This is a genomic window from Botrimarina mediterranea, from assembly GCF_007753265.1.
In the GTDB taxonomy this organism is placed as follows: domain Bacteria; phylum Planctomycetota; class Planctomycetia; order Pirellulales; family Lacipirellulaceae; genus Botrimarina; species Botrimarina mediterranea.
In genome coordinates this window covers 3,153,787-3,211,457 of record NZ_CP036349.1, presented here as the reverse complement: position 1 = coordinate 3,211,457, position 57,671 = coordinate 3,153,787, and the positions used below count along the sequence as shown (strand labels likewise).

The following is a 57,671-nucleotide window of genomic DNA, read 5'->3' as shown; positions in this document are numbered from 1 at the left end:
TCGAAATGGCTCGGGCGGTCGTGCAGACTCCGGTAAAGCTCACCAACTGCCCGAGCCGTCGCCCCGCGATCCCGTACAAGCGATGGGGCGGCACATTGAAGAACGCGCTGACGCCCGAAGAGTCGATCAAGATGGACTACGCGATCAACGCCGGGCACGTCTTTGTCGAATGGCCCGACAACACGATCTACGAGGGGCCCGCGGATTACTCCGCAGCCGCCCGCGCCCAGTTCTATGAACGGGCGGATAACCTCCTCAACACAACCAATGCCGCCGATGGCACGGCGGCCTACTCCGGGGTCTCCTTCGGCCGAAGCGAGGTCGGCATCCGGCAGATCACCGACGGAACATCGCACACCTACCTGATTGGTGAGAAATACGTCCCCGCGAACAACTACGACGCGACCACCGACTGGGCCGGCGACAATGAGACTTGGTGCACCGGCTTCAACAACGACAACTTCCGCGCGACGGCCACTAACAACGGGGCCGACGCGCTGGTGCCGATCCCGGATTCCGATCTCACGTCCCCCCAATCCCCCAACCGGTTCGGCTCGGCCCATTCCAGCGTGTGGCTGGTCGCGATGTGCGATGGGAGCGTTCACGCAATGAGTTACGACCTCGATTGGCAGATTCATCGCGACCTCGGAAACCGCGCCGACGGCAACGTCGCCTCGGTCAACAACTGAGCGCGACGCCGCCCCCTACTCGAAAGACTCATCCCGCTTGCTGATGAGGCAGACGTCGCTCTTCCTCACAGCACTAGCGCTGACCCACAAGACGGAGCATCTCGATGTCGACGCCATCGTCCCCTCTCGGCTGGCGCCCGCGGCTCTTTATGGCGGCCGCCCTGTCGCTGTTTGTCGCCGAGGCGCAGGCCTTCGATGTTTTCTGGACCGCGGGCAATAGCTCTTGGATGGGGGACAACAACTGGGACACGCTCGCGGTTCCCGATGAGTTCTATGAAGACGTTGCGATCATCAACAACGGCGGCGTCGCGACGCTTAACACGACGGCGCCGGACGCGGCCGGCCTCGTCTTGGGACAGAGCGCGGGGGAATCGGGCTCGCTGGTGATCCAGCCGGGGGGCTCGCTCAACCTGATCGAGAAAGTCGCCGCGCCGGCGCTCGTCCCGCCGGTCGGCGTGGCGAACATCGGGCTCGACGGCAGGGGCACGCTCCGAGTCCAGAGCGGCGGCGCGTTCTCGACGACGTCCCTCGACGTCAATGCCGGCAGCACCGTGGAGATCGGCGGGGGCGCGGGGGTGGCCTCCGTCGTCTCTACCGACTCGATGTACCTCAACGGCTTCACGATCACGCACGGCCCGGGGCATGTCTTCTCGGCGGACGGGTTCATCGACTTCGAAGGCAGCAGTCAGTACATCGTCGATCTGCAAGCCGACACCCACACGACGCTCACAACGCCGGGGGGGATCAACAACTTGCAGGGCTTGCTCTCGATTCAAACGTCGGCCGGCTACACGCCCACGGCGGGGGATTCGTGGACGATTCTCGACGGCGGCGCGATCACCGGCGCGGGGTTCGTTGTCGATACGGCGCTCTCGCCCGTCCCGGCGGGGCACGCTTACCGCACCCGGGTCAGCGATGGCGGCAACGGCAAAGTTCTCGAACTCTCCTACGACCGTTACGCCTCGCTCGAGGTCAACACGAACACCGGCGCCGTCACGATGATGAATGCGAGCGGGACCCCGATCGACATCATCGGCTACTCGGTTCTGTCAGACAGCGGTGGGCTCAACCCGGCCGGTTGGACGAGTATGACCGAGCAATCGGTCGCCGGCTGGGAAGAGACGGCGCCGTCTCCGCAGTCGCTCAGTGAATTGAACTCGCAAGGCTCGCTAGCCCTCACCGGCACGGCGATCCAGCTGGGCAACGTCTATGTCTCGCCGCAGGAGTTTGGCGCCGCCCCGAATGAGGTGACGTTCGAATACGCGGTGGACGGCGCGACAACGGCTGTGCAGGGTCTGGTCGAATACACCGGCACGGCCGCCGCCAACAACCTCCTGCTCACAGTTGACCCCGTCACGGGCGACGCGCAGCTGCAGAACGGCTCGCGGTTCACCATCGACCTAGTCGGTTACTCGATACTCTCGGACTTCGGTTCGCTCGACGGCGACAATTGGACAAGCCTCGAATCGCAGGCCGTCGGCGATTGGGACGAGGCCGCGCCCGCAGCCAACGCCAGCTTCGCGTTGTCCGAACTCGTGCCAGACGGCGTGGCGACGCTCTTCCCGGGTCAGGCGTTCTCGCTTGGGCAGATGTTCTCGCTCGACGGGGTCCGTGATCTCGAGTTGGAGTTCCTCCTTATGGTCGATGGCGTCGAAGAGGTACGCACCGGGGTCGTCGAGTACGGGCCGATCCCCGAAATCGTCAGCGTCCCCGGCGACTACAACAACGACGGCGTCGTCAACGCCGCGGACTACACCGTCTGGCGGGACAACCTCGGCCCCGGCAGTCTGCCGAACGAAGGCGGCATCAGCCCCGGCGTGGTGGACCAAGCCGACTACGACTTTTGGGCGAGCCGCTATGGCGCAACCGCGGCCACATCGACGTCTAGCGCCGAGGCCGTCCCCGAGCCGACGGGCCTTGTGCTGCTGCTGGCCGGCGCCCTTGGACGGGCGACTGGCCAACGCCGACGCTAGGGGGACCAAGCTAGTTGAGGGCTTCACGACGGACGAGAGAAAGGCGCCGCGATATCCGACCCATGAGATTCCACACCACCGAGAGCGAACTAATGAAACGTTACCGACACGTCTTGGCAGGAGCGGCTGTCTTGATCGGACTGGGGATGGCGAGCGCCTCCGCCGTTGCTGCGAGCATCCCCGTGTTCAACCACAGCTTCGAAGACCCCGACGTTGGCGGCTCATTCGCCGCTGGCGTGCCGACCGGTTGGACCGACGCCTCCTCCGGCAACCCATTCATCGAGAACAGCGCGGCGGTGGGATTCACCGGCGGTGAGGGTCTGCAATACTTCGGCTTCGAGGGTGGCGAGGTGCATCAAGACCTCGGCGTGGCTTTCGCCCCCAACACGACCTATACCGTGGACGTCGCCTCTGCCCACCGCGAAACCTTCACCCACAGCACCCTGGAGTTCGGGCTGTACGACAGCAACGCGATCGGCGTCGACCTCGCCACGCCGGGCTTCGCCGATATCCAGGGCGTCTGGGACGGCAGCGGCAACCCGGACGGCGACAACCTTTGGAACACGCTGCGAGACGCTTCGCTCCTCGCTGCCATCGGGTCCGGCGCGCTCGGCGACGTGTACACCTTCACGACGGGTCCCGTCGTCCCCAGCGGCAATGTCGCGGTCTTCCTCCGTGTCCTCGGCGACAGCGGCAACCGTGTGAACATCGACAACGTTCGTGTCACGGCAATCGCGATCCCCGAGCCGAGCGGGGCGATGATCGCTTTCGCCGCTTCGCTTGTTACGACCTTACTCAACCGACGCTAACCAAGAGCACTCGCCGGCGAATCGCGGGAGCGACGCGCCGGTGGGCCTCGCTTGTCGCAAGTCCAACTAGGGAGAAACTTTCCATGACCCGTTCGACGAGTCATTCGCATCCATCCGCGAGCCACGGCGCCGCGGCCCTGGCGTGCCTGCTGCTGCTCGGGGCGTCGGCATCGGCGGTCTCGATACCGATTGTCAACCACAGCTTCGAGGGCCCCGACGCCGCCGGTGGGTACCTGCTGGAGACCCCGACCGGCTGGACCAGCCTCGACTCGAACAACGAGTTCGTCGAGTCGATCACCGGCGTCGGCATGTCGGGAGGGGACGGCCTGCAGTATCTCGGTGTGGAGAACGGCACGCTTTACCAAGACCTGGGAGTGTCGTTTCAGCCTGGGATGACTTACCGGGTTGATCTCGCCAGCGCACACCGTGAGGGCTTCACCCACGGTGAGGTAGAGTTCGGCGTCTTTTCCAGCGACGCCATCGGGACGGACCTCGGAACCGCGGGCTTCATGGACATCCAAGGTGTCTGGGACGGTTCGGGGAATCCGGACGGCGACAACCTGTGGAACGTCTTCCGCGACGCCAGCGCCTTGAATCAGATCGGCTCCGGCGCCTTGGGGCGTGTCTCGACCTTCACCGTTGGCGGCACGGCGCCGACCGGCAACATCGTCGTGTTCATCCGGAACTCCACGGGCGCGGCCCGAGTTAATGTTGATAACATCCGCTTGGAGGAGATCTCCGGCATCGTCCTCGGCGACGTCAACGGCGACGGCAACGTGCTCCTCGATGATTACGCCATTATCCGTGACAACTTCCGCATGAATGTCGCTACGCGTAATCTTGGCGACCTCAGCGGCGACGGCGAGGTTGATTTCACCGACTTCCTCGAGTGGAGAAACAACTCCGAGTTCGGCGGCCTCTCGATGGCCCAGCTCAATGCGATGCTGCAAAGCGTGCCCGAGCCGACGAGCGCCCTGCTGGTGTCGGCCGGCGTGCTCGGCGCCGCGACGCGGCGCCGCCGGTCGTAAACGGACCGCGCTAGTAACTGTCGATCGACAACCGTGAAGAGGGCGTTATGAGGTTCAGGAAGCACCGAGGGCTTCTAGCGGCGCGGACGCTGGGCGCCGAGCGGCTCGAAGATCGGCGGCTGTTGGCGAACGTACCGGCGGGGTTCACTGAAACCGTCTTGGCGGCGGAGCTGACCAGCCCCACCACGCTCGACATCGACGAGAGCGGGCGGGTTTGGGTCGCCTATCAAGACGGTCGGATCGAGGTCCTCGAACCCGGCGCAAGCGAGCCGGTCTTCGCCCATCAACTCGACGCCGACGGCTCGGCCGAACATGGCCTGCAGGGCCTCGAGCTCGATCCCGACTTCGAGAACAACCATTACGTCTACGTCTACTACACCGCCAACACGCCCGAGCCCCATAACCGGCTGAGTCGCCTAACGGTCGATCCCACGACCGAGAACACCATCCTGCCGGGGAGCGAAGTCCCGCTCCTCGAGCTGCCACCCCTCTCCGAGTATGGCAATCCGCCGTGGCACATCGGCGGCTCGGTGGTCTTCGACGCCGAGGGCCATCTCTACGTGCAGATCGGCGAGTCGCAGCAGTCCGCCCAGTCGCAAGACCTTGAGTCGCCGCTCGGCAAGGTCTTCCGTCTCCACTCGGACGGCTCGATACCGACCGACAACCCGTACTACAACGCGGCCGACGGCGTCACGTGGCGGGACTATATCTGGGCGTCGGGATTGCGAAATCCTTTCGCCGGCGACCTCGATCCGCTGACCGGTCGTTACCTGATCGCCGATGTCGGCGCGGGCAGCTGGGAAGAGATCAACGACGCCACCCAACCGGGGCTCAACTTCGGGTGGCCCACGACCGAGGGACCCTTCAACGACGGCCAGTTCCCCGACTTCACCGAGCCGCTCTATGGCTACCCCCACACGCTAGGCTGCGCGATCACCGGCGTCGCGTTCACTCAGCCCGGCGCCAACGCGTTCCCCGAGTCGTACCAGGGGAAGGTCTTCTTCGCGGAGTTCTGCAGCGGCCAGCTGTTGCTCATCGACCCCGCGAACCCACCCGCCGCCGGCGAGGCGACGGTCTTCGCGAAGGGCGCCGACTTCCCGATGAACATCGAGTTCGGTCCCGACGGCTCGCTGTACTACATCTCGCGCGGCGCCGGCGCGGGGGGCGCGCCGGGCATCGGCTCGGGGTCGGTCCGCAAGATCGCGTACGCCGCCGACGTCGGCCCGTCGATCGTCGTCGATCCCAGCGATCAACTGGCCTCGGTGGGGTACTCGACGCAGATGACCGTCAGCGCCGCCGGCACGTCGCCGCTGGCGTATCAATGGCAGGTCTCGAGCGGTGGCCCTTACGTCGATGTCCCCGGCGCGAACTCCGCCACGCTCAACCTCAATAGCGTCCAGCTTGCCGATTCGGGGAAGACTTACCGCGCCGTAGTGACGAACGCCCTCGGCAGCGCCATCAGCGCGGCGGCGACGCTGACGGTCACCAGCGACACGCCCCCCACGCCCCACATCGTGCTCCCCACCGAAGGCGCTGCCTACGCCGCGGGCGACATCATCACGTTCAGCGGCTTCGCCAGCGACGCGGAGGACGGGACGCTCGCCGACTCCCAGCTCACTTGGCGCGTCGATTTCCATCACAACGTCCACTCGCATCCCTTCATCCCGCCGACGACGGGCGTCTCCGGCGGCGAGTTCCAAGTCCCCACCGCGACCGAAACCGATGACAATGTCTGGTACCGCATCAATCTAACGGTCACCGACTCTGCGGGGCTAACGTCGTCGACGTTCGTCGATGTGCTGCCGCATAAGTCGGAGTTTGTCGTCCAGACCAACCTCCCCGGCGGCGCCGGGACCCTGACCATCGATGGCAAAGAGATCGACGGGCCCTTCACCGACAGGGGCGTTGAGAACGTCGAGCGGACCCTCAAGGCGCCGTTGACGCAGTCGCTCGGCGACGGGACCGCTTACTTCGTGCAGTGGCTCGACGGCGTTACGAACAACGAGCGGACCATCTTCACGCCAGAGGACGACACGGCCTACGTCGCCCTGTACCGCACCTACGATGAGGACTTCGTCTACCTGAGCGATCTGGCGCCGGCGGAGACGCCGGTGAATGGCTGGGGGCCTGTCGAGTTCGACTCAAGCAATGGAGAGGACGACGCTGGCGACGGACGGTCGATCCGCCTCAATGGCGTGGTCTACCCCAAGGGGCTCGGCGTCCATGCCAACTCGGAGATCACCTACGCGCTCGACGGCCAGTACGCACGCTTCGTCTCGGACATCGGCGTCGATGACGAGGTGGGCGGCGGCACGGTCGTCTTCCGTGTGCTGGTCGATGGGGTCGAGGTCTACAACAGCGGCACAATGACCGGCGCGTCGCCCACCCAGGCCGTCGATGTCAGCGTCGTGGGCGCGAGCGAGCTCAAGCTGATCGTCGACGACAACCGGGACGGCAACGGCGAGGACCACGCCGACTGGGCCGGCGCCCGGCTGACGCAGGTCTCGGCCGAGCCGTTAGTGAACATCAACTTCCAAGTTGCCGGGGTCGCGGCCCCCGGCGGCTACTTGGCCGACACGGGCCTGCCTTACGCCGATCACGGCGCCGGCTGGAGTTATGGCTGGTCCTCCGACCACACCGACGTCAGCCGCGACCGCGACGCGAACACGGACCCGCTGCTCGACACCCTGGTCCACTTCCACGCCGGCGGCGTCTGGGAGATCGAGGTTCCCAACGGCGAGTACTTGGTGACCGCCAGCGTCGGCGACGCCGGCTTCCCCAGCAATCACACATTGAACGTCGAGGGAACGGGCTACTGGGCGGGCCAGCCGCTCGACGCCAACGAGTTCGCCGAGACGACGCGCCTCGTCGTGGTGAATGACGGCCGGCTCACGCTCGACGCCGGCGCCGCCGCCGACAAGGAGACCCGGATCAACTTCCTGGAGATCGCTGCGGTGCTCGACTCGGGGCGTTTGCTCCCGTTCACCACGAGCGACGTCGATCTCAACGGCAGGCTCGATCTGAACGACGTCGCCGCGTTCGGCGCGGGGTGGGGCGCGGACGGGTCGTTGTTGTCGCTCAAAGAGCGCGTCAGCTACGGTGACGTCGACTTCGATGGCGACACCGACGTCGACGATTGGAACCTCTTCAACGCGCGCTGGCTGGCGGAGAACAACGCGCCGCTCAGCTTCGCAGCGGTGATCGATCCTCTCGCCGGCGACTACGACCGCAGCGGCGCGGTCACCCGGGCGGACCACGCCGTGTGGCGGGCTTCCTACGGCGCCGCGGGTCAGAACGCGGCCGACGGCAACGGCGACGGCGTCGTCAACGCGGCGGACTACACCGTATGGCGCGACCATCTCGGCGATGCGAACGGCCAACCGCCGGTGCTTGATGCGCTCGTGCTGATGATCGACCCCTCGACGGGCGACGCCCGGCTGTGGAACGGCGCCGGGGCGCCGCTGTCGCTGATTGGGTACAGCCTCCTCTCGGCCAACGCCTCGTTGCTTCCCGGCAACGGCGCCTGGAACAGTCTCGGCGACCAATCCATCGCCGGCTGGGAGGAGGCGGCGCCGACCGCGTCGGCCCTCTCCGAACTCAACGCCGCCGGCGCGACTGTGTTGCTGCCCGGCGAGTCGCTGGCCCTCGGCGCGCCCTTCGACCTCTCCGCGCCCCACAGCGGCCTGACGCTCGAGTACGTTGTCGAGGGAGCCGACCAGGTTCTTCTGGGGTTCGCTGTCTTCACCATGGATGACCCAGCAATTCCACTAGCACCTGCCCTAAAGCAGGCGATAGCGATTGACAGAGTTCTGTCCGTCGATGGCGGTTTTGAGGCCCTAGCAATCGAGCCCGCGATGGGTTCACTCCTACTCGCAGAGATGTCTGGTACGCAGCGGAAGCAGTTTCAGCCAATGCCGCTGCGCCCTCGCTTAAATGAGAACGGTGGCTCCCTTGCGATCGCCCTACAGTTGGCGTTCCTGATGAACCAACGTACGGACGTGAGTGATCATGAGGAAGCCTTCGCCCTGCTGGGTAACGACAGTAACGATGCCGAGGAGATGCCTGTGTCCAACCCCGACGGACTAGAGCCTCTTGCGTCAATGTCCCGTGCCAGCACGGGATCGCGTTGAGGACCTCCCGACGGTCCACCGGCGGCCGGCCCCGCCTCGACCTCACCGGCAGCAACTGCCAGATCACTCGCTGATGCCCGCTCGTCAAATCGCTGGATACTCCTCCCGCTTCAACAACTCGGCTCCGTCTTCCTTGACCTGAGAAACAAGAAGGCGGAGTCGTAGCGGCCCTTAAACCTCTTAGGCAATTTGAAGACACGTCCTAAGGCCCCGCGGCTAATAAGCGCTATAGCGTACTTTATTTTGCCGTAGCGTCTCGCGCGGAGACGCCGAGGGTAGGCAGCGAAGACTCACGCCAAGCCGCCAAGGCGCAAAGACAAAGTCGTTGAGAAATGGGCATAGCCGCAAACGATCGCAGAGCAACGCGTTCTTTGCGGCTTAGCGCCTTTGCGTGAGTCTTGGAAAGCATCCAACTCTGCGTCTCTGCGCGAGACTTCCGCACGTTGCTCCGTGGATCAGAGCGAGGCTAGAAACGCTACGGCCAAGTGAAGCACGCTCTAGCCACCAAGATCAGCCGGCACGCCTTAGCGTCCGGTTCTTCGACTTACGATGATGGAAAATGCAAAATGCTCTCGCGCCCACAACTCAGGCTCTCTCTGAGGTGCCGCTACGCGATGACGTAGCCCGTTCTTGGACGATCAATTGGCGACCGCGGAGCCCCCCCGCCGGGGGCCCTTCCAGGAGGCTCTAGGAGCCCGTCTATCGCATCGGACGGCGACCCCTGGGTAAACCCTAAGCGAGGCGCCAAGACGCGTCAGATGGCCCCCTGTGAGGATTCTGGACACATGATCACTCCACCACCGATGTATAGGCGTCAAAGCAGGGCGAAACAGGGACGTTGACGCCTCCATCGAGGTGGGTGACGCCCGATGGTTAGGACGGGGAATCGATCGCTAGTTTCGCCAGATAGATCGACGCCTTCCCTTCATGGCTCGAGTAGTAAGAGACCCGCAGCACGCCGTCGCGGAAGTCGAGCCCGGGGTAGCTGCAGTCTCCACCGGAAGGGAGCACGGCCAGCGTTTCGACGGCGCCCGCTTCGACGTCGAGACTGAGGACGGCTGTCTTTGGCTGGCCGTTTTCAAAGATGCGTCCCGCGGCGAGCCACTCTCCGGACGGCAGTTGCAAGAGGCTGGGGCCGCCAATGAATCGCTCGAGGCTTTTCCATTCCCAGCGCTGGTAGGGAGGCGTGGAGACGCCGAGGTAGGCGGCGTCTTGATCGCCATCGCTCCGTTGCAAGCAGTAGGCCGCGCCCTGTGCGTCGAATCGGATGCGGGCCTCATTGGGGTAGGAGGTCTTTGCAAAGAACTCCTCGACATGGGTTTCGAACTGACGACCGTCGGTTGTGCGGACCAACGACGTGGCTTTCGTCCCCTCCGGGGCCGCGTAACTGACCCCCCAGGCGACGCCGTTACGCCAGGCAAGGTCCCAAACCCAACGCCCGGGCTCAACGACCATCTCCGGCGAAGTCCACTCGACGCCGTCGCTCGAGACGGCGGTGATCGTGCCGGTCAACAAGCGACCGTCTGCCGACGTCTGCGCCCCACCGGTGATCATGAGGTCGCCACTCGGAGTGACCGAAAGCTTGGCGTCGCGTAGGTCGTAGGTGGGATCACGGACCACCGCGGCGGACTCCCAGTTGTCGGCGTCGTCCGATCGCAGCACACGAAGCACGCCTTGCGAGCCGACGTGGCTCTTTGCTTCACGGAATGCGCAGAACCAAACGCCTTTCCAGTAGAGCAAGTCCGTGAAGGCGTTATGGTCGGCGCGGTCCCAGATCTTCTTTGTTTCTAAGATTCTCGCTTCCAACGGCGCCTGAGCGAAGACGCTGGAGCCCTGTATCGTGAGCACGAACATCAGGGCAGCGCCCCATGTGAAAGCGGTCTTTAGGTGCATCGTTGCCGTCATCGACGAGAGTTAGGGAAGCCGTCGCGTCAGAGGCGCGACTGGTGGGGGCAAGCGCAGACTGCTCTGCCGCTACGTTGCCCCAAGAGCAGCGATACCCCGGCGCTTATCGCTGTTTTACTTGAAGAGCTAAGAGCATCGCGACACCCACGACAAGAGCCGAGGGCTCCGGCACGGCGTGGGCAGGATCGCTATCCGCCGACGCGCCAAAGTTCGTCGCCCAGATGGCGTAGTCGGCCTGATCGATCTCCCCGTTGCCGTCGCCATCGGCGCCGTCGTAGGGACGGCTGACAGGATCGCCGAACGAGTCACGCCAAACAGTGTAGTCGGCCGCGTCGACGAGCCCGTCGCCGTTGTAGTCGCTACGCAAGCCGGCGATCTCGAAAGCGTCGAGCACCAATCGATCGGCGCCGTATGGGCTATTGGCGCCGTAATGGACGAGGAAGCTCCCTTGTCCGTCCAGCGTCTCGAGGCGGTCGCCACTGGCGATGTTCTCGAACGCGCCGAGGAGATCGGCTCCGGCGTCGAGCAGGGTGTGTGACTCTCCCGCGCTGGGCAAATGATCGTCGAGTAGCCTGAGGCTCAGGTCTCCGCCGAGAACCGCCGTACTCAGAACCGTTACGTCTCCGCCCTCAACGACACCGATCCCGAACTCTAACGTCGAACCCGTGTCTTGTTGGTACGAGCCGACGGTGAGGTCGCCTCCGGTGACTTCAAGCCTGCCGTTTCCAACCCGCAAACGCCCGTCGACCTGAAGCGTTCCGTCACTCTGCGTCAGCACGCCCTGCCCTTGCTGGCCAACGACCAAGTCGCCGCCCACTCGGACGGCCCCTCCTTCGATCGCTAGCTCCCCCTGCGACCCGCCCTGCCCGGCGATCCAGACGACGCCCGGCACGTCCAATGTGCCGTCGCTAATCGTGTACTGGGCCGATCCGCGCTCGCCGATCACCAAACCGATACGGCTCGGCACGGCGCTAGCCGTTGACAGGGCGACCTCGCCAGCGGTCTGTGTAAAGGTCGACTCGCCCCCGGCTTGTCGGGCCAGCACCATCAGGCCACGAGCCGTAAGGACGCCGCCGCTCGAGAGCGCGTAATCGGACTGGCCTTCGCCGCCGAGGAGCAGCTCCTTGGCTTCGAGGGTTCCGCCCGAGTGCTCGATCGTTGCGTGTGAACCAAAGACCGCCGAAGTGAGATTGCCGGCCAGACGCGTCTCTCCCGCCGTCAGCGTGAACGTGGCAGGCCCGCGTTCCCCGACGATCATGTCGCCGGCTCCGTTCGCGTCGGCTTGTATTTCGAGCCGCCCCCCCGCGACGACCAGCTCCGCCTCGCTGGTGCTGGTGCGGCTCAGCACGACGCCGCCGCCGCCGATCGTGAGCGACCCTGACGGCGAGACTTGCACGGCGCCGCCGAGCGAGACGTCGCTGCCGATGACCATCTCACGCATGACCGTCGCGGCCGAGACGCGGATTGTGCCGCCGTTGTCAACGAGAGTCCGATGCTCGTCGGTTGGCAGACCATGGCTCCAGTTGGCGTCAAACGCCGCCGAACTGAGGGCCGCGTCCCAGCGTGTCTCGAAGTCGATGTCGAACGTCGCCTTCGCCAGATACACGTCGTAGGGGTCCCACAGCGACATCGTGAAGTAAACGGTCCGACCGCCGCCCTCCACGAGCAGCGGGTTCATGTAGGGAGAGTAAATCCCTCCTGGGGCGTCTGCAAAGTCGACCACGGTCTTAGGCGCCGACCACGGCCCCCAGGGGTTCTCGGCGTGACGGACCTCGATGTCGGGCGCCGGTCCGCCGGAGATGCTCATCATCGTCCATTCGCGGAGCGCTTCGTTGTACATGACCGACATCTCACCCACGCCGCTGTCGACGAGCTTGACGCCGCTGGTCTCCCCCGATCCCCATTGCGGCGTTCCCGCCGACTCGCCGGTGAAATACTCGTACGCGCTAAGGTCTTCGATCTGCTCGGGCAGAACTCGGGCGAGCTTGACGCCCCCCTCACGGCCGCCGGGGGTCCCCCACAGGTAGATGTGCGGGTCGCTGGTGTTCTCCAGCGGGTTGCGGTAACTGGCCGCGACCATGCCAAAGTTTCCGTAACCCTGAGAGCCGTGGCCGGCGCTGTAGGCGCCGCCGTTTGGATTCGAGAATTGATAGTCGGGGACGATCGTGAACTGGCTGTCGCCTTCACTCCAGCGTCCTAGCCCGGCGTGACTGAGGGTCCATTCATTCCAGTCCGAGACGTGCATGTACCACACGTAAAGGTTGTCGCCGACACTGACGCCACCGGTGGGGATGTACGTTACCGGAGCCGTCCCGGGGGTGATGACTTGGGTCGCCGTGCCGTTGGGGCGGGTAATCCAGCCGTCGAACGTGATGCCGTCGGACGGCTCGAAGTCCGTGCTGTAGGCCATCACGTTCTTACGCCAGTCCGGGCCGCCCGAGCCGGCGCCGGCGTCCGACGCGAAGGTGTCCCCGAAGAGGTAGTAAGCCTTGCCGTTGTGATTGACCGAAAAGCCCAAGTCGGTTCCGCCGATGCCGACGTCCCAAGTCGGGTTGATCGAGTCGGAGCCCGCGGGGCCGGTCAATCGGGCGACAATCTCCCAGTCGTGCGTCTCGGTGATCGAACTTGCCCAGAGTAATGGCGGCGAGACGGAGACGACTAAGAAGACCGCAAGATGAGTCTCAATGATGCAGCGCAATAGCTTCTTCACCTTAGCCTCAATGTTCAGTGTGCCGGCGGATAGGCCGCGGCGCTAAGCGAAAGGCGCCTCAGAGAAGTGACGTCCCACTCTCATGAGTTGCAGGCGCGGAAGCCCGACAAGACAGGCTGCTTCCCATGTTTCCATGCTGAGTGACAGGACGCGTTGAGGCAATGGCTGAATCACGGCGACCTCGTCTTCATTCGCGACAGGAAGAACGCAGATCCGACGGACCTGAGGAGAGCGAGAACGAGAGCTTCCTGCGAGTGATGAGGCGAACAAGTCACTCAATCAGTTTGGGTAACTCACAATCCTTAAGTGGGGGCTCGTCTTGCGGATGCCGACCGCCTCGCATTCGCAAGGCGTCCCCGCAGTTGCGACGACGATCCAATATTCTTTAGGGCCAGAAGGGCGTCGTACCGACTTGCAGTGGGATGATCGCCACGCATCGATCGCGGATCAGGGGTGTAGCTAACGCCCAGGTATAAGAGACAGCTCGTGACTTCAGCTGGCACAGAGAAGTACATCTACCCGCAACGCCGCTTTGAGTTGCATTGGAAGGAAAGCGTCAAAAACCTGCTGCGCCAGGCAGTTCAAGCACTTTAACAGCATGTTCTCGACGCCTTGCGGCAGGTGCTAAATATTCCAGCCGCGAGTTGTGATTCTCCATGGCCAGATGCACGACTCTTGATTGGAATGGAACTATCCGCCGAGCTCTTGGGCATGCGTCGTCATATCGACTTGTGACGCAACATTCGAAGTCGCTTGATCGACAAGTATGTGACCAGGTTCCCTGATCAGCTCGATTGACGGACTACGGAACACGAAACACGCGATGCCATCGTTGCTGGGGATGTTGTCGCTTCGAACAAGGAGTCCAGCAGCGCTCATTACGAACTAGGCAAGCGCCGCGGACGCCCGTAACGGGGCAATCCTGCGTGAGCCGCTAATCCGAACGCTTGTCCCTGATCGCCGAAGCCGCGTTAGTGGCCGAAGCGAATCGACCCTTCGCTCCGCCGTTTCTTCGGCGGCTTGGCCTGCCGACGCCGACGCGCCGGCAGGCCAGATGTCGTTGGGCATGAAATCGACGGGACTGCTGTTCGGGCTAGAGACTAGGCGGAACTCTCCTCACCCGCGCTCCATGCGCATCCCAGTCAGGAACGCACCATGACCCGCAAGCTTTCACACATTTGCCGCGCCGCGGCGTTGGGCTTGGCCCTCTCGTTAGTCGGAGCTCTCTCGCTAGTAGGAATCAGCGCTAACGCGCAGACCAACGCTGTCGGTTCTGGCGCCTGGGACTCCGCCTCGACTTGGGACGCCGGCGTTCCGGCGATCGGAAACTCGGCGTTCATCAACGGCGGGCACACCGTCACGCTGAGCACCATCGCGGACGCCGACCTCGTGGACCTCGGCGCCGTCGCCGGCGAGACGGGGACGATGGAGATTACCGCGGGCGCCAACCTCTATGTCGCCAACGCCGGTAATCCGGCTGACTTCCCCTCGACGATCCGTATTGGTCAGGCCGAGGGATCGACCGGCGTTCTGAATATGAGCGGCGGTGAGGTGTTTATCGATGGCGTCATCCCCAGCGGCTTTGGCATCGGCGACCTGCTGGTGGGAGATGTCGGAACCGGCACGCTGAACATGACCGGCGGTCAGATGCTAGCGAACCACGAGATCTTCATCGGTTTGGGCGCCCCCTCCAATGGCACGGTAAACATCAGCAGCGGCACGCTTGAAGCGATCGGCGAGAATATCCTCATCGGCTTCGAAGGCACGGGAACGCTGAACATCAGCGGCGACGCCAACGTTCGGGTCGGCAACTTTGCTTTCGCTTCGTTTCTCCCCAACGCCAACGCCACAATCAATCAGACCGGCGGCACGTTCACGGTTCCCGCTGCTTTCGTCATGGGGCGTCGCGGCAACGCCACGTACACCCATTCCGCTGGCAAGTTCACCGCGAATACGTTTGTGATCGCCGACAACATCGAGAACCCTGGCGACGTCCAGGGCGCAACAGTGACCTACAACATCAGCGACGACGCTGAGACCGAGGTCGCGTTGAATACGGTTATCGGCGCCTTTGCGGGCGGCGATGGCACGGTCAACCAGACCGGCGGCACGTATAGCTCCGGCAGCATCATGGTCGGTCGCGATGGCCAGGGGACCTGGAACATCAGCGGCGGCGTGCTCAACCAAACCGGCACGGACGCCGTTGCCGAAGTCAACAACTTCTTCGTTGGCCGCGTCGGCTTCGTCGATCTTCCGGGGTCGGGTCAGGGCGCCGTCAATCAGACCGGCGGCGAAGTGAACATCGCCACAAATGTCTTCCTCGGCGACTTTGACCAGTCTTACGGCGAGTACCGGATTGGTGGTGGATCGCTCGACGTTGTCGGCAACGTCCACATCGGCGCCGCACTGGCGAGCAACGCCCCGGCCGACGACGTGCGAGTCGAGCCGACCGGCCCAGACGACGCTCAAGGCCAGGCCCTCAATGCCAGCGGCGCGCTGATTGTCCGCGGCTCGGCGGCGACGATCGAGATCGGTGGCAACCTGCTCGCGAACCCCGCCGACAAGAGCGACTTCCGCAGCGACGCCTCCGGGGCGGGCCGCAGCAACTCGGCCACCCTCGGCTTCGAGATCCTCGACAGCAGCGGCGTCAGCTTGATCAGTGTTGATGGCGTCGCCGACCTGGACGGCGCCGAGATCGACCTCGATCTGATCGATGGTTACTTGCCGACGGTCGGCGACACGTTCGACCTGATCACGGCTTCGTCCTTCGGTGCGACGGGCACGGGGACGACTCAGAACGTCGGCACCGGCAAGGACTTCACACTGGCGTCGGAAGACGTCGGCGCGTTCGACCTCGAGGTCATCTCGGGCGGACTCGGCGAGATCCTCCGGGCGACGTTCCTGTCGGCGCCGATGCTCGCCGGTGACTACAACGACGACGGCGTTGTCAATGCGGCCGACTACACCGTCTGGCGTGACAACCTCGATTCCTCGGTGACCTTACCGAACGATGAAACCCCCGGCATGGTTACGTCCGAGGACTACGACGTGTGGGCGAACAACTACGGCGCTGGCGCCAGTTCATCGCCGGGCGTCACGATCCCCGAGCCGGCTACTTGCGTAACCGTGGTGCTGGGCGCCCTAGCGGCGCTTGGCCGTCGCAACCGCGGCTAGCCGAAGGGGAGCGACAAGCTGAGACGATTAACGACACGACACATCGCCTCGCCGGACTTCCGGCGAGGCGCCAGGGCGTGAGTCGAATAACTGAACTCGATGTTACGCCGCGAGCATTCGACCGCGGCGCCGAGGCCGGGGCAAACCTGCCGGGCCTCCATCAAGCAATGCGGAGAATAGCAGACATGGCCGTCCGACCAACCGATAAGCGTCTTACCGCTCGCCCCGGCGACGGCTTCACCTTGGTGGAGCTGCTGGTCGTGATCGCGATCATCGGGATCCTGGTGGCGCTGTTGCTGCCTGCGGTTCAATCGGCGCGCGAGGCGGCGCGACGGGCGCAGTGCACCAACAACATGAAGCAAATCGGCATCGCCCTGCACATGGCGCATGACTCGCACGGCGGGATGCCCCAAGCGGCTGGTTATTATCCAGGAGAGGACCCGACGGGCGGTTCCGCACTCCCTCCGCCTGAAATCGTCAACGCCACCACCGGTCCTGCAAAACTCGGTTCGATTCAGTATCACCTACTCCCCTACATGGAAGAAAGTGCTCTGCATGACTCAATGCACGGCTGGACGATGAACTTCTTCAATTCGGGAAACTCGGGACCACCTGCTCCCGTGGTCTACCGATGTCCCTCAGAGACATCAACAGCGGACGGCGTCGTCGGGCCGATGGACGACGGCAGAAGCTGGGGGGGAGGCAACTATGTCGCTAACGTCCAAGCCTTGAATCACTGGTGGAACAATCCGTCGCAATCGCGGATTGGCAGCGGAGTGGGAACGATCGACGAGCCACTCTTCCGCAGCACCCATTCCCAGCCGCGGCCGCTCACTCATCCCCAGTTCCGCCACATTACCGATGGCACCAGCAAAACGATCGCCTTCGCTGAGCGTTACGCCCTTTGCGGGGTAGAAATGTCGTATGACTCGGGGCGGACGCACTGGTTAGGAACGAGAGCGGTGCAGTTCGACAACGTCTTCGCCTGGAACGATCAGTACAAGCGGCGTGGCGTTCCGCAACTTGAAGGCAAAGACGACTTCCTCAACACCATGGACGTGCCGCAGATCGCCCCAAGCCCACAAAACTGCAACGACCTACTCACACAAACGCCCCACCAAGCCATGACCATCTTACTTCTCGACGGAAGCGTCACGAGCATCGCCGGGGATATTGATTTTCTCGAGTGGCGTCATTTTGTGCTGCCTACCGACGGTATGGACCTCCCCCCGGGCGGATGATCTTTCAAACTCTCGTAGCGCCAGAATCGACCAACACAACCTTAAGCAGTTCACGAATGTTCTCTGATTACCAAACGGCAGGTCTTTCTCTATTGATCTTATTGAGTCCAGCATGGCTCGGCTGCGGTGAAGGTCCTAAGTCGCCCTCGAACCGAGCCGCGGTGTCCGGGACCGTCGTTTTTAATAGTGCGCCGCTGCCAGCAGGCACGATCGGGTTCAAGACCGCAGACGGAATGACGAGTTCTTCGGCCAAGATAAAAGATGGGCAATTCTCCACCGATCGCGCGCCCCTCGGTGAAGTGCTGATCACCGTCAGCACCAAATCGGTCGCGGTTGGTAATCCCAGCGCGTACGTTGCGATTCCCGAACGCTATGAAGACCCGACGACTTCGGAACTAAAAGCCACGATCACGGCAGAAGGCGCCACGGACCTGAACTTTGCTTTGGAAGAGTAGCACCAACCGATAGCTCAGTGCGTGGTCCGTTTGCATGCAGGTGATGGCCCGCCCTCTCGCCGCCCCGCGGGGTGTGGCGGCGAGAGTGGCGGGCCTTCTTTGTTTAGCCCCGTACATCAGCACGGTGGGAGGCGTCTCCAGACGCCGATTACGCGCACCACACCGTTTGGGGATGGATACCGTAATCGGCGTCTGGAGACGCCTCCCACAGTTGGGCGGAAAAGAAAAACGCGGCGGGCCGCGAGTGGCCCGCCGCGCGTTGTTAGTTGACTTTCGAGAACTCTAACCGCTCACTCGAGGCCCGCTTCGATCTCCTCCAGCGAGACGCCGAGCACGGCTTGGGCGACGCGGTCGAGTTCGCTGCGGTCGCCTTGGAAGTGGTAGGTCTCGGAGACATGCTCGCCCGACTTGCCGGGCTCAAGCGCCAAGGCGGGGCTTGAGGTCTCGATCTCGTAGAACGGCCCCAGCGGCGGCGCGCCGGGCTCGGGCGATCCGTCGTTGTAGGCGTTGATAGTGTCGCCCGCGAATGGCTCGTCTTGGATCTCCCACATCGAGTTCACGTAATCGGTGACCTCGTCGCCGGGCTTGCTGTACTTGACGATGGTGAGGATGTCCCGCTCGGCGTCGAAGCTGCCGGCGACGTCCTTCGCCCGCCGCGGCGGCAGGCCGATCTTCGAGCGGTGCTTGCCGTCGGCAGAGAGGTAGAGGACGTCCTCCTGCACCTTGAGGCGGTCGGCGGGAACCTTGCCGAAGTACTCGTCGTTGACGATTACGCCGAGCTCTTCTTCCGGGCCCGGTTTGAACGGCACGACGATCGTAGTCTCCGGCCCTGGCTTGTACATGCCGAGCAGCCAGATCGAGAGCATGCCCGTCTCTTTCGTCCAGGCCGTGTCACCGGTGTTCGTGACCTTGTTGACCGTGCGGTATCCGACGAAGTTCAGCTTCCCCGGATCAACGCCGAGCGAACCGGAGGCGTCGTCGGCTGAGATGACCTCGACGTCGCGATCGATCCGCAGAGAGAGCTTCGTGCCGGAATAGTTGGTGAGCTCGGTTTCCTTCTTAAAGGAGACCTTTGTGTCGGACTGATCGGTGACATCGAAGGGCTCGGTGTCGATCGGCGCCGGGGTTTGCCAGTCGGCGAACTCGAACTTGGCGCCCGGCGCGAAGTAGATACTGAACTGCCCGCCCTCGGGGCCGAGCCAGAAACGCTCTTCGCCGCCGTAGACGTTGATGTGTTCGGCGACCTCGCCCGACTCGACGTGGGAGTAGTTGATCCAGCCGAAGCTGACGCCATCGCCGCCCGTCGCGGACGAGGTCATCACACGGCCTTGATAGGCGGGCGTTACGGCGACCCTGGCGTCGCCGCTCTTGCCCTTGAGCACGATCGTCTCGGCGTGCTTCTTGAGGAAGTCGACGTCTTCTTGAAAGGTCTTCTCAGCGCTCATGACACCGGGAGCATTTTTTGTCGTGGAAGCCGTGGGTTCACTCGAGACCGGATCGGCGCAGCCCGCCGCGGCAAGGGCGGCAGCCGAGGTGAACAGCCAACGCCGCGCATGGCGAGCTGGCTCCAGGGGGGAATCAGACATGGGAGGTTCTCGTACCGAGGAGGGGAAAAGACGCAGCGTTGTGATCAGAGCAGCAACGAAAGGCCGCGCGGTTCAATCGTCCGCTGCTATCGGGTCGTCCACAATCGCCAGCACATCGGGCCCTTTCGTTTTCGCATTCTTGTAGGCGATGTCGCGGAACGCCCGAGGCGAGCAGCCGAAACGCTTCTTGAAGACGCGGGAGAAGTAATAGGGGTCGCTGTAGCCGACCTTCATCGCGATGTCGCTGACGGAAGTCGGCTGCGTGAGCAGCAGCTCGACCGCGCGGTTGAGCTTGTGCCGCGTCAGGCACTGGTTCGGGGTTTCTTGCCCGAAGCGGCGGAAGAGGCGACAGATGTAGTTCGGGTCGAGGCTGATTCTGGCGCCGAGGTCGTCGAGCGTGGTGATCCTGGCGAAGTCGCTCTCGATGCAGGCGATCGCCCGCTCGTAGGCCTCGGCGCCGGCGGTGAGTTGGCTCGCCGAAGGGAGCACCGCCTCGCTGGCCTTGAGCAGGATCAGCTCGAGATACAAGGCGGTGATCTCTTGGTGGAGCTTACCGGTCAATTGCCCGTCGCTGATGAGGCCCTCGAAGAGCGTTTGCATGGTCGCGATGTCACGCATCCAGCGAACGACGCCCGGCGCGATCGCCAGCGTGAGGTCGGGCTCTTCGGGGGGCGCCGACGACTTCACGACTTCGTAGGCCGCGAAGTACTTCGTCATCGACTCGCGCGGGCCCGTCCAGATGTCGTGGGCCATGTTCATGCGGTAGGAGAAGATCATCCCCGGGAAGAGGTCGTGCGTGACCCCCTCGGAGCGGAGCTTCCCCTTGCCGTCGATGACGAACTCGACGAGCACGCACTCGAAGTCGGTTCGCGCGACGTGAAACCCGGGCAGGCAGCGCTCGCGTCCCGCGCAGAGGAGGCGGAGGCCATCGTGCACCAGGTACTTGGCGCCCTGGCCCTGGAAGCAGTAGCGGGCGTCGGTTACGGCGGTCGCCAACGGGATGACCTGACCGGTCCCTTGACGCCGCCCGTCGCTGCTATTGCCGCCGTCCATGGGGCAAGGATAGTCCAGGCTGCGCATCGGGGCAATTGCGCGGCCGGTTTAACGGCAGCGGAAAACCACCACCATTCCTGCTAAGATTCCGGTCGTGGTGTTTTTCCGCGGGCGTCACGCCCGCTAATCGGCAGAAGCCGACAGGTGCTAGATTGTCTATCCTTGGGCCCCATTTATCCATGGGCGCTGCGGGCCACGCTGATTGCAATGGATGGTGTCGGAAGGAAAGCCGATATCGGAGCCCAAGCGATCCGATCGCCAGTCGGCCTTCTCGCCCCTCGTCACGCTCACTCACTCCGCTCGATAGCGATCGCTAAAGCGGTTCAGCCAAGGGACGGTCACTCCCTCCCTGTGCGAGTTTGCGCCAAGGCGGCTCGCATGGCTCCTACGAATTGAAAAGAACACGGTCTCGCCGCCAAGCGGAACTTGACGGTGACGCTACCGGGGGCGGTGGTCGCGACCTATCGCGGCGGACGGCTCTCTCACCAGGCGGGCGGGTAAACCGCCCCGCACTCAATCTCCCTTGAAACCATTTCCGCTACCCGCGGATGCAGAAGAGGCCCTGTGATAACTATGGCGACTGGAACCGACACGACGATTCCGCACGACTCTAAGACCGTGCTCTTGGTCGCCAGCGGCGACCTGCGGCCGTCGGCGAACCAGCAGTGCTGGGAAGCCCAACAGGCGATGGAGCGGGCCCTGCAAGTGGCGATCGAGGAGCAAGGCTACCGCCTCGTCCGCGCGCACCCCTACAAGGAAGACGCCAAGCACGGCTTCATCGCCAGCCAGCGTGAAGGGCTCGAGGTGTTTCGTTCAATCCCGCCCGACGCGCCGTTGATTGTCGCCGAGGCCGTATGGCAGTACTCGCACCATGTGCTGCCGGGGCTGACAACGCATCGGGGCCCGATCCTGACCGTCGCCAACTGGTCGGGCCAGTGGCCGGGCCTGGTTGGCATGCTCAATCTCAACGGCTCGCTGACGAAAGCGGGCGTCGCCTACTCGACGCTGTGGAGCGACGAGTTCACCGACGCCTACTTCACGGCGAAGCTCGGCGATTGGTTGCGGACCGGCATGTGCGTCCACGACGCGTCGCACGTCAGCGACCTCGCCGTCGATACGGTCCCCGCCGACGCTCGTGAGCTGGGCAAGTCGCTCGCCGACGAGCTCCGGCGCCGCAAGGCGATCATGGGCGTCTTCGACGAGGGGTGCATGGGGATGTTCAACGCGATCATCCCCGACCGGTTGCTCAACGCCTCCGGCGTCTTCAAGGAGCGGCTCAGCCAATCGGCTCTGTATTTCGAGACGACCCAATCGTCTCCCGAAGAGGCCGACGCCGCCCGTGCCTGGGTCGAGCAACGGGGCATGAAGTTCCACACCGGACCGACCCACGAGACCGATCTAACGGACGAGCAGCTCCGCCTGCAGATGCAGATGTATATCGCCGCGGTGCGGATCGCGGACGACTTCGGGTGCGATCTGATCGGCATCCAGTACCAGCAGGGGCTCAAGGACCTGCTGCCTGCGAGCGACCTTGTCGAGGGGATGCTCAACAGCACCGCGCGACCGCCGGTCCAGAGCCGCGACGGCAAGCGCGAGCTGTTCGCCGGGAAGCCGGTCCTGCACTTCAATGAAGTCGATGAATGCGCCGGGCTCGACGGGTTGATGATCCAGCGTGTGCACGACGAGCTCGGCTTGCCGGTTGAGACGACGCTCCACGACCTGCGCTGGGGCGACGTCGACCGTTCGGGCACGACCGACGAGTACGTCTGGGTGTTCGAGATCTCTGGCTCGGCGCCGGTCGAGCATCACGTCGGCGGTTGGGCGGGCAGCGAGGGCTATCGTCAGCCGCCGATGTACTTCCCCAAGGGAGGTTCGACGCTGAGTGGCGTCGCCAAGCCGGGCGAGATTGTCTGGTCGCGGGTTTACGTCGAGGACGAGGAGCTGCGGATGGACATCGGCCGCGGCAAGGCCATCGAGCTCCCTGGCGAAGAGACGCGGCGCCGGCTCGACTCGACGACGCCGCAGTGGCCGATTATGCACGGCGTGCTGTACGGCGTGTCGCGCGATCAGATGATGGCCCGTCACAAGGCCAACCACATCCAGGTGGCTTACGCGTCGGACGCCGAGTCGGCCGACGAGGCCCTGCTGGTGCGCGCCGCCATGGCCGATGCGCTCGGCATGCGTGTCGCGGTTTGCGGGACGCGTCTCGATGGGACTCCTTGGGTTGAATTGACAACCAAAGGCTCCGTAATAGCGGCAGAAGTTTCTTAGTTTTAGCCACCACCTATGCGATAATTCGGTCCTGGTTTCAGGGCGCGCGTTCGCTGGGAACGAACCAAGTATCAGGCGGCGCCCCGAGGCGCCCTCTATCCGAAAACCAAGCTCAACCCACAGGCGGGACATCCATGATGCTTAAAGCTTTCAAACACCTGTTGCTGACGGGCGTGGTCGCCGCGATCGTCGCCCCGGCGTTCGCCGCCGAGAAGGTGAGCCTCACCTCGCTGCTGAGCGAGATGACCGATCGCGACGCGCTGGCCCGCTTCCCGGCGCCGAGCTACACGTGCGCTCAGTCGAGCAGCTACGACCGCGACTCGACTTCGCCCGACGACGAGGACACGTGGTACGCCAACTGGGACCGCAGCCAGTTTGTCCGGATCGAGGAGAAGGACGGCCGCAAGGAGTACGTTCTGCACGACGAGGACGGCCCCGGCGCGTTGGTGCGGTTCTGGGCGACGTGGCACGGCCCGGAGGGCGGCCCGTTCAGCAACGGCACGCTGCGTGTCTACATCGACGGCGATGAGAAGCCGGCGATCGAGGGCTCGGCCCAGGAAGTGATCGACCAGGGACTCTTGGCCGGCGGTCCGATCTCGCAAGGCGTCTCGCCGCAGACCGAGTACGCCCAGCGTGGCCACAACCTCTACCTGCCGATCCCCTACGCCAAGCACTGCAAGGTGACCTACTCGACCGACGTCCCTGTCGATCGCGGCGCCCGCAAGGGCGAGGCCCTGTACTACCAGATCAACTACCGCACCTACGACACGGACGTCGAGGTGGAATCTTTCACGATGGATCGCCTCGAGTCGGCCAAGGGCAAGGTCGATGAAGCCAACAAGAAGCTCGAGGCCGCGAAGATCGAGGAGTCTAGCCTGGAAGTCGTGGAGGCCGACGGCGAGATCGCCCCGAACAGCTCGCTCGAATCGCTGACGATCAGCGGCCCCGGCGCCATCCGCTCGATGCGTCTGAAGCTCGACGCCGAGGACATCGAGCAGGCCCTGCGTTCGACCGTTCTTGAGATCAAGTTCGACGGCGAACCGACCGTCTGGGCGCCGGTCGGCGACTTCAGCGGCATGGGCTACAAAGTGCGTGAGTTCAAGACCTGGTACACGGGCGCCGAGAAGGACGGCACAATCTATTGCAAGTGGGTGATGCCCTTCGAGAAGGAGGCCGTCATCACGCTGCACAACGTCGGCGACCAACCGGTCAAGGTCGTGTCGGCGGAAGTCCAGCACAGCGACTGGGACTGGGACGACCGCTCGATGCACTTCCATTCGACGTGGCGACAGTACACCGACGTCGCGACGCGCGGCGACAAGGAGATGGACGGCGAGAACGCCTTCGACGTGAACTACGTCACCGCCGATGGCAAGGGCGTTTACGTCGGCGACACGCTGACGCTGTGCAACGGCGCCGCCGCTTGGTGGGGCGAGGGTGACGAGAAGGTCTACGTCGATGGCGAGTCGTTCCCGTCGCACTTCGGCACCGGCACCGAAGACTACTACGGCTACGCCTGGTGCCGTCCCGAGTTCTTCACCGCGCCGTTCCACGCCCAGCCGGAAGGCGGCGGCAACCTCGTTGGCGGCTACTCCACCAACAGCCGCTACCGTTCGCTCGATGCGATTCCGTTCAAGAAGTCGCTGAAGTTCGATATGGAAATCTGGCACTGGGCCGACACGAAGATGAACTACGCCCCGACGACGTTCTGGTACGCCCGCCCGGGCGCCGAGAGCAACGTCGAGCCGGCGCCGAAGGACGCGGCCCTGCCTGTCGCTCGCATCAAGACGGACGTCGCCCCGGCGTTTCGCGTCGAGGGGGCCATCGAGGGGGAAGACCTCAACGTCGCCAAGAAGAGCGGGGGCAAAGTCGAACCGCAGGCCGGCGGTTTCGGCTGGAGTAACGAGCAGCAGCTCTGGTGGATGGACGGCGATGCCGGTGACAAGCTCGTCCTCGAGTTCGACGCCGAGAAGGCCGGCAAGCAGAAGGTCACCGCCGGCATCACGAAGGCGCCCGACTACGGGATCGTCAAGCTGAGCGTCAACGGCAAGCCGGCCCGCACGCTCGACCGCTACGCCGAAACGGTCGGCCACACGCCGGAAGTGCTGGGCGAGTTCGACCTCAAGGACGGCGTCAACGAGTTGACGGTTGAGATCGTCGGCGCCAACCCGAACGCGATCCCGCGGTGGATGTTCGGGCTCGACTACTTGAAGGTCGAATCGGCCGACTGATCCGTCGAGCCGTCGATAGCGTCTTACTCGCGCGGCGTGTCGGCAGTCGGCGTGCCCGTCACGCCGCGCGAAATATCTACAGCGGAGGTAGCGGTGCGGCAGCGGAGTGGTTGGGCGATCATGGCGGCGTTTGCCGTCGTCGCGTTGGTGAGCTCACCAGTGGCGGCAGGAGAGTCATCCGCCACGGATGACGCCATCTGGGTGCGACCGAGCGGCGGGGCGGAAGAGACGCCCGTTTGGGGCCACCGCGATGGCCTGAGGGTCGGAATCGCTCCCCTGCCCGGCCCGCGCGGGCTGCTGCGGGTTTACGCCCCTTACCTGGGCGATCGTGATCGACACGTCATCAACTACATCGCCATCGAGCCGGTCCCACAGGGACAAGAAGCGCGGGGGCTATCCGAGCTCGAGTTCAGCGAGCTTGATCAGCAGCGCGGCAAGCGGTTTTGGAGCGTCAACGATCCGGTCGACGCCACGCCTCGCGACGACGCGGCGCCGGCGACGGGCGTTGTGAATCAAGTCGATGGCGTTTCACACCTGCAAGTGTTCATCCAGGTCGAGCGATTCCTGAATGGCGCGCATGTCTACGCACGGCTGACCTTCCGCGAAGATCAGCCGCATGCCGTTGGCGTTGCGTTGTTCGCGCACGAGGACTCGCGACCACTCTCCAAATGTATTGCGACCGCGACGATGGGCAACTACGCCCGGGTGCGTGAATTGCACCTAGCCGAACGCGTCGTGGAAGCGGGCGGCCTTTGGCCCGACTACCGCGGCGACGGGTTCACGCCGCATGCGCGTTTCCCGCTCCAAGAGCTGAAACGCACCGCGAACGGCGCGGCGTTGGCCTCCGTGACCCCGGACGAGGCGTCGCCGCAAGACGCGCCGCTCGCCCCCGGGACGAGAGGTCACTGGCGTTACCAGGGGCTGAGGGCACGGCAGAGCTGGCGGGTTGCCGATCCGGCCGCGGAGCTCGAAGTGCTTGTGAACGGCCGCTTCGCCTACTGGGCGAGTCAGGCGCCGATCCCGGGCGGCATCGCGTTCGAGAACTTCGAGATGGTCTCGCCGTTCCGACAAGGTGAGGAGTTCTGCTTCTCGGTCGACCCACTGGACGAAACTCCGACACAAGCCGCTCCGACAACGCCATAGCGGCATCCTCTTCTTTCGTACTCTTCGACCCCTATCGCTTCGATGACGATGAAACCGACATCCCCTTCCGAGCGCAAGAGCGAGACGGTCCCCCCCCTCCGCCAGGGAATCGACCGCCGCCAGTTCGTCCAGAGCCTTGGCCTCGGCGCGGGGATGGCGATGCTGCCGTCGTTCGGCTACGCGGCTGGGGCGACCAGCCGAGACGGTCTTCATCCGGACCATCACGTGCCGGTGGACAAGGGCCTCTCGAAAGAGTGGGTCTCGTCGCTCTACGAGCGCGGCGGGTCGACGTGGTTCTCCGGCGACGACCTCAAGACGATCGGCATGCCAATCGGCGGCGTAGCGGCGGGGCAGCTCTATCTGACGGGCGACGGCCGGCTGATTTACTGGGGGATCTTCAACACAACGCAGGACACCGGCCCCGGCGGCATCAACTACAAGGTCGGCCGGACGGCCGACCAACTGGCGTATCGCTCGAAGGGATTCGTCCCCGCCCCGAACATTGCGCAAGGCGCCGTGCTCCGCACAACGTCTGGCGGCAAGACACAGACGCGCACGCTCGACAGCGAAGGGTTCTCGAGCGTCAAGTTCTGCGGCGAGTATCCGATCGCCAAGGTCGATTTTGCCGACGCCGACTCGGACGTTGCGGTCTCGCTAGAAGCCTGTTCGCCGTTCATACCACTGAACGCCGCCGACTCGGGCCTGCCGGTCACGATCCTCCGTTACACGCTCACCAATAAGGGCGAGGCGCGTACCGAGGCGACGATCTCCAGCTGGCTAGAGAACGCCACACTCTACGACGGCGCCGGACAGTTTGTCGGGCAGGCGGAGCGACGCAACCGCGTCCGACGGGACGACGCCTTCACGGCCGTGATTGGGTCCGTTGAGGAGCTGGAACACACCGAGGAGCCGGTGGAGCCGCCGGTGGTGTTCGCCGACTTCGAAGCGATTGGCTATGGCGATTGGAAGGTCGAAGGCGAGGCGTTCGGCAAGCGGCCCACCAAGGGACCGCTGCCCCATCAGAACGTCGTCGCGGGGCACCAGGGCGAAGGCCTGGCGAACAGCTTTGTCGGCGGCGATGACGCCCGCGGCAAGCTGACCTCGCCGGAGTTCACGATCGAGAAGCCGTGGATCGGTTTCCTGATCGGCGGCGGGGCATTCCCGACGACCACGTGCATCAACCTCATCGTCCAAGACGAAGTGGTGAGGACGGCGACCGGGGCCAACAGCGAACTGCTGTCGGTGCAGAATTGGAACGTTAGCGATTTCGTCGGTCAGCAGGCTCGGATCGAGATTGTCGACGCGGTAGGTGGGCCATGGGGGCACGTCAATGTCGACCAGATCGAGTTCCGCGACGGACCGATGGCGGAGCGCTCGGCGCCGCTGCGGCGCCGGCCGGACTTCGGCGGCATGGCGCTGGCTCTGCTTGGCGACGGCGACGGCGACGCGACCGCGAGCGTTGACATTGGGCGCGAAGACTTCGCCGCCGTCGCCGCCGATAGGTCTGGTGATGGCACATCCGATGCGCGGCGATCGCTCGATGCCCGTCTCGTCGGCGCGGTCGGCACGTCGTTCGAGCTGGCGCCGGGCGAAAGCGCGACGGCGACCTTCGTTGTCGCGTGGCGGATGCCGAACCTCTACAACGCCGGCAAGTGGGTCGGCAACGCGTACGCGACGCGGTTCCGCAGCGTGCTCGACGTGGTGCGGTACGTGGCGGACGACTTCGATCGTTTAGTCGGGACAACGAAGCAATGGCACGACACGTTCTACGACACCACCCTGCCCTACTGGCTACTCGACCGGATCGGTTCGACGCTCAGCAACCTGGCGACGAACACATGCCAGTGGTGGGCGAATGGACGGTTCTGGGCTTGGGAAGGCGTCGGCAGTTGCCATGGGACCTGCGGGCATGTTTGGAACTACGAGCATGCGATGGCGCGGCTGTTTCCTGAACTGGAGCGTTCGGTCCGTTCGATGCAAGACTTCGAACCCGAGGCGGGGTTCAACGCCGAGACCGGTTCGATCGGATTCCGCGGCGAGGGGTGGCCGCAGTGGGCGGGCGACTCGCAGGCGGGCTACGTCCTCAAGGCGTACCGCGAGCACCAGTGCGCGCCGGACGACTCCTTCTTGATGCAGTTCTGGCCGCGTATCCGCAAGGCGATGGAGTTCCTCATCGCGGAGGACAGCAACGCCGACGGCCTGCTTGAAGGCCGGCAGCATCAAACCTATGACCAGGATTACTACGGCGCCAATACGATGGTCGGGTCGCTCTACCTGGCCGCGTTGCGAGCCGCGGAAGAGATGGCCCGTGAGGTTGGAGACAAAGATTTCGCAGCGCAATGCGCCAAGATATTCGCGTCGGGCAGCAAAATTACCGAAGAGCGATTGTTCAACGGCGAGTACTTTGTGCAGGACGTCGACGTGCAAAAGCATCCGCACTGGCAATACGCCGACGGCTGCCTCGCCGACCAGCTCTTCGGCCAAGGGTGGGCCCACCAGTTAGGTCTCGGCTACGTCTACTCGAAAGAGACGGTCCGCAAGGCGCTGGAATCGATCTGGAGGTACTGCTGGACGCCCGACATCGACGCGCAGAACAAGCGACATGCGCCCGAACGGTGGTTCGCTTTCCCCGGCGAGGCGGGCCTCTTAACTTGCACCTGGCCGAAGAGCAAGCGACCCGGCCCGCCGGCGACGCGTTACTGCGACGAGGTCTGGACCGGCATCGAGTACCAGGTCGCCAACCACATGGCCTGGGAGGGCATGGTGACCGAGGCGTTGGCATTGTGCCGGGCAGCGCACGACCGGTACCACCCGTCGAAGCGCAACCCCTTCAACGAAATCGAATGCGGCGATCACTACGCGCGGTCGCTGGCGAGCTGGGGACTCATCACGAGCCTCAGTGGCTTCGAGCACCACAACTCCAAGGGAACGCTCGGCTTCGCACCCCGCATCGAAGCAGGCAACTTCCGCAGCGTGTTCACAACCGCGGAGGGTTGGGGGACTTACGAGCAGAAGCGATCCGAAGGAGAGATCAGCGCCGAGGTACAAGTTGCTTCGGGCGAAGTCCACCTAACAACGCTGCGTCTTGCGATTTCAGAAGGAACGTTGCCGGCTAAGGCCGAAGTCGCCGTGGGAGGCAACACGATGGAACTCGCCGTGACGGACACTCGAGACGGTCAAATCGAACTGCGATTCGTCGATGAGGCGATCGTCTCATCAGGCGAGAAGCTCGCCGTGCGAGTCAGGATCGCCTAGAGCAATCCCGCGTCGTCTCAATCACTATCCCCAATCCTCTCGCACGACTGACACTGTGATCACACGCTCTGCCGCCACTCTGCTGCTGCTTGCCTTCGCTGCGTTGATCCAGGCAGAGGAGCGAACAACCCGCATCGACTCGCCTGACGGAAAGGTGGCGGCGATCGTTACGACGTCCGACGTGGCGCCCTATGTCAGCTACACAGTCGAGCGCAACGGCGCCGAAGTCGTGGCTCCCTCCGCGTTGGACGTGCGACTCCAATGGATTGGATCGCTTGCCGATGGGGCAGAGCTCGTCGAAGTCGATCAAGACAAGTTCGACACAACCTCCACAATGCCCTGGGGCAAGGCGAGGACGATCCGAGACCATGGATCGACAGCGACTCTTGAGTTTCTCACGAAAGGCAAAGCCCGTTGGCGTTTGGCGTTCCGCGTCTACAACGACGGCGTCGCTTTCCGCTACGAGTTCCCGAAGCAGACGGAGCTCACCGACGTTGTTGTCGAAGCCGAGCAGACCGAGTTTCGGCTCACGGGTGACCCGAGCGTCACGTACCTGCCGCTGCCGAACTTCACCTCGACCCACGAGGGACTCTACGGGCGGCTGCCGATGTCGGACTTGCCCGAGGACCAACTGTTTGGCGTGCCGTTGCTTGCGGTGCGCGAAGATGGCGACTCGGTCATGATCACGGAGGCACGACTCCGCGACTACGCGGGCATGTACCTCGAGCGGAAGGGCGCGAGCGACGCGATCTTTACGAGTCGCTTGTCACCATTGCCGGGCAAGCCTAGTCAGTGCGTCGTCGCTACGGCGCCGCACTCCTCGCCGTGGCGGGTCGTGATGCTTGCCGATCACCCCGGCCGCTTCATCGAGAGTCAGTTGATTGAGCAGCTCAACGATCCTGCGGAGGGAGACTTCGCTTGGCTCGAGCCCGGCAAGACAACGTTCCCGTGGTGGAACGGCGAGATCGAACACGGCAAGGCCTCGACCCCCGACAACAACTTCGAGGTCAATCGGCGTTACATCGACTTTGCCGCACGTAACGGGATCGCCTATCACGGGCTGTCGAGCGTTCATGGCGACCGGCCTTGGCACGTCCAAGAGGACCCGGGCTTCAACTGGCCACGGCCCGATGCCGACACCCGCGTCGCGCGCGACGACCTCGATCTGCCGCGGATTCTGGCGTACGCGGAGTCGAAGGGCGTCGGCATTCGGCTCTGGGTGCACTGGAAGTCGCTGTATGATCACCTCGAAGAGTCGTTCGCCAACTACGAGCAGTGGGGGGTCCGTGGCTTGATGGTTGATTTCATGGACCGCGACGATCAAGAGATGATCGCGATCCAAGAAGAGATCCTCCAGGCGGCGGCTCGGCACCAGTTGCACATCCAATTCCACGGCGCCTCGAAGCCGACCGGCGAGCACCGCACGTATCCGAACCTCTTCAACCGTGAGGGCGCGTTGAACCTCGAGTTCCTGAAGTGGAGCGACACGTGCACGCCGCCGCACAACGTCAACATCGCCTACACCCGCGCGATGGCGGGGCCGACAGACTACCACCTGGGTGGTTTCAACGCGGTTGCTCGCAGCCAGTTCCAACCGCAGAACAATCGGCCCGTCGTGCTAGGGACACGCTGCCATCACCTTGCGATGTATGTCGTCTACCTAAACCCGATGCCGATGGTCGCCGACGTACCAGAAGCCTACGAAGGCGAGCCCGGTTTCGATTTCCTTGTTGACGCCCCCACGACCTGGGACGAAACCCGCTTCGTAGCAGGCGAGGATGGCAAGTACCTCGTCGTCGCCCGTCGTAAGGGAGACGCTTGGTACTTGGGTGGGATGAATGACTGGAATGCGCGCACTGTTGAACTTCCTTTGGCATTCCTTGGTAATGTGACGTACGAAGCTCGCCTCTACACGGATGGGGACCCATCTGGCAACTCGCCTAATGCAATGAAGCAACGCACCATGACAGTTGATGCAAGATCGAAGCTCAGCTTGACTCTGGCCTGCGGCGGCGGTTTCACTGCGATACTTCATCCACTGCAAGCTGAGTAGTTAGAGTAAGCCTGCGGCGTCGCTCGGAAATGTCTTCGATGACCGGCGGGCAGAACGGCAGCAGGGCGTTGAACGATCGCAGGCACGCCGCCCAGACCTCGTCGTTGTCCAGCAGACCCGCCTCGCCTAGTCGAACAGGCTGCGCCCAAAACGGGAGTAGTCACTACTCCCGTTTTGATGATTTCGGACGCCAAGCGTAGCTAACGAGAGCGTAGACAAATCCGATCTAAACTCTTACTCTCGGCGAGCTTCCGTAAGCACGGGCAGTCTCCGGGAATCCTCCGGTTCGGTCTTGCAAAACGCCAGCGGGGTGACACCCTAAGCGAACGCAAAGTGTCTAAAAGTAATAGCTGGTAACGTACTTGCGCCTACACCCAGTTGGCAAGCATTGTCACGCGTTTGCATCCGAAATCGCGCATAAACAAACCAAACGGGTGTAAAGTGACACCCACTTTTCGGGGCTCGTATCGGTCGTTGAAGGCGATCGTCGGGAAGGTGATTTGAGCCCGCGAATTTTTACTTCGGCATGCCCCGCAATGGTTCGATTCTTTGCCGTCTTGCTGTTGCTCTGGCCCTCGATTGCCCACGAGTGAAGCGACGGGGGTCACCATCTAATCGGCTTGATCGCCTATCAATTGCCGGACGACGCCGAGAAGGTCGCCTTCCAGAAATAGTTGTCGGCTCGTCCTCGTTTCGCTGAAGACTTCAAGGTGCCGGGCAATGTCACCGGAGCGGATCGTTGGAGGGCAGGACGTGCGGGCTACTGGCCGGACATCGCGTGACGCCAGCCGAACTACAATCGGCCGAACTGGCATTGGGAGGATGCCGTGACGCTCGTCATTGGCGACCGCCGCGAAGTCCAGCTGCCGAACCACGTCACCCACCTGCCACGCCTGGCGAATCTCGACTCGAAGGACCTCCACGCCTCGCAAGCGATCGCTCTCTGCCAGCGGGTCATGAGCGACCCCACAGAGACATCCTCAGACCGCGCCGTGGCTCTCTGCTAGCTCGGCCACCTGCTTGCCGAGGTCCACCAGCCTAGCCACGCCGGAGCGACCAGTCGAACTGATTAACACCAACTGGTCGGATGACAATTACGACGGCGCAGGTGACTGTCCTGACAGCTGCCTCGACTTCGCCTAGAACGCGTCGCTTGCCGCCAATTGGCGGCATACCTCAGTGGTGATCGTACTCGGCGGGGGCTTCCCAGATGACGACCGCACTGGCGATCATCGGCCGCTTTTGGTCACTATCGACTGTTAGCCTTGTCGCTGCCGACCGATTCCTAGATGGTCCCCGTTGACGATCCGCAACAAGCAACCTAACGAGGAGAGCCGTTTGGACGAAACAATCGAACAGTTCCGCATGACCCAGTTCGCGAGCGAGATCGATCTACCCGCGGGCGATGACTCGCGGTTGTCACAAGCCACTGAGGTGGTTCTGCGAGAGCTGGAGGCGACGACGCGCTGGAAGCGGCTCCGCTGTCACGAGGTCGTCCGTCATTCGCGGACCGAGGCGGGCGTTATCCACGAGCTCCGGGTGGGGAACGCGATGGAGTTTGACTGGACGTGGGAAGGCGCGCAGGCCCTCCGCCCCGCTTCGTTGCAGGCGTTCGAGCAAGCCGCTTCGACGGCCACGCCAGCGTGCGACGGGAGTGAGTTGAGCGATGACGCTGTCTGGCTTGCCGACGTGCTCGAGGTCGACGAGACGGGCGGAAGAATCTTCGTCCTCGACAGCTCCAACTCCCCGCCGTGCAGGGGCGCCTTCTACGTCCGGCCCTACGAGTTCTTGGCGTTCCTCGATCGGGTCTACCGAGCGCCTGCCTTGGCGGGCGCGCGGGCGACCCTGCCATCCCGCTTGGCGGCGGCAGAAGGGGGCGTCCATCCGGACGTGAGTTGGCCCGCGGAAATCGGCCTGCCCCTGCTCAGAGCGTGGTGGCGGAAGTCGTGGTCGGTTATATGGGGCCCCCCCGGGACCGGAAAAACCTACACCATCGGCCGCCAGGTTGCTGCGGTGCTCGAAGATCCCTCCGAGCGGGTGCTGATCGTCTCGACCACGAACAAAGCGACCGATGGCGTCGCGATGTCGATCGGCCGCGCCATCGCACGAGGGCATCGGCGGCCGATCTCGAAGCCGTCCGCCGGATCGGAAAAACGGCCAACCTGCCCGAGTTTCGCGCGGTCGGTCTGGAGGGGCTGCTGCGGGGTGCCGAGACCGAGCTCTTGGTCGAGCTGAGCGAGGCGACGGCGCAGCTGAAGCAGACACGCGATCCGGCTGGTCGCGCCGAGCTACGCCGCACGATCAAGGAGATCCGCACCCGGATGGCGGATGCGTCGCTGGGGCAATTCCTCAACGCTCACTTGCGCGTGATCACCGCGACGTCGCACAAAGCGATGATGCTGCTCAACCACGCGGATGTCGTCGATCAGTTCGATCGCGGCGCCGCTCCGTTCACCACCGTGGTGATCGACGAGGCGGGTCTGGTCTCGCGGGCGGCGACCGCCGTTCTCTCGCTACTCGCCGCGCGGCGCGTTGTCCTGGTGGGCGATTCGAAGCAACTGGCACCGATCAGCCGCATTAGCCGTGTCATCGAGCCCCTCCAGGGCCGCTGGCTCGCCAAGAGCGGCCTTTCGCACCTCGACCGGATCGACGCGTGTCCCGACGGCGTGCACGCGCTACGCGAGCAGTATCGGATGCACCCGGCGATCTGCGGGGTCGTGTCGAGCTACCACTACGGCGGCGCGCTGAGCACCGCGCCGATGGTTTTGGGACGGCAGTGCCCCTTGCCCGATCGGTTCGCCGCCGCGCCGCGCGCCATCTGGTGCGTTCTTGACCAGGCCGTCGACGACCTTCCTGCGATCCGCGCTCAGCGGGGACCGGGTAATCGCAGTTGGGTGCGCCACGCCACCTTCGACGTGCTCGAGCGGCTCTTCGCCGCGGGCGACCTGAACGATCGGCACGGACTCTTTATCTCCCCCTACCGCGCTCAGGCCAAACTCGTGGGCGATGAACTCGCACGGCAGGGACGGGGCGGCTGGTCGGCTTCGACTGTCCACAGCCAGCAGGGCGCCGAAGCCGACATGGTGGTCTTCGATACCGTCAACGCGGGAAGCTGCGGCTGGCCTTACGAGGAGTGGAAGCGGCTAGTGAACGTGGGTCTGAGCCGAGCGCGGGAGTCGCTGATTGTGCTGGCGAGCCGCGCCGAGATGGACGAGCCGTTCCTCAGTGGGCTGCGTCAACAACTGGTTCCGTGCGTGCTCCAACGAAGGGGCGACGGATGGGAGTGGGAGCGGGTCGAGTTGGCGACGGCGGCCGCGTCACCGGTCGCTGGGGCGCCCACCGACGATCGGCTGGGGAGTCAGCTCCAGAGCCGCCGTACGCTACGGCCGGTGATGTCGGAGGATCAACAGCGGTTGTGTGGGCTGTCGCTCGACGGCAAGCCGCGGCTGGTGCGGGGCGTCGCCGGCAGCGGTAAAACGGCCGTGCTCGCTAGCTGGCTGGCGCAGTCCCTCGAGCGGCTGGGCGATCGGCCCGACACGACCCTGTGGGCGGTGTTCGCCAACCGCACGCTCCAATCGCTGTTGGTGCAGTCGATCGAGAAAGCGTGGCGGGAGCGACACGCCTCGGACCCCTTGCCGTGGGAACGCGTGAGCGTGCTGCATCTGCTGGAGGTGCTGGAGGGGATCTTGCCGACGGCCGGACTCCAGGCGCGGGATTTTGGGTTCGACTACGACGCCGCCGCCGCCAAGTTCTTAAATCGCGCGGACCTCGACGCGATCGCGCCGCGGTGCCAAGCGATCTTCATCGATGAGGCTCAGGACATGGGCCCCAGCGTACTGCGGCTGCTGTCGCTGCTGGTCGAGCAGAGCGACCCCACCGACCCCAACAGCCGCTCGGTAAACATCTTCTTCGACAACGCGCAGAACATCTACGGCCGCGGCGTGCCGATGTGGAGCCGGATGGGGCTCGACCTGCGGGGACGCTCGACCGTGCTGAAGGAGAGCTTCCGCAGCACGCGTCCAATCTTCCCTCCGCCTGTGTGTGCTTCTATTTGTTGTCTTCGAAACTGCTGAGAACGATGAAGCCTCCGCAGGTCTTGTGAGTTTGCGCGAGGCCGATCGCTCTTCAAGCTCAGGCTGAGAGGATTCGAACCTCCGACCTTTGCGTCCCGAAGTGGGTCTACGAACGACCGCGATTGCCACAAGCTGTTGGTGCTTCGCTACTTCGGACAAGTTAGCCGTTGCAGAAGTTGCACGCAAGGACGCGATTTGCACCCGATTTCGGCTGGTCTACTGCAGAAACAATGCAACTATCGCCGCCGCGCCAATGAACTAATTGGCCGCTAGTATCGCGTTGGGAAACCCTAGTGCTATTGTGCGACGCCGATCGACTCACCTGCCAGCTGCCGGGGAACGACTATCACGGAACGTTTGTATGCACCGTAAGACGTGCTGGTTGCTGACTCATCTCATCGTGTTTTTACCGTGTCTTGCTTCCTGAATCGCGTCACGAAAAATCAGCAATTACGGTGTCGATTGCCGCGCCCCGTCGAGCAGCACACGCTCAAGGGGCGCTCCGGCCCCGGCATGATCGGCGCGTCAAGCCGAGCAGCGTGGCGAGCGTCACCAGCCCAGCGCCGGCGGGCTCCGGCACGCTCGCGGCGAGTGCCACGGCGAACGTGCGGCCGTAGTTGGCGGCCCACACGTCGCGGTCGCTCGACGTGATCTCGCCGTCGAGGTCGTGGTCCGCGCCCGTGCCGGCGGCGACCTGCTGGCCCTCGCTGTCGCGCCACACGGTGTAGTCAGCGGCGTCCACGAGGCCGTCGTGATTGAAGTCGCCGAGCAGCAGCTTCGTGAGCGTGAACGCAGCGGCTCCGATGCTCCGCGCGCGACCGCCTGGCACAAGACCGAAGGCCGACCCGTCGGCCAGCACGCCGTCGATCGCCGCGAGTTTATCGACGACTTCGACGGATTGGCCCAGTTCCAAACTCGCTAGCAGATCGACGCCGTTCTGCGTGAACGACAGGCCGAAGAGGTTGATCGTTGAACCGGTCGTTGTCCAGAAATCACGGCCCGCCAAATCCTCGGGCTGCCCGCCGAAATCGCCGCCGCCAACGTTCAGCGTGGCGCCGGCGGTCAGCGTGAGATTGTCGACCTCACCGCCGATCTGGCTCAGCGTCGCCCCACTCCGAACCGTGAGGCCCGCCGCCAGCACGCCGCCGCGGACCGTTAAACGCGAATCGCCGTACAGAGTCGCCTCGGCGCCAATCGATCCGTCACGCAGCTCGATGCGGCTGTCGAGCGCCTCCAAGTAATCGGCGATCTGGCCGCCATCAACAACGACGTCGGCCTCGAGCATGGTGAAGTCAGCGACCGTCGCCGCGCCCGCTTGCAGCACGAGCGACTGGCCCGCGCGGAGCCCGCGGGGCGTCGGCGACGCCGGCGCGACGATTGTTTCCAGCGGCGCTTCGGGGACGTCAGTCTCGGTGATCGTCACGTTGAGCAGCGCGTCGCCCGCGCCAAACAACACGGGCGTGCCGTCCGACAAGACGCCGGTGAGAATATCGCCGATCAGGAACGTCGTCGGACCGCTGACCGGATCGCCATTCCGTCGGAACTCGGCGCCGCGGAGTTCGAGCGCCGAGCCCGTCCGCATTCGCAGCTCACGCCCGACCACGCCGCCGCTGATGAGTGCGTCGCCACGCACCAGGGCCTGCCGCCCGATCGCGCCGCCGCTCATCACGAGGTCGCTCCCGGATTCGAAAGTTGTGAACCCGCCGAGGCTTCCCGCCGAAAGGTTCACGACCGCCCCGGCGCCGGCCGTGGCGTAGTCACCGACCGAGGCGCCATCGATGTTAACGGTCGAACCGGCGTGAACAAACAGCGCCTCGCCGACGGTCCCGCCCTCAAGATTAGCTTGCGAGCCCAGCAGTTCTATGCCGTAGTCGATGGAACCGCCGGTCATGTTGAGCGTCGCATCAACGGCGGCGAAGTGGTAACCTATCGCGGCGCCTTCACCGAGATTGAGCGTCTGCCCGGCGCGGAGGCCGCGTGGCGCCGGCTCGGAGGGTGCGTTGATGACGCTCGGCGCCATCGGGACTTCGGCTGACACGAGTTCGAGCGTCCCCGCCGCGAAGACGTCGCTCGTCGCCGACGCGAGAATCACCACCGTGCCGTCGCCGAGCGTGCCGGTAAGGACGTAGTCGCCGATCGGATCGACTTGGCCTGAGACCGCTTCGCCGTTGAGGGCGAACTCGCCGCCGTAGAGCCGCACCTTCGCGCCATTCTCGGCGAGGTTGGCCCGCCCGAAGACGCCGCCGGCGACGTTGAGAGCCGATCCGGCACCACCGAAGTCACCGCGCTCGACAAAGAACCCGCCACGGATTTCTCCACCGGCGAGATTCACAATGCCACGATCCTCAATGCGATTACGCTGTGCGCTCCCGTCTGTGCTGGTGAAATTCTCGACTTGGCCGCCCACGATCTCAATCGTCCCCTCGTCGGCGAGAAGGTTCCCCGTGATACGGCCTCCTTCAATCGTTACTTCACCCTGCCGTAGTGCTGTAGCATTCCCAACGAGACCGCCCTTGACCGCAACCAATCCATTGGGACTCTGCACGGAGCTACCGGAAGTGCCGGCGGAAATGCCTCCGCTTACAACGCCGTCGATAAGTGTTAGCAGGCCACCTGGGCCGGCGCCGGAAGACTCGAGGGTGCCTCCTCGGATCGTCCCGACACTGCCCTCACTCATGAAGGCACTGCGGATGTCGCCAGCGACGATCTCAACATCGCTCTGTCGCAACCCGATGTAGTCGACGGTCCCGCCGACGATGCGCAGGTCGATACGCTCCGATCCGACATCTCCGTACAGAGACGTGTTGGCGATGGCGCCGATTTGCGCTTCTTCGCCAACGTGTACGGTAGACCTACCAAGTGGGCGGATCTCGCGCACGTAACCGCCAACGGCGTTCACTGAACTGCCGCTGCCAACGACGAGGCGCCCCGGAACCTCACCCCCCACGACGGACAGCGTGCTCCCGCGCAGCACTTGGGCGTTGTCGAACGATCCGCCCGCCGCCGGGCCTAGGCGGCCACCGCTGACGACGACCACCGCGTCGTCGATCGCGTTAAAACTTCTTCCAATCGTGCCGGAAGAAAGCAGCGTGACGCCGCCCGCGACCACGGCGCCATCGCCAACTGTTCCCCCCGCGACATTGAGCGTCGCATCGAGCGCGACGAAGTCGTGCCCCGCGTCGGCGCCCGGCGCGAGCGTCAAGAGCTGCCCGTCACGGATGCCGTTGGGGATCGCGTCGTACGGCGCGTTGAGGACCTTCGGCGTCGCGGGCGGAACCGGAGCGGAAACCAACTGCAAATTCCCCAACTCGTCATCAAACATCGGCGAGAACGCCAGCGTCGAACCATCGACGAGCACGCCCGTCAGCACCGAGCCGCTGGGGACCGTCGTCGGTCCCGACACGGGGACGCCGTCCAGCTCGAACTGGCCCGCGAGCTGCGCCGCTCCCGAAAGCGAGCCCAAACGGCCCCCTTCGATGACGGCCTGGCCGCCGACCACCTGCAGTCGCCGGATGGCGCCGCCGTCCATCAACATTGTCCCGCCGCCGAGCCGCACGTCTTCGGCCGATCCACCGGTGATGTTGTAGGTTGAATCGGTGACGCTCAAGTTGGTGAGGCGCCCCCCTGATTGAGTGAGCGAGGACTCGCTGAGACGTAACTCGTCGAGCACCTCACCCCCCGCGATCGTGACCGCCATCCCGACCCCTATCGCGGGGTCGTCCGCAAAAGCCGCGTCGCTGCCGATCGTTCCGCCAAGCATCTTCAGGCTCGAAGTCGCTCCGTAGGGCAGTGGCGAGTCGAACACGGCCGAACGAAAGCTGGCGATCGACCCGCTCCGCAGCTCGATTTCCGACCCGGGATAGATCAACAGGTTTTTGCGTACCGAGCCGCCATCGACGATCAGCTTCGAGTCGAGCAGCTTCGCACGCTCTCCCAGGTCGCCCGCGCCAAGTTCGATCGTCGCGCTGGTGGCGTGGAAGTTGTCGCCCAGGTCGTCGCCGGCCGAGGCGATAAGCGTCTGACCTTCGCGAAGACCGTTCGGAACGGGGGTGACCGACAGGTCAACCACCGAGGCGGCGGCAGGCAGCGGGACCACATCGAGCTGCACATTCTCGAGCCAGTCGCCGTAAGGGTTCAGCCCCGCCGACGCGAAAATAAAACTCGACCCGTCTTCCAGCACGCCGGTGAGGATCGACGACCTCCCGACCGACACAGTCCCCGTGACGGGCGTCCCATCAAGGCGGAAGTCGTCCCCGCGGAGCGTGGTCGCGGCGTCAGCGAGCGCCACGATGTTTCCGACTCGGCTGCCGCGGATGAGCGTCGTGGCGCCGCTACGCGAGTCCAAAGCGTCGATGTTCCCCCCGGAAATATCCGCCGTCAGTGTCGGCTGACGCAAAGAAAGTCGGTGCACGTGCCCGCCTCCCATCAACAAACTGTGGCTCGGCGCTAAAGCCGACACTTCGCCGCCCGTCACTTGGATCGACCTGCCTGCAACGCCGCTGTTGCCGATCGAACGACTTCCGATCGAACCACCAGCGATGTTAAGTTGATTCAACCCGCTGACGATGACACTTTGCTGGATCGTCCCTCCCAGGACATTGACTTCAACCCCCGTCAGGCTGTCAGGGACCTGAAACCCCGACAGGTTCGCCCCGTCCAGCACATTGACCTGCGTGTTCGACTGCAAACCCGCCAGCGACGTCGCGGGCGGCAGGTTAATGACCTGGTCGAGCGCCACGGCTCGAGCCGTCACGACGCCAAGCAGATAAAGAGCGAAGAAGCGAAGAGGCATCGAGTTGTCGCTGGGGCCGGAGGGCGGGCCGATCGAACGAAGCCGATCAATCAAATCAGGGTGTCAGTCTAAGCGCAGGCCGGGTTCCAGGCCACTTGTCACCCGTGATCGCCCAGAATTAGCCGTTCAAGCAGCGCAACCCTGCGCATCGCGAACCCCCGTGCAATTCAACGACGCCGACCGCAAGCGCGAGCAGCCTCGCCGGTCGTGAGCGGGCCCCCCGCGTTGTCAGTCTCGCGTTCGTCTCCGCTGCAAGCCGTGCTCGATGGTCGGCGTGAAACTTCTCGGCGCAGAGAACTATGAAGCCTCCGCAGGTTTGGCAGATGTCGAAAGCCGGTAAGCAGTATAGCGCCGACGCTGACTAGGTTCCCCGGTGCGTCGAACTTCCGCTCGGCGAGCCGGCGTTGCTCGTTCGCTGACATCTCTGGACCTGCGTCTTGGCGGAATTTGCGCCGTGAGAGGTGGAGAATGGTCGCGACCTCTCTTAGAATGCCATCTATCTTAGGATGAGTGCGGCTAGGTAACGGCCGACCTTCGCAGGTTGCTCATCGCCATCCATCTGGTGCCCCGCGCCATTCGAGAATCGGCCTAGCGCTATGACATGGCCCTCGAAGGCGCCGGAACTCGTCCAAGTCTTGCTCGAGCAGACTCTCTCGAAAGGGGCGAGTGACCTGCACCTGACGCCAACGCCCGAGGGGCTCTTGGCCGAGTGGCGAATCGACGGGGTCATGCAATTGGTCGTGACTTTTCCGCCGGCAATCGGCCCGAATATCGTATCGCGATTGAAGGTGCTGTCCGGCCTGCTGACGTACGAAACCAACAAGCCGCAAGAAGGACGCCTCCACCTCGAAGGGCTGGGCCGACCAATGCGCGTCAGCACACTGCCGACGGTTTTTGGCGAGCGAATCGTCGCGCGAGTCATGTCGGAAGACGCCGGGGAACTTGCGACACTGAGTGGTATTGGGATGCCGGTGGACGTAGCGCGAGTCCTTGAGCGATCTCTGGCTCAAACGACCGGGGCGGTGCTGTTCGTCGGTCCGTCTGGCGCCGGGAAAACGACGACGGCTTACGCCAGTTTGCGTACGATCCGCGAGCAATCGGCTGGTGGTCGGAGCGTGGTCTCGCTCGAAGACCCGGTCGAGGTGATCGTGCCCGGCGTCGCACAATCGCAGGCGAATCCATATGCAGGCTTCGACATGCATGCCGGCCTCCGGTCCATTGTCCGGCAAGATCCGGAAGTCATCTATGTCGGCGAGATCCGCGATTCCGAGACGGCGCACATCGCTTTTCAAGCGGCGGTTACCGGACAGTTGGTCGTCACGACCTTCCACGCCAACGATGCGGCGACGGCCATCACCCGGCTGCTCGACATGGGGGCACCGGCGTACATGATTCGATCTGCGACGCGGGCTATAGTCGCTCAGAGACTGCTCCGCCGACTCTGCCTCGAGTGCCGGCGCGGCCTAACGCATAGAGACTGCCAAGCCTGTGGAGGTATCGGCTACCGGGGACGCGTTGTCGTCGCCGAAGCGGTCGATCTCACGACATCCACGCTCGCTGAGTCGATCCACCCGGGATACGATAGGGCACAGTTCGCGAAGGAACTCCAAGACCGCCAGGTCGCCTGCCTCCGTTCGCAGGCCGCCGACCTCGTTTCTGCCGGGGTCACGGATCAACTAGAGGTCGATCGCGTATTGGGGTGGACCGAAGGCGGTGGTGCGTAGTCCCGCATTCTGAGTATCTGGTGGAGCGAGATAGCAACGATGCCGAAGCGCGCGACTCTCGAAGAACTGATCGCAGTGAACGCAGAGATCCTGGCGCTCACACGGGGCGGCCTGCCGCTCGCCCCGACGCTTTCCCAAGCCGCCGGCATGTTGAAGGGCGCCGATTCGATAAAGGCCCGGCTCGGAGAGAGTATCCAAGCGGGTCAGACTCTCGGCGAGGCCATTGAGGCCGATGGAGCGCTGCCCCGCTACTACGCCGCCTTGGTGCGAGCCGGGGAAGCCTGCGGTCAGTTACCCGCGGCGCTACAAGAACTGAGCGATGCGCTGACGCGATCGTTGCAACTGCGGCGCACTTGTGTGATGGCGGCGGGCTACCCGGTGTTCGTGGCCGTCGCCGCGTGGACACTCTTGCTGTTCTCTAGCCAAACGTTGCTCCCCGAGTACGACTGGATCACCGCGTCGCCTGCCGGCAACCCCGACGCTGAGATGCGGCGTGTGGTGATGGGGGCATTCCTCTACGGCGGACCCATCCTCTTAGGTGTGTTAGTGCTGTGGGTTGTGGCGCGCGGTGGTCCCGACGGAGGAGTATTGGCGGCGCCATTGGGCTCCGCCGCCAATCTGCCCGGCGTTCGGAACGTCCTCAGGCTGACGGCAGCCTCTACCTACTGCCGACTGCTGACGCTGATGCTAAAGCAACGAACCTCCTTGCCGGTCGCGTTGGAGCTCGCCGCCGAGGCGACAGGATGGCCACGCTATCTGGGGCCTTCTAAACGGCTCGCCGAGGCGATCCGTCAAGGAAACGCAGTGAGCGACGAAGGCGATGCGTTGAAACAGCTGCCACCCCTGGTTCGCTCGGCCGTGGCGATGCAAGGAGACGCCGCCGTCTTAAGCGAGGCGATCGACCAAGCCGCCTCGTCTTACGAAGAGCGAGCTTCTTTGGCGGCGGACACCACCGCCGTCATGCTGCCGGTGATCTCTTCAGCTGTTCTTGGTGGAAGCGCAGTAGTAATCTACGCGGTATTAATGCTCTGGCCGTACATCCAATCGTTGAAAGAGATGGCGGGGTGGTTTTGACGTTCAGCATCGGCCCCTCTACGAAGGCCCCGTGTGTTTCCGCCTGAAGACTCCTCCATCGATCGACCCGCCAACGACGGCGCCCGGGTGACGCCCGCCGCTCAGATAGCGTTGGGAACCGAGTGGCGGTTGCCGCTGCCCGCGATGCTTCGCGCACTCGGGGAAGAGCATGGCGGCCGTGTAGGCGTTGCGATTGAATCGCTTGCCGATGAGCTCGAGGGCGGCCGCTCGCTGAAAGCCGCCCTCGCGGAGGTTTCACCTCGCTTTCCGAAGAGCCTCCGCAGGCAATTGCAGATGGTCGCCGAAGCGGGTGGGGATCTATCAACGGTGCTGCCGGCCTTGTCGAACGTCGTCACCAGCGAACGCCAATTACGGAGCCGTTTGTTTGCGATCTTCACTTACCCGTTGCTCGTCTCGACGATGCTGGTGGGGGTCATCCTCTTTTCATCGTGGGTTCTCGTCCCTGAATTCGCTTTGATGTACGGCAGTTTCGGGCTCGAACTGCCGGCGGCTACCGAGTTCTTCTTCTGGTTTTGCCGCTGGGCTCCGCTCGCCATCCTACTTATCGGGCCGACAGTCGCCGGACTCTTCGTGATGGCAATGACGCCGGGGTTGGCTCGCTACGTGCATTGGTTCGTTGGCAGCTTGCCCTTCATTGGCCCTCTGTGGACCTACGAGGGCCATGCTTCGCTCGCCAGAATGCTGGCGGCCTACACCAAGGCGCGTCTTCCGTTAGGCGAATCGTTGCGATGCGCGGCGGCGGGATTGATCGATCAGAATCTTGCCACGGCGGCGCTACGAGTCGCGCGGCGTTGCGACGCAGGCAAGAGTCTCGCCGATGCGATGAGTGCGTCGCGGCACTTCGAGAGGGACCTTGTCGGGCAGATCCGTGAGGGCGAAGAAATCAGCGCCCTGCCCGCCGCCTTGGAGTCAGCCGCGTCGAGCTATTCGGCCCACGCACGACGACAACTGGAGTTTCTCTCTTGCTCGCTTCCCCCCCTCATGATCTTGCTGGTGGGTGGGTTTCTCATGCTGTTCGTCCCCGCGATCTTCTTGCCGATGGTCAAGTTGATCGAAGGGCTATCCTGACTCGCCGGCTGTATTGATTTTCAATCCATTTACCATCGTTTTGACGACGCTCGCTATCGGTTTCGCGATCCGGTTCCTGCTGCGCCTTACTTACGGAGCACGCGGTCCCGAGCGGCGCGACCCGGTCTACTTGCTGTTCCGCGGCATCAGCTGGTTGCTGCTGATCCCTCTTGCTTGCGTGCTCGCGATATGGTCGCTGTTTGGGGCGTTCATCCCCGTATTTGTCGTGTGGTACTCTGGGCTCGAGATGGCGCTGGCGAAGCGATCGCAAATGCGACAAGAGGCGTGGTCGATCGTGACCCGAGCGATGGCCGCCAACCTCCCCGTCGGGCCAGCTTTGCAATGGCGCCTCGAACGTTTTCGTGGGCCAGTCCGCCGACGCCTGCGGCGATTCGTCAAGGACCTTGCGAAGGGGACGGAACTGCCCGTCGCTATCGGCAAGAACGCAAGAGCGTTCCCACCGATGGCGCAGGCGTACGCCGCCTTGGCGGCCGACGGGGGGCTGCCGATCTCGGTCGTGGCTGGTCTTGAGCCTGTAGAGGACCAGCGGTCGCAAGTGTGGGGCCTCACCCGCCGCTTCAGCTATCTGGCGTGGGTGACCTTGCTGATGATCGGCATCGTGACCTTCATCTTCGTGGCGATCGTCCCTTCATTCGAAGCGATCTTCATCGATTTCGGGCTAGAACTGCCAGCGATCAGCCGTTCGCTGATCGGACTGCATCAGTTTCCGTTCGCCGAGTTATTGGTCAGTCTCATTTCGTTGACGCTAATTCTCGTCGGACTTCTCGTCGTGATCGTCATGCTCTGCTATGCAGTCGATCTACCCGTCTTAGCGTCGTTAAACGACTACCTTTTTAGTGCTTGGCGTCGCGCCGATGTCCTGCGGCTATTGGCGAACATGATAGAAAACCGGATGCCGCTACCCGATGCGATCGATCGACTCGCGCATGGTAAGCCTAAGTATCCGATTTTCTTCATCGCCCATCGTCTGCACCAATGCCATGACGAGATAGCGAGCGGCGCCGACTTGCCAATGTCACTCCAGCGGGCGGACCTCATCGATCCGGTTGACAGGGACCTCTTGAAGGCGGCTCAAGCAGTCGGCAATGCGCCATGGGCTTTGCGGTCCATAGCTGACCGCTGCGTCGCTCAAGCCGCGTTTCGATGGGAGGCTTGGCAACAGGTCGGGTTCACGCTTGCAATTGTCTTGTTCGGTCTCTTTGTCGCTTGGATCTGCATCGCGTTGTTCGTGCCGCTCGTCAAGCTAATCAACGGACTAGCCTGATGTTGCTTCACTCCAGACAACACACGGTACGAAGCCGTAACGGGTCGCTCCTCTTGGAGTGCGTCGCGGGGCTGGTGGCGTTGGGCATCGCCCTAGTAGTGATCAGCCGCACGACGCAGACAATCGACCGCCAGTGGCGCCTGACGACTCAAGAGCGGCTCGCCGCCGAAACGCTCGACAATGCGATGGAGCTCGCCCTCGCACTCGACTGGGGCGACATCACTGCGGAGAGGCTAGCCGACATCCAGCCACCGCCGCAGGCCATAGAGAGGCTGCATCGTTGGAGCCTCTCTGTCGAGGTAGCAGAGGAAGCCACCCCAATCACCGGCAAACGTCTGCAATTCGTTCTCACTTGGCGCCCAACGCCGGCAGCCGAACCCCTTCGCCGAACCCTGACGACCTGGGTCTATTCCGTGGAGGGCGTCGAGCCATGAAACGTCCCGTCCGATATCGCCGCCGCGGCAGCACCAGCCTCGTCGAACTCGTCGTCGTTATCTTCCTGGTTACCATCGCGTTCGGACTGGTGGGAAACGGGCTCGCAAGCCTCGCCCGCGTCGATCACCGGTTCGATGCGATTGGCGCGGAGTCGAGCGATCTCGAACGCCTTGCCGAACGCCTCCGGACCGATGTCCGAGCCGCCGAAGAAGCTCGCTTCGACTCGCCGACGTTGAGCCTTACTTTGCCGAACGGGGAGGGCATCACTTACACCCCTGATGCGGGCCGATGGGAGCGAGTCGCGGACGGAAAGTCTGCTTTCTTTCGGCTACCTACCGACGTGGGATGGTCCGTGTCGAGTGACCGGCTGGACGACGATGGAGTCCTCGTGATGAACTTCCACGGGTCACAGCTAACTGACGGCGAAGCGAAACCGGTCTTTAGGATTCTCCTCGCGGAGCTGAATCGTAACGCCCGTCTTCGGATCGCGAGGGACTCGGAATGAGACAGCCACATCACTCGAAGCTCTCTCAGCGGCCGGGGTTCGTTATGATCGCGGTCCTCGTACTGCTTATGGTCACGGCCGCTCTTGCGACAGGCTGGACGACGAGCGTTCTGCAGGGACGTCGCCTAGCGAGGCTACAGCATCAGCAGCGCCAAGCCGAGCGGCTCGCCGAGGCCGCCGTCGCCCGGGCCGTCGCGCGCTTGAACACTGAGCCAAATTACACCGGCGAAGTTTGGCAGGTTAGCGCCGTCCAGCTGGGGCAGGAATACGGCGCGGAAGTGCAGATCACCATCGACGCGACCGATGGCGACGACGCCCAGCGTATCATCGCCCAGGTCGCGTTGTCCCCCATCGCTGATTCTCCCGTTCGCCACACGATATCGCACCGCTTCTGAACTGCTGTTCTCCTTCAACAAGACACTAGTCGCCATGTCCGTACTACTACGTCGCTCCCTGCGAAGGTCGTTGGGATTCACCTTAGTCGAACTGCTCGTAGTGATCGCGATCATCGGCATCTTGGTCGCGTTGCTGCTTCCAGCGGTCCAGGCGGCTCGCGAAGCCGCTCGACGATCATCCTGCCAGAACAACTTGCGGCAGGTGACAATTGGGGTGCACAACTTCGAGGCGGCCTTCGAGAGATTCCCCAGCGGCTCGACCAACCCGACCGGACCGATCCGTAATCTGCCCGAAGGCGATCACAAGAGTTGGATCGTGCGGATCCTCCCCTACATGGGCGAGCAGGTGCGTTACCGCATGATGGACCTTGAGGTAGGCGCCTACCATCGGTTGAATAACGCGGTGCGGCAGTCGGGGATCGAGCTCCTGCGATGCCCGAGCACGCCCGCGGACGATTACCCCTACTCGAGCTACGCTGGAGTCCATCATGACGCTGAGGCGCCGATCGCAGAGACCAACACGGGCCTCTTGTTCCTCAACAGCCGAATCAGGTTTGAGGAGATGCTGGACGGCGCCGGCTACTCACTGCTGATCGGAGAAAAGATCACTGACGGCTTGACCGATCTCGGCTGGATGAGCGGGACGCCCGCGACGCTGCGCAATGTTGGCGTCGCCATCAACGGGAACGGCGGTAAGCAACCCGATCGCTGGGGTGGCGGCTCGCTTCCACCCTGGTGGGAATCCGCGGCAAATTACCAAACCTACGATGGCAGTGGCAGTGATGACTTCGGAGGAGATGACGGCCTTGAGGAGGAGTCGGGCGACGAAGCTCCGGTGGATGACGCCGAACAAAGCGACGACCCGTACATCCCGCGGGGAGGCGACCCGAACAACCCGCTCGCTGTCGGCGGGTTCGGTAGCCACCACCCGGGCGGCTGCCAATTCGCGATAGCTGACGGCTCCATCCGATTCGTCGGCGACGACACCGATGTCGGGGTACTCGCGAAACTCGCCAATCGCGAAGACGGCAAGATGGTCGATATCGACGACCTTTAGCCATACGACCAGACTTGCGATTACGACCCGCTTTGAAGTAGTAGAGTCCTGACACGCTCCGGGCTGGTTTTTTTACAGCCGCCAAGTCTGCGTAGAAGTGAAACTTCTCGGCGCTGAGAACGATGAAGTCTCCGCAGATTTGGCGATCCCGAAACTGACGGAGATGAACTGCACCGACGCGAGTTTGGATGCCGGGTATCCGCTTCGCACTGCAAGGCGAGCTAACTGTGACGCCCGGCGGAGTGCCCTCGACCCTGACTGATTACCATTGGAGTTCTAGGGGCCACCGATCTGGACGACGCAACCGCTCTCGAATCGTAAGTAGTTGCCGTGTTCGGGGTCCCACGCCACTTCGTAGGCGAGCGTGATGGCAACCGGATTGCCGCCAATGTCTGGGCCAACGATGAGGGTTGGCTCGCCTTCGATCTGGGCCCAGATATCGGCGGGTTCTTGCGGGTCGGGCACCGGATCAACCGTCCAATTTGACACTAAGCTGACCATATGTTCCTGCTCGTTGACCAACTGCGGACGGACCTCGCGGAAAGACTCGAAGTGGGCTCGCTCCGCCTGCCGATATCGAGTCTCAGCCTGGGCCCTGAATCGCGCGAAAACCTCCCGCTGTCGGCGGGTCGGATAGACCAACTCTTCGGTTGGTTCGGGCGGCTCGACAATCAGCTCAATTCCTTCACCAAATGGCGGGAGGTTGATCGTACCGCTCCAGCTGTACCCATCGTGTGCGAGCCTTCCGAACACGGGGTCGTCGACTATCTTGCCAAGAACTTTTTTCACCCGTTGCCGTTCGCGTTTTTTAAACGCCGCCTCTCGTTCGGTGCATTCGGCCAATTCTTGCTTTAGCTCCGCAGTGGCCTGGGCGATCTCGGCCTCGCTCTTGCCGGCGTGGGTCATCTCCTGCCGCGTCGTATACTCCATGATTGCCGCCGGGTTGGCGGCCAGTTTGAACATCGCGTCGAAATCAAAGTCGGTGTGCAACCGCACGAACGCTTCGTCCTGAATTAGCCGCATTGCCTCCGTTTCGTCGCCCTTTGCTTCGAGTATCGCGGCACGACAGAACTTCGCCGGCCGACCGGTCGCCTCGGCAAATGCCATGACCTGCTGTCGTTCGGCGGCGGTCGGCGGCGGTTGGCCGATGATCGTAAGCGGGTCTTTTGCGGACATGGAATCGCTAAATCACCAGAGGTCTGACGAAAAACTGCACCGGCCGCCCGGTTAGCTTTCCATCACGCTAGTCGTCGCGGCGGTCGGGTGGAACTGAGGTTATGCCGATCAGCGGGCAATAGGTTGCCCACTAGGATATCTGATATGGCCATGTACGTCGCCCTTTTGAAGACGCCAGTACGTGAGCAAAATCATGCCATTTGCCATTGATCATGCACACGTGACACCCGGCGATCGGCCTTGTATTTGAAACGGCGCCTACGGCGGTCGATCCGGTGGTGCCTACTAACCTCGGATCGGTTTATTCTGAGCGACGCGGCTCGACGACAAAGTTGAGTCGTTCGCCGCTGCTGCGGTCTAATTCCAACACAGCCAAATCTGCTGAGGCGTGAAACGCCTCGGGAGGCGCGGAGGACGGAACTACGCCGTGTGACCTGCGGCAGTACCTGGTGCCGAAAGACTTAGGTTTGGGCGGCAGACGCGCGTGTCGCGGCAGAACCAAGCTGCCCTGACCCGCAAAACTCACCGGACGGACGGTATGTCTGCTGCGGCCGCGGCCGGGATGACCTTTCGAGAGGGGCCTACAGGAGGACCCTGCTTCCTGCTTCTGACTGGGAGACCTGCGTTTTGCTGACTATCTCGTAATTCGAAACCCGCGTACTAGCTCGCAGGACGCACTCAAGACGGTCTTGCCTTCGCTCTCGCCCTTTGCGATTCCGTTTAGCATCGTTGCGAAAGTTTCTGGCCAGTCCTCAATGAGGCTCCTCCGTGGTTCGCCGGTTCGGTCAGAGCGAAGGGCCCCCAACCCCCAGGTCAGAAGGCCCAAAAATTGGGAGCCCGAACTCCGTCGTCCGCTCGGACGGCCGTCCCCGTACTTGACGTAGTAAGCGGCGGCGTGGGCGACGTAGCGGTCGACCAGCTCGCGTACAGTCAGCCGGTAGGCAGCGGGGGCACCAGAGGCTGCAGCAGAGGTGCCGACGGGTCGGCCGGCAAGAATGTCAGCCACGGTGGAGGCGTACGCCTCGCGACTTTCTGGCGAATCGTACTGGCGAATCGTAGGGGCCCAGGTAGTGGAACTTACCGCCGATCCGGCAGTAGGCACGATTGCTGGGCTTGTGATGGCAGTAGGGCGGAACGCGGGGCGTTTTGGGCATGGCCGGCTGCGATGGGTGTCAGATTGACACTCGATTTGGCTGCTGGCAGCACTCCCGACCGCCGGGAGGTTAGGCCGTAAGGTCCTACGCGACAGGCATTTACAACAAGTGGAGCTGACAGGAATCGAACCTGCGACATCCTGCTTGCAAAACCCTTAAATGCGACCGCTGGAATCAGCGTTTCCTTCAGTAATTCTAGCACTGTAACCCACTCACCGGCCGTCGCAATAGTAAACATCGCTACGCATAGTTTTCCCCTGTACGCGGTACGGTTCAGCGCCTTCCGATGCATGCAAGACGGTAGATGCCGTCTTGCTTATGCAGGGCGTCAGAACGTCCTTGAGAGTGTGATGTATGCGATTGAAGTACGGCGGTATGGCGGCTGACCTGGCGAAGCAGCTTCGTGCTCTGGAGAAGGAGAACGCAAGGCTAAAGAAGCTCGTGGCGGACCAGGCTCTCGACATGGAGTTCCTGAAGGAGGCGGCCAATGCAAACTGATGAGCCCCGAGCGGAAGTGGCGGAGCGACGCTTCTGTCGCCCGCTGGGTCATTGAATGGAGGCGGTTAGACTACAACCACCGACGCCCACACAGCTCGTTGGGGTATTTGCTTTCCGCCGATCTCGCCGCCCGCTGGCCCACCTCCGCTCCGGGACCTGCTGAGGCGTAGCAGAAGTAGGCCCCAGGGCGGACGCGGCCCGGCGGAGCAGCATCCAACGATTCCAATTCTCTAGCAACGCCTGGTACATAGATCGGGGGAAGGTCACATCGACAGGCGACTCGCCAGGGTCGTTGCAACTTGAAACCGCCCGGTTGTTGTCAGAATCCAGGACGAACGTCACGACGCCCACTTGTAGCCCGAGAGCCATTGCGACGACAGCGCGCACGGCCTCGCGAATCGCTTGTTGGTGCCTGGCGCCACTGGTGCCCTAGGCCCTAGGGGGTGGTGGTGCAGATAGGCCAGACGCTTATTTGGAATTTCCCAACCGCCCCACAACGGAGCGGCCAGTGTTTTCGCCAACCAGGGACGGAAAAGCAGGCGGGTTTTCGCCGGGCGACTTCGGTAGATCGCTACATTGGTGGCAAACGTCTGGGGCCTCGCATACTGTACAGGGACTGCGTACCACCGTCTTCAATAGGCAACCAGGGAGTCGCTCGTGAATCCTGCCCGCAATTCTTATCTCGCCGTACTCCTTCTCGCAGCGATGTGCTTCGACAGGCAAGCCAGTGCCGATGGCTTGGATGAGTTCGCCATCTCGACCTACTCAGCCTTCCAGCAATTCCCCGATGTCAGTGGGCAGGTCGTTGTTTGGGAAGACGGTAGAGGCGCTGCATCAGGGACCGAGTATGACATCTACGGCAAAGACCTCGGGACTGGAGTTGAGTTCTCTGTGACTACCGCGACGGGCTCACAGTATCGTCCCGTGATCAGCGGCGACGTTGTGGTTTGGGAGGACTATCGAAACGGCGGCGCCGATATCTACGCGAAGAATCTAAGCACGGGCGTCGAGTTCCCCATATCAACTGCGAGTCGAAACCAGCGGCGCCCCCAAATCGACGGCAACTTGATCGTCTGGCAGGACGAACGTAACGGGGGGAGCGACATCTATGGGTTCGATCTACTTACCAACATGGAGTTCGTCGTTTCCTCGGCAGTCGGCGACCAATTCCGGCCGGCGATTAGCGGCGATACGGTTATCTGGGTTGACTCGCGCAACCGAGGCGTTCAAGGACTGAATCTCTCCACTAGCACGGCATACGCGATCAACAACACGTTCACAGCTGACTTTCGAGGGCCTGCCATCGACGGCGAGACGGTCGTATGGATGGGCGTACGCGATGGCGTTGAGGGTTTGTATCGAACGGACTTGACGACGGGGGACTACTTTCTTGTTCGTGCTCAAAGTGAGACCAGTCAGTTGATTCAGACTCCCGTCATTGAGGGGTCCACTATCCTCTGGGGGGAAGGCGAAGGCGGGGCGCCGAACCTATTCGATATCTACGGCGAAGATTTCACGAACGGTAATACGTTCTTTGTGAGCAACGCCGCCGGTGGTCAGTACTATCCCGCGATCGACAACGGACTAATCGTTTGGACCGATGGCCGCTCAAACCAGAACAGCCCCAACATCTACGGCGCCGTCCTACCAACCATCCCCGAGCCCACAAACCTAGCGCTCGTCGCGATGCTCGCCGGTTGGGGACTCGTGCGTCGCCGTCGCTTGCAGGGGTGCTCTGGTTCCAGATTGGCACGCCATTCGTATCAGTCGGATAGGAAGGCAACCAAGCCTTCTCTTCCTTAGATGTCGGCGCGTCAGAGCGACCGTCGGTCAACCCGATAGGATCAATCATGGCCACCAAAGCTAGACCCAAATGGCAAACCGCTGAAGACGACAGCACGTGGGAACGGATCAAAGCCGCGTTCGCCAACGACTGGGAGCAGACCAAGGCCGACTTCGGTGACGATTCGGCACGGGATATGGGTCAGGATGTCGATGATACCGTCAAGCAAATGGCGGGCTCCAGTGACGCCTTCGAGAACCACGAACAGGCGTTCCGATTCGGAGTTGCGGCGCATCGCATGTACGGAATCGAATACAAGCAGTGGGACGAAGACCTCGACGCTAATTTGTCGCGAGACTACGGCGGGGACTATGAGACCGACCGCCCCTACATCCGCCACGCGTACGCTTACAAGCCTCGATAGGGCGCGTCTGATGATGGAGTGATTAACTAGGTCGCAGGGCAGACGACTGCTCTGCGGCCTTTCACTTATGGGCTCAAACCTCTCACCGCAGTCCGCCGCGCGACGAATTAGCCCGCTGCCTTCGGGCTGAACGCAGGTTGGTGCTGCAATTTCAATGAATTTATTACGCGTCAAATTTTTGGGGCGGGGGCGTTGTCAACGACGGATGGGCCGAAGTGTGACAAGATGGCGTAGGCGGTTAGACTGTGCTTTCCCCAGAGGAGCCAACCGTCTTAGCCCCCGTGATCGCCATGCATCGCCTTGCGGCTCTCATCTTGACGCTACTGCTGCCTATCGCAGCAGCGGCACAGCCCACCTTTGCTTGGGATGGATTCGACATCTACGTCGATCGTCCGAGCCGCATTGACAACGCCGCCCCCGGCCAGTCGATCGGGGATCCGGTTTACCATCGCTCCTGGGATTTCAGTCCCGCGACGCAACGTCCTGAGCAGCGGCCGCAGCGTGACCCGCTCTCTGCAAGTGACTCGTTTGCGCTATGGGTTCCACTCAAGAACTTGACTAACACAACCGACCCTTACTCGCATTACGCCACAGAGCTTCCCGTCGTGGATGGCGACACCCGCACTGTTTCGTTCGACCTCTACCATCGCCTGAATGGCTTCGTTGGGGATGCGTTCACTGGGCCGGAGGAAAGGAGCTACTGGATCGGGAATCTTTCTCCCGGCGAGTATCACGTCACGCTTCGACACTGGGACTTGCCGCCGGCGCCAGAGGGACCGGACCCGAATGGTCAACCGCACTGGCCTTGGGAAGGCACCCTCGATCGAGCAACGCTTCGCCAGACCGATACCTGGACTGTGCGGGTCATCCCCGAGCCCACCACCGTAGTGCTCGCCACGATGCTCGCTGGCTGGTGGATGATGGGGCGGCCGCCGCGCCACGAAAGTAGCCCGCTTCCTTCGGGCTGAACGCTGGTTGTTGCTGCAACTGCAGGGGGTTCGCTGGAGACGCTTTTAGGGGTCGGCGGCCAGTGAAGCGTGACCTCGCTCGCCGTTGTCGGTTACGGTTAGCTAGTACGAGCCCCATGGAGATCAGACTAATGCCTCGATCGTTCCTCTAGCTCCTCCTCGTCGCCGCCTACGGCCAGCCTACAATTGCGGCCGTGAGCTTCGATTGGGCGGTCGTGGGAAACCCGGACAATGCCGCCGATCCTGATAATGGACTCGGCACGGTCGCTGACACCTTCGCGGTTGCACGCACCAATGTCTCCAACCGCCAATACGTCGAGTTTCTCAACGCCAAGGCAATGGATGATCAGTATGGTCTCTTCTCGTCGCAGATGATGAGCAGTAGTCACGGCGGCATCGTTCGGCTAGGCGATATCGGTTCGTATTCGTATGCCGTCAAGGAGGATGCGTTAGGGGTCCAGGCCGGCCGAGACTATAGCTATGCGAATAAACCAGTCGTATTCGTGACTTGGTTCAATGCCGTACGGTTCGTGAATTGGATGCATAACAGTCAGGGCGACGGAGACACAGAAAGCGGCGCCTACGATTTGACTCAACTCCCAGCGGACCTGTCTCAACCCTTCACTGTCAGCAGGAACTCGGACGCAAAGTACTGGCTGCCAAGCCTGGACGAGTGGTATAAGGCCGCGTTCCATGACGCGTCTGCGGGGAAGTCGGCTGTCTATTTTGATTTCGCAACTGGCTCGAACTCCGTGCCCGACTCCGATGATCCAGCAACGCTGGACACGCCGAACACGACAAACGTCGCCAACTTTACCCGATACGCGCCGGGCGATGGCTACAACTCAGGCGAAGCCATGCCGAACAGGATGTATCCGCTAACAGATGTTGGAGCGTATAGCGAGACAACGAGTTCATACGGTGCCTTTGATATGGCCGGCAATGTCTGGGAGTGGACTGAGACGAACTCAGTCTCCCCATCAGATTCTGTGTTGATGGGTGTTTCCGGCAGCGCTTGGAGGTCTGACTTTCAAGTTCTCCTCTCAGGACAGCCGGTTGGTATTGGGTCGTCGCCTCTGAGTGTCGCGATCGATCGCGGCTTTCGCGTCGCCACCATCCCCGAGCCCACCGCCCTAGCGCTCGCCGCGATGCTCGCCGGCTGGGGCCTCATGCGTCGCCAGTCCCTAATGCCTGCGCCGGTTCCGCAGCGTCGCGACAAACGCTATACACGCAAGTGCCGTTGCGGAAGGCTCAGGCACTCGAATCAGCGAGATCAGCCTGAATGGGTTGGAGTTGTAGCCCGAGTTGGCAGTGTCGAACGTGAGATACAGTTCGGCGTTGTCGGAGTCGTAGTCGGGTCCCGTATTGTCCAGGAAGTACGATAGGTCGGGAGGATTGGCGGATAGGTCAGCTGTGGCGATGCCTTCCATATCCAAGTCCGCCATTCGTATGTGTGCGCCGACGAGATTGCGGCGCCCGAAAACTCTTGTGTCGAGTGATATACCGGCGACCGGGAAGTAGGCGACGTACTGGTCGGAAAGGAAGTTGTAGGACCCGCTAGTGCGGACGGGGTTGCCGATGCGAATTGTCCCTCCGCCGTAGCCCGTCGCTTCTCCAAAACCCTCCATCGCAAGCGTGGCACCCTTTATGGCGTTGTCGTACCAGGTGAAGCCCACTGGGCTCGCAGGAGGGTCGCCTGGCGTATCTAGATCGAACGTGTATGTTCCGACAACGCGTGTCCCTAGGGGCACCGTGTAGAAGGCTTCTGAATACTGACTGACGCTCTCTGCCACGAACTGGAAAGTCACGAGGCTAGCGGCGGTAGCGCAATACGATGTCCCCGCCACGGCAGTGAGAATAAATCCGATTGCGTTAGCTCTCATTAGACCATCCCTTACTTCTTATGGTTGCGCAAGATTGCAGACCAGCGAGCAGCAGGTAGCCCGCACGATATCATGCCAATCTCGGCGGTGCCACGCCTGGATGCTTCGTAGCGGGGGGCTCTTCAATGGTAAAACCAACCGCTAGGGCCGCCTCTCCGCCCGCTACTCATGATATAGCGGCTTGAGCCAATAAGTGTACGGGCGTATTCTGCGGCGATCATGACGCCGCTCCAACGATTCGCCGCTCTCACTGCCGACCACTTCACCATTGCCGAGACGGTGCGCGACGTCGAAGCCGAATGGGGCGCTGGCGCCCCGGTCGAGAAGATCGCCCACCGGGTCGGGCTGAGCGAGCTTGTCATCGTCACCGGGCTGATCGACTTGGCGGTCGTGGGCGTTGTGACGTGGGCGCCGCTGGAACAGATCGCCTTCTTCGAAGCCGGGTCACCAGTTCTAGGAGCCATCGAGTAGCAGCAATGTCCCCCGCCGAGAAGCTGAAGAAAGCCGAGCCGACCACCTCGATTCCGACGCGCGTGCCGAAGTCGTTCGCCGCGAAGGCGTTGGCGAACCAGATGAGCCGATCCGAAGCGCTCTATGAGGCGGCGAAGGCTTGGATGGCGGCTCGCTGATGACACAGGCTCCGTCGAGCTGAAAACAATGCCAGGACGTTCAGGCACTACTGACGCACTGTGGATCGCTGGGGCTTTACACCTACACGACCCCGTGGCGATAGCACGCACGGCGCGAAGTTATAGCGATTGTTTCGGTCGTGGTGCATGCACACCCCTTAGGTCTTGCCAAAACCTCGCAGGCGTCGCGAATCCCCTACTGCGTGGGCGCCGAGTATTCCGGTCTAGAGCACCAGGACGGTGCCCCGCATTCTGCATCGTCAAATCTAGGGATTGGTGAGCGATGTCTGCAACTCAATGGCGCCGAATCGAGCGACAGTCGATCGCGATTGCCGTAACTGTATTGGCCTTGGCAGTGACTGGCTGCACTCACACTCACCTCCGAAAATCGAACGTAGCACAAGTAGGCTCGATTACCGATCTGCTTTATGAGCAGACACTAAGCAATGTAGCGATGGCTCATTGCCAGCCAGGGTCACTCCCTCACGTTGCTGTCATCAGCTCCGGAACAACTCAGGCGACAAGCTCGGCAGGAAGTACGGTAGGATTGACATGGAACCCGACGACGCTCGTTAGCGAAGTCTTAAATCTCAATGGCTCCAGAACGGTAGCCGAGTCTTGGGGGATTGCTCCCGTAACTAGCCCAAGCCGATTGCGCCGAATCCAATGCGCCATGCATCTAATGACGCGTGGATATAACTTGGCAGTTGCGCCCGTCCAAAGCGATCACGCTGGAACTCAGTACCGTGTTGTACTCGCAGGCGACAATGCTTGCTCAAACTGCCTAGGGCAGCTGACCAGCGTCGGCTTCCTGCCACGACCTACTGCTGAGAAAATCGATCCTATAACACGAGATTTCTACACGTCGAATGACGCGGAAGAGTATAGACGATCGCTCTCTACCGCGATGGCATGCAAGCTACCAACTTGCTGGTACGGAATCGAGAAGAAGGGACTCGCTTGGTGGAAGTCATGTCACAGGGGACACTACCGCGGATGCTGCGGAAGCTACACCGCATGG

Annotated in this window: 37 protein-coding genes and 1 pseudogene (1 of these 38 running past the window's edge); 31 read left to right on the top strand and 7 right to left on the bottom strand. The window is 62.9% G+C overall.

Annotation, left to right across the window (positions count from 1 at the left end):
* The 5 genes from Spa11_RS12430 to Spa11_RS12410 form a co-directional block, all read left to right on the top strand.
* A protein-coding gene (locus tag Spa11_RS12430; protein WP_145112692.1) for a DUF1559 family PulG-like putative transporter crosses the window boundary here: on the top strand, nt 1-689 show its 3' portion. Its footprint begins 400 nt before the window's first position; 689 of the gene's 1,089 nt are visible here — the last part of the coding sequence; its start codon lies off the left edge, out of view; its stop codon occupies nt 687-689.
* Nucleotides 690-793: 104 nt separating this feature from the next.
* Nucleotides 794-2,662: a hypothetical protein gene (locus Spa11_RS12425; RefSeq protein WP_145112690.1), complete on the top strand. Its 1,869-nt coding sequence runs from the start codon at nt 794-796 to the stop codon at nt 2,660-2,662.
* Between the two features lie 92 nt (nt 2,663-2,754).
* Entirely contained in the window at nt 2,755-3,471 is a 717-nt protein-coding gene (locus tag Spa11_RS12420; protein WP_145112688.1) for a hypothetical protein, read from the top strand.
* An 83-nt stretch (nt 3,472-3,554) separates the two neighbouring features.
* Nucleotides 3,555-4,499 (top strand): PEP-CTERM sorting domain-containing protein, encoded by a 945-nt coding sequence (locus Spa11_RS12415; protein WP_145112686.1) that lies wholly within the window; start codon nt 3,555-3,557, stop codon nt 4,497-4,499.
* A gap of 47 nt (nt 4,500-4,546) precedes the next feature.
* Nucleotides 4,547-8,629 carry an NPCBM/NEW2 domain-containing protein gene (locus tag Spa11_RS12410; RefSeq protein WP_145112685.1) on the top strand — a complete coding sequence of 1,361 codons (4,083 nt, stop codon included), beginning with the start codon at nt 4,547-4,549 and terminating at the stop codon, nt 8,627-8,629.
* Nucleotides 8,630-9,502: 873 nt separating this feature from the next.
* On the opposite strand, the gene Spa11_RS12405 is transcribed toward Spa11_RS12410, so the two are convergent.
* Nucleotides 9,503-10,522, bottom strand: coding sequence for an exo-alpha-sialidase (locus Spa11_RS12405; RefSeq protein WP_145112683.1), 1,020 nt, complete (start codon nt 10,520-10,522; stop codon nt 9,503-9,505).
* 115 nt (nt 10,523-10,637) lie between these two features.
* Entirely contained in the window at nt 10,638-13,244 is a 2,607-nt protein-coding gene (locus tag Spa11_RS12400; RefSeq protein WP_197529349.1) for a DUF4185 domain-containing protein, read from the bottom strand.
* Between the two features lie 1,155 nt (nt 13,245-14,399).
* Here Spa11_RS12400 and Spa11_RS12395 point away from each other — a divergent pair.
* From Spa11_RS12395 to Spa11_RS12385, 3 genes are all read left to right on the top strand, one after another.
* The gene (locus Spa11_RS12395; protein WP_145112679.1) at nt 14,400-16,418 is read left to right on the top strand and encodes a hypothetical protein; all 2,019 of its coding nucleotides are present in this window, start codon (nt 14,400-14,402) and stop codon (nt 16,416-16,418) included.
* 185 nt (nt 16,419-16,603) lie between these two features.
* Entirely contained in the window at nt 16,604-17,659 is a 1,056-nt protein-coding gene (locus Spa11_RS12390) for a DUF1559 family PulG-like putative transporter (RefSeq protein ID WP_197529961.1), read from the top strand.
* 56 nt (nt 17,660-17,715) lie between these two features.
* A complete protein-coding gene (locus tag Spa11_RS12385) occupies nt 17,716-18,114 on the top strand; it encodes a hypothetical protein (protein WP_145112675.1) in 399 nt (132 codons plus the stop codon).
* Between the two features lie 290 nt (nt 18,115-18,404).
* Here the strand turns inward: Spa11_RS12385 and Spa11_RS12380 are convergent, their stop codons facing one another.
* Nucleotides 18,405-19,700 carry a DUF6786 family protein gene (locus tag Spa11_RS12380; protein WP_231932915.1) on the bottom strand — a complete coding sequence of 432 codons (1,296 nt, stop codon included), beginning with the start codon at nt 19,698-19,700 and terminating at the stop codon, nt 18,405-18,407.
* A gap of 72 nt (nt 19,701-19,772) precedes the next feature.
* Nucleotides 19,773-20,753, bottom strand: a complete 981-nt coding sequence (locus Spa11_RS12375; RefSeq protein ID WP_197529348.1) for an AraC family transcriptional regulator — start codon at nt 20,751-20,753, stop codon at nt 19,773-19,775.
* Nucleotides 20,754-21,326: 573 nt separating this feature from the next.
* Between Spa11_RS12375 and Spa11_RS12370 the strand changes: the two genes are divergently transcribed.
* The 8 genes from Spa11_RS12370 to Spa11_RS12335 all read left to right on the top strand — a co-directional run bounded on the left by Spa11_RS12370 (nt 21,327) and on the right by Spa11_RS12335 (nt 35,779).
* Complete coding sequence (locus tag Spa11_RS12370) at nt 21,327-23,024, top strand: L-fucose/L-arabinose isomerase family protein (protein ID WP_145112671.1); 1,698 nt, start codon at nt 21,327-21,329, stop codon at nt 23,022-23,024.
* 134 nt (nt 23,025-23,158) lie between these two features.
* The gene (locus Spa11_RS12365; RefSeq protein ID WP_145112669.1) at nt 23,159-25,255 is read left to right on the top strand and encodes a glycoside hydrolase family 172 protein; all 2,097 of its coding nucleotides are present in this window, start codon (nt 23,159-23,161) and stop codon (nt 25,253-25,255) included.
* A gap of 36 nt (nt 25,256-25,291) precedes the next feature.
* Complete coding sequence (locus Spa11_RS12360) at nt 25,292-26,398, top strand: hypothetical protein (RefSeq protein WP_197529347.1); 1,107 nt, start codon at nt 25,292-25,294, stop codon at nt 26,396-26,398.
* A gap of 48 nt (nt 26,399-26,446) precedes the next feature.
* On the top strand, nt 26,447-29,653 hold the full coding sequence (locus Spa11_RS12355; protein ID WP_197529346.1) for a GH116 family glycosyl hydrolase: 3,207 nt from the start codon (nt 26,447-26,449) through the stop codon (nt 29,651-29,653).
* Between the two features lie 55 nt (nt 29,654-29,708).
* Nucleotides 29,709-31,706, top strand: a complete 1,998-nt coding sequence (locus tag Spa11_RS12350) for a glycoside hydrolase family 97 protein (protein ID WP_197529345.1) — start codon at nt 29,709-29,711, stop codon at nt 31,704-31,706.
* 827 nt (nt 31,707-32,533) lie between these two features.
* On the top strand, nt 32,534-32,713 hold the full coding sequence (locus Spa11_RS12345) for a hypothetical protein (protein ID WP_145112662.1): 180 nt from the start codon (nt 32,534-32,536) through the stop codon (nt 32,711-32,713).
* 331 nt (nt 32,714-33,044) lie between these two features.
* On the top strand, nt 33,045-33,941 hold the full coding sequence (locus Spa11_RS23285) for an AAA domain-containing protein (RefSeq protein ID WP_145112660.1): 897 nt from the start codon (nt 33,045-33,047) through the stop codon (nt 33,939-33,941).
* Nucleotides 33,929-35,779: an AAA domain-containing protein gene (locus tag Spa11_RS12335; RefSeq protein WP_391503292.1), complete on the top strand. Its 1,851-nt coding sequence runs from the start codon at nt 33,929-33,931 to the stop codon at nt 35,777-35,779. Before Spa11_RS23285 ends, Spa11_RS12335 begins: the two co-directional genes overlap by 13 nt.
* Before the next feature lie 490 nt (nt 35,780-36,269).
* Here Spa11_RS12335 and Spa11_RS12330 read toward each other — a convergent pair whose 3' ends face one another.
* A complete protein-coding gene (locus Spa11_RS12330) occupies nt 36,270-40,571 on the bottom strand; it encodes a beta strand repeat-containing protein (RefSeq protein WP_145112655.1) in 4,302 nt (1,433 codons plus the stop codon).
* Between the two features lie 596 nt (nt 40,572-41,167).
* Here Spa11_RS12330 and Spa11_RS12325 point away from each other — a divergent pair.
* The 6 genes from Spa11_RS12325 to Spa11_RS12300 are packed head-to-tail and all read left to right on the top strand — an operon-like array spanning nt 41,168 to nt 46,683.
* Nucleotides 41,168-42,295: a GspE/PulE family protein gene (locus Spa11_RS12325; RefSeq protein ID WP_145112653.1), complete on the top strand. Its 1,128-nt coding sequence runs from the start codon at nt 41,168-41,170 to the stop codon at nt 42,293-42,295.
* Between the two features lie 39 nt (nt 42,296-42,334).
* Nucleotides 42,335-43,369: a type II secretion system F family protein gene (locus Spa11_RS12320; RefSeq protein ID WP_145112651.1), complete on the top strand. Its 1,035-nt coding sequence runs from the start codon at nt 42,335-42,337 to the stop codon at nt 43,367-43,369.
* Between the two features lie 33 nt (nt 43,370-43,402).
* Nucleotides 43,403-44,458: a type II secretion system F family protein gene (locus Spa11_RS12315; protein ID WP_145112649.1), complete on the top strand. Its 1,056-nt coding sequence runs from the start codon at nt 43,403-43,405 to the stop codon at nt 44,456-44,458.
* 40 nt (nt 44,459-44,498) lie between these two features.
* Nucleotides 44,499-45,743 (top strand): type II secretion system F family protein, encoded by a 1,245-nt coding sequence (locus Spa11_RS12310; protein ID WP_145112647.1) that lies wholly within the window; start codon nt 44,499-44,501, stop codon nt 45,741-45,743.
* Nucleotides 45,743-46,177 (top strand): hypothetical protein, encoded by a 435-nt coding sequence (locus Spa11_RS12305; RefSeq protein ID WP_145112645.1) that lies wholly within the window; start codon nt 45,743-45,745, stop codon nt 46,175-46,177. Before Spa11_RS12310 ends, Spa11_RS12305 begins: the two co-directional genes overlap by 1 nt.
* Nucleotides 46,174-46,683, top strand: a complete 510-nt coding sequence (locus Spa11_RS12300; protein WP_145112643.1) for a type II secretion system protein — start codon at nt 46,174-46,176, stop codon at nt 46,681-46,683. Before Spa11_RS12305 ends, Spa11_RS12300 begins: the two co-directional genes overlap by 4 nt.
* Nucleotides 46,684-46,817: 134 nt before the next feature.
* On the opposite strand, the gene Spa11_RS22965 is transcribed toward Spa11_RS12300, so the two are convergent.
* Nucleotides 46,818-47,114, bottom strand: a complete 297-nt coding sequence (locus Spa11_RS22965; protein WP_197529344.1) for a hypothetical protein — start codon at nt 47,112-47,114, stop codon at nt 46,818-46,820.
* Here Spa11_RS22965 and Spa11_RS12290 point away from each other — a divergent pair.
* Complete coding sequence (locus tag Spa11_RS12290) at nt 47,113-48,135, top strand: DUF1559 domain-containing protein (protein WP_197529343.1); 1,023 nt, start codon at nt 47,113-47,115, stop codon at nt 48,133-48,135. The genes Spa11_RS22965 and Spa11_RS12290 overlap by 2 nt on opposite strands.
* 276 nt (nt 48,136-48,411) lie before the next feature.
* Here the strand turns inward: Spa11_RS12290 and Spa11_RS12285 are convergent, their stop codons facing one another.
* Nucleotides 48,412-49,311 (bottom strand): DUF6985 domain-containing protein, encoded by a 900-nt coding sequence (locus Spa11_RS12285; RefSeq protein WP_145112636.1) that lies wholly within the window; start codon nt 49,309-49,311, stop codon nt 48,412-48,414.
* Between the two features lie 1,517 nt (nt 49,312-50,828).
* Between Spa11_RS12285 and Spa11_RS22960 the strand changes: the two are divergent.
* The 8 genes and pseudogenes from Spa11_RS22960 to Spa11_RS22955 all read left to right on the top strand — a co-directional run.
* A pseudogene (locus tag Spa11_RS22960) lies at nt 50,829-50,945 on the top strand (IS3-like element ISMyma8 family transposase); the annotation flags it as partial.
* A gap of 17 nt (nt 50,946-50,962) precedes the next feature.
* Nucleotides 50,963-51,133 (top strand): integrase core domain-containing protein, encoded by a 171-nt coding sequence (locus Spa11_RS12280; protein WP_145112634.1) that lies wholly within the window; start codon nt 50,963-50,965, stop codon nt 51,131-51,133.
* A 487-nt stretch (nt 51,134-51,620) separates the two neighbouring features.
* Nucleotides 51,621-52,766: a PEP-CTERM sorting domain-containing protein gene (locus Spa11_RS12275; protein ID WP_145112632.1), complete on the top strand. Its 1,146-nt coding sequence runs from the start codon at nt 51,621-51,623 to the stop codon at nt 52,764-52,766.
* A 47-nt stretch (nt 52,767-52,813) separates the two neighbouring features.
* Complete coding sequence (locus Spa11_RS12270) at nt 52,814-53,170, top strand: hypothetical protein (protein ID WP_145112630.1); 357 nt, start codon at nt 52,814-52,816, stop codon at nt 53,168-53,170.
* 290 nt (nt 53,171-53,460) lie between these two features.
* Nucleotides 53,461-54,138, top strand: a complete 678-nt coding sequence (locus Spa11_RS12265; protein WP_145112628.1) for a hypothetical protein — start codon at nt 53,461-53,463, stop codon at nt 54,136-54,138.
* Nucleotides 54,139-54,332: 194 nt separating this feature from the next.
* Nucleotides 54,333-55,523: a formylglycine-generating enzyme family protein gene (locus tag Spa11_RS12260; RefSeq protein ID WP_197529341.1), complete on the top strand. Its 1,191-nt coding sequence runs from the start codon at nt 54,333-54,335 to the stop codon at nt 55,521-55,523.
* 717 nt (nt 55,524-56,240) lie between these two features.
* On the top strand, nt 56,241-56,492 hold the full coding sequence (locus Spa11_RS12255) for a hypothetical protein (protein WP_145112624.1): 252 nt from the start codon (nt 56,241-56,243) through the stop codon (nt 56,490-56,492).
* 5 nt (nt 56,493-56,497) lie between these two features.
* Nucleotides 56,498-56,650, top strand: a complete 153-nt coding sequence (locus Spa11_RS22955) for a hypothetical protein (protein WP_197529340.1) — start codon at nt 56,498-56,500, stop codon at nt 56,648-56,650.
* Nucleotides 56,651-57,671: the final 1,021 nt, after the last annotated feature.

What these genes read in the sequence shown, in the direction of transcription:
- Spa11_RS12425 (WP_145112690.1), top strand. Translation starts at nt 794, where the DNA reads ATGTCGACGCCATCGTCCCCTCTCGGCTGGCGCCCGCGGCTCTTTATG.
- Spa11_RS12420 (WP_145112688.1), top strand. Translation starts at nt 2,755, where the DNA reads ATGAAACGTTACCGACACGTCTTGGCAGGAGCGGCTGTCTTGATCGGA.
- Spa11_RS12415 (WP_145112686.1), top strand. Translation starts at nt 3,555, where the DNA reads ATGACCCGTTCGACGAGTCATTCGCATCCATCCGCGAGCCACGGCGCC.
- Spa11_RS12410 (WP_145112685.1), top strand. Translation starts at nt 4,547, where the DNA reads ATGAGGTTCAGGAAGCACCGAGGGCTTCTAGCGGCGCGGACGCTGGGC.
- Spa11_RS12405 (WP_145112683.1), bottom strand. Translation starts at nt 10,522, where the DNA reads ATGCACCTAAAGACCGCTTTCACATGGGGCGCTGCCCTGATGTTCGTG.
- Spa11_RS12395 (WP_145112679.1), top strand. Translation starts at nt 14,400, where the DNA reads ATGACCCGCAAGCTTTCACACATTTGCCGCGCCGCGGCGTTGGGCTTG.
- Spa11_RS12390 (WP_197529961.1), top strand. Translation starts at nt 16,604, where the DNA reads ATGGCCGTCCGACCAACCGATAAGCGTCTTACCGCTCGCCCCGGCGAC.
- Spa11_RS12385 (WP_145112675.1), top strand. Translation starts at nt 17,716, where the DNA reads ATGTTCTCTGATTACCAAACGGCAGGTCTTTCTCTATTGATCTTATTG.
- Spa11_RS12380 (WP_231932915.1), bottom strand. Translation starts at nt 19,700, where the DNA reads ATGTCTGATTCCCCCCTGGAGCCAGCTCGCCATGCGCGGCGTTGGCTG.
- Spa11_RS12375 (WP_197529348.1), bottom strand. Translation starts at nt 20,753, where the DNA reads ATGGACGGCGGCAATAGCAGCGACGGGCGGCGTCAAGGGACCGGTCAG.
- Spa11_RS12370 (WP_145112671.1), top strand. Translation starts at nt 21,327, where the DNA reads ATGGCGACTGGAACCGACACGACGATTCCGCACGACTCTAAGACCGTG.
- Spa11_RS12365 (WP_145112669.1), top strand. Translation starts at nt 23,159, where the DNA reads ATGATGCTTAAAGCTTTCAAACACCTGTTGCTGACGGGCGTGGTCGCC.
- Spa11_RS12355 (WP_197529346.1), top strand. Translation starts at nt 26,447, where the DNA reads ATGAAACCGACATCCCCTTCCGAGCGCAAGAGCGAGACGGTCCCCCCC.
- Spa11_RS12330 (WP_145112655.1), bottom strand. Translation starts at nt 40,571, where the DNA reads ATGCCTCTTCGCTTCTTCGCTCTTTATCTGCTTGGCGTCGTGACGGCT.
- Spa11_RS12325 (WP_145112653.1), top strand. Translation starts at nt 41,168, where the DNA reads ATGACATGGCCCTCGAAGGCGCCGGAACTCGTCCAAGTCTTGCTCGAG.
- Spa11_RS12320 (WP_145112651.1), top strand. Translation starts at nt 42,335, where the DNA reads ATGCCGAAGCGCGCGACTCTCGAAGAACTGATCGCAGTGAACGCAGAG.
- Spa11_RS12305 (WP_145112645.1), top strand. Translation starts at nt 45,743, where the DNA reads ATGTTGCTTCACTCCAGACAACACACGGTACGAAGCCGTAACGGGTCG.
- Spa11_RS12300 (WP_145112643.1), top strand. Translation starts at nt 46,174, where the DNA reads ATGAAACGTCCCGTCCGATATCGCCGCCGCGGCAGCACCAGCCTCGTC.
- Spa11_RS12290 (WP_197529343.1), top strand. Translation starts at nt 47,113, where the DNA reads ATGTCCGTACTACTACGTCGCTCCCTGCGAAGGTCGTTGGGATTCACC.
- Spa11_RS22965 (WP_197529344.1), bottom strand. Translation starts at nt 47,114, where the DNA reads ATGGCGACTAGTGTCTTGTTGAAGGAGAACAGCAGTTCAGAAGCGGTG.
- Spa11_RS12285 (WP_145112636.1), bottom strand. Translation starts at nt 49,311, where the DNA reads ATGTCCGCAAAAGACCCGCTTACGATCATCGGCCAACCGCCGCCGACC.
- Spa11_RS12280 (WP_145112634.1), top strand. Translation starts at nt 50,963, where the DNA reads ATGAGCCCCGAGCGGAAGTGGCGGAGCGACGCTTCTGTCGCCCGCTGG.
- Spa11_RS12270 (WP_145112630.1), top strand. Translation starts at nt 52,814, where the DNA reads ATGGCCACCAAAGCTAGACCCAAATGGCAAACCGCTGAAGACGACAGC.
- Spa11_RS12265 (WP_145112628.1), top strand. Translation starts at nt 53,461, where the DNA reads ATGCATCGCCTTGCGGCTCTCATCTTGACGCTACTGCTGCCTATCGCA.
- Spa11_RS12255 (WP_145112624.1), top strand. Translation starts at nt 56,241, where the DNA reads ATGACGCCGCTCCAACGATTCGCCGCTCTCACTGCCGACCACTTCACC.
- Spa11_RS22955 (WP_197529340.1), top strand. Translation starts at nt 56,498, where the DNA reads ATGTCCCCCGCCGAGAAGCTGAAGAAAGCCGAGCCGACCACCTCGATT.